Origin of the sequence: Sphingobacterium micropteri (assembly GCF_014692515.1) — a bacterium.
Classification (GTDB): domain Bacteria; phylum Bacteroidota; class Bacteroidia; order Sphingobacteriales; family Sphingobacteriaceae; genus Sphingobacterium; species Sphingobacterium micropteri.
Map to the genome: position 1 here is coordinate 115,344 of NZ_JACOIK010000009.1, position 57,671 is coordinate 173,014.

Annotated in this window: 50 protein-coding genes (2 of these 50 cut by a window edge); 36 read left to right on the forward strand and 14 right to left on the reverse strand. The window is 43.1% G+C overall.

Annotated elements, in window-relative coordinates:
• The 6 genes from H8B06_RS13585 to H8B06_RS13610 all read left to right on the forward strand — a co-directional run.
• Positions 1-341, forward strand: the final stretch of a protein-coding gene (locus tag H8B06_RS13585; protein ID WP_190994816.1) for a CheR family methyltransferase. It extends 490 nt beyond the left edge of the window; the window shows 341 of its 831 coding nt (coding positions 491-831); the start codon falls outside the window, past its left edge; its stop codon occupies positions 339-341.
• Positions 341-907, forward strand: a complete 567-nt coding sequence (locus H8B06_RS13590; protein ID WP_190994817.1) for a chemotaxis protein CheB — start codon at positions 341-343, stop codon at positions 905-907. The genes H8B06_RS13585 and H8B06_RS13590 overlap by 1 nt, the downstream gene beginning before the upstream one ends.
• Positions 908-914: 7 nt before the next feature.
• The gene (locus H8B06_RS13595; protein WP_190994818.1) at positions 915-2,519 is read left to right on the forward strand and encodes a response regulator; all 1,605 of its coding nucleotides are present in this window, start codon (positions 915-917) and stop codon (positions 2,517-2,519) included.
• 76 nt (positions 2,520-2,595) lie between these two features.
• Entirely contained in the window at positions 2,596-3,132 is a 537-nt protein-coding gene (locus tag H8B06_RS13600) for a plastocyanin/azurin family copper-binding protein (protein ID WP_130141537.1), read from the forward strand.
• A 136-nt stretch (positions 3,133-3,268) separates the two neighbouring features.
• Positions 3,269-4,675, forward strand: coding sequence for a dihydrolipoyl dehydrogenase (gene lpdA / locus H8B06_RS13605; RefSeq protein ID WP_190994819.1), 1,407 nt, complete (start codon positions 3,269-3,271; stop codon positions 4,673-4,675).
• Positions 4,676-4,728: 53 nt separating this feature from the next.
• The gene (locus H8B06_RS13610; RefSeq protein ID WP_190994820.1) at positions 4,729-5,133 is read left to right on the forward strand and encodes an acyl-CoA thioesterase; all 405 of its coding nucleotides are present in this window, start codon (positions 4,729-4,731) and stop codon (positions 5,131-5,133) included.
• A 2-nt stretch (positions 5,134-5,135) separates the two neighbouring features.
• On the opposite strand, the gene H8B06_RS13615 is transcribed toward H8B06_RS13610, so the two are convergent.
• Positions 5,136-5,444 (reverse strand): DUF3817 domain-containing protein, encoded by a 309-nt coding sequence (locus H8B06_RS13615; protein WP_190994821.1) that lies wholly within the window; start codon positions 5,442-5,444, stop codon positions 5,136-5,138.
• A 341-nt stretch (positions 5,445-5,785) separates the two neighbouring features.
• On the opposite strand from H8B06_RS13615, the gene lpdA (H8B06_RS13620) reads away from it, so the two are divergent.
• Complete coding sequence (lpdA, locus tag H8B06_RS13620; RefSeq protein ID WP_190994822.1) at positions 5,786-7,174, forward strand: dihydrolipoyl dehydrogenase; 1,389 nt, start codon at positions 5,786-5,788, stop codon at positions 7,172-7,174.
• A 32-nt stretch (positions 7,175-7,206) separates the two neighbouring features.
• Here lpdA (H8B06_RS13620) and H8B06_RS13625 read toward each other — a convergent pair whose 3' ends face one another.
• Genes H8B06_RS13625 through H8B06_RS13640 form a run of 4 tightly spaced genes read right to left on the reverse strand, consistent with a single transcriptional unit; the run spans position 7,207 to position 9,939 of the window.
• A complete protein-coding gene (locus tag H8B06_RS13625; protein WP_190994823.1) occupies positions 7,207-8,214 on the reverse strand; it encodes a LacI family DNA-binding transcriptional regulator in 1,008 nt (335 codons plus the stop codon).
• A 31-nt stretch (positions 8,215-8,245) separates the two neighbouring features.
• Positions 8,246-8,815 (reverse strand): HAD family hydrolase, encoded by a 570-nt coding sequence (locus tag H8B06_RS13630; RefSeq protein WP_190994824.1) that lies wholly within the window; start codon positions 8,813-8,815, stop codon positions 8,246-8,248.
• Positions 8,816-9,280, reverse strand: coding sequence for a hypothetical protein (locus tag H8B06_RS13635; protein ID WP_190994825.1), 465 nt, complete (start codon positions 9,278-9,280; stop codon positions 8,816-8,818). It abuts the gene before it with no gap.
• A gap of 5 nt (positions 9,281-9,285) precedes the next feature.
• Positions 9,286-9,939 (reverse strand): ABC transporter ATP-binding protein, encoded by a 654-nt coding sequence (locus H8B06_RS13640; protein WP_190994936.1) that lies wholly within the window; start codon positions 9,937-9,939, stop codon positions 9,286-9,288.
• Between the two features lie 167 nt (positions 9,940-10,106).
• On the opposite strand from H8B06_RS13640, the gene sucC reads away from it, so the two are divergent.
• The 3 genes from sucC (at position 10,107) to H8B06_RS13655 (ending at position 13,988) form a co-directional block, all read left to right on the forward strand.
• The gene (sucC, locus tag H8B06_RS13645) at positions 10,107-11,300 is read left to right on the forward strand and encodes an ADP-forming succinate--CoA ligase subunit beta (protein WP_190994826.1); all 1,194 of its coding nucleotides are present in this window, start codon (positions 10,107-10,109) and stop codon (positions 11,298-11,300) included.
• A gap of 549 nt (positions 11,301-11,849) precedes the next feature.
• Positions 11,850-13,295, forward strand: coding sequence for an asparagine--tRNA ligase (gene asnS / locus H8B06_RS13650; protein WP_190994937.1), 1,446 nt, complete (start codon positions 11,850-11,852; stop codon positions 13,293-13,295).
• A 72-nt stretch (positions 13,296-13,367) separates the two neighbouring features.
• Positions 13,368-13,988, forward strand: a complete 621-nt coding sequence (locus H8B06_RS13655; protein ID WP_130141547.1) for an L-threonylcarbamoyladenylate synthase — start codon at positions 13,368-13,370, stop codon at positions 13,986-13,988.
• Here H8B06_RS13655 and H8B06_RS13660 read toward each other — a convergent pair.
• From H8B06_RS13660 to tilS, 5 genes are all read right to left on the reverse strand, one after another.
• A complete protein-coding gene (locus H8B06_RS13660; RefSeq protein ID WP_190994827.1) occupies positions 13,983-14,297 on the reverse strand; it encodes a DUF721 domain-containing protein in 315 nt (104 codons plus the stop codon). The two genes, H8B06_RS13655 and H8B06_RS13660, sit on opposite strands and share 6 nt — an antisense overlap.
• Positions 14,290-15,393 carry a DNA replication/repair protein RecF gene (gene recF, locus H8B06_RS13665; RefSeq protein WP_190994828.1) on the reverse strand — a complete coding sequence of 368 codons (1,104 nt, stop codon included), beginning with the start codon at positions 15,391-15,393 and terminating at the stop codon, positions 14,290-14,292. Before recF ends, H8B06_RS13660 begins: the two co-directional genes overlap by 8 nt.
• Before the next feature lie 58 nt (positions 15,394-15,451).
• Complete coding sequence (locus tag H8B06_RS13670; RefSeq protein WP_190994829.1) at positions 15,452-15,775, reverse strand: DUF4834 family protein; 324 nt, start codon at positions 15,773-15,775, stop codon at positions 15,452-15,454.
• An 86-nt stretch (positions 15,776-15,861) separates the two neighbouring features.
• Positions 15,862-16,353, reverse strand: coding sequence for a hypothetical protein (locus H8B06_RS13675; protein ID WP_190994830.1), 492 nt, complete (start codon positions 16,351-16,353; stop codon positions 15,862-15,864).
• A gap of 169 nt (positions 16,354-16,522) precedes the next feature.
• Positions 16,523-17,857, reverse strand: coding sequence for a tRNA lysidine(34) synthetase TilS (gene tilS, locus H8B06_RS13680; RefSeq protein ID WP_190994831.1), 1,335 nt, complete (start codon positions 17,855-17,857; stop codon positions 16,523-16,525).
• 394 nt (positions 17,858-18,251) lie between these two features.
• Between tilS and H8B06_RS13685 the strand changes: the two genes are divergently transcribed.
• Positions 18,252-20,780, forward strand: coding sequence for an OstA-like protein (locus H8B06_RS13685; protein WP_317170912.1), 2,529 nt, complete (start codon positions 18,252-18,254; stop codon positions 20,778-20,780).
• A 607-nt stretch (positions 20,781-21,387) separates the two neighbouring features.
• On the opposite strand, the gene H8B06_RS13690 is transcribed toward H8B06_RS13685, so the two are convergent.
• From H8B06_RS13690 to H8B06_RS13705, 4 genes are all read right to left on the reverse strand, one after another.
• A complete protein-coding gene (locus H8B06_RS13690) occupies positions 21,388-21,966 on the reverse strand; it encodes a non-canonical purine NTP diphosphatase (protein WP_190994832.1) in 579 nt (192 codons plus the stop codon).
• A 46-nt stretch (positions 21,967-22,012) separates the two neighbouring features.
• Positions 22,013-22,543, reverse strand: coding sequence for a hypothetical protein (locus tag H8B06_RS13695; protein WP_190994833.1), 531 nt, complete (start codon positions 22,541-22,543; stop codon positions 22,013-22,015).
• Between the two features lie 101 nt (positions 22,544-22,644).
• Positions 22,645-23,625 carry a deoxyhypusine synthase family protein gene (locus H8B06_RS13700; RefSeq protein ID WP_190994834.1) on the reverse strand — a complete coding sequence of 327 codons (981 nt, stop codon included), beginning with the start codon at positions 23,623-23,625 and terminating at the stop codon, positions 22,645-22,647.
• A 92-nt stretch (positions 23,626-23,717) separates the two neighbouring features.
• Positions 23,718-25,607, reverse strand: coding sequence for a hypothetical protein (locus H8B06_RS13705; protein ID WP_190994835.1), 1,890 nt, complete (start codon positions 25,605-25,607; stop codon positions 23,718-23,720).
• 426 nt (positions 25,608-26,033) lie between these two features.
• Here H8B06_RS13705 and H8B06_RS13710 point away from each other — a divergent pair, with 426 nt between their 5' ends.
• From H8B06_RS13710 to H8B06_RS13830, 25 genes are all read left to right on the forward strand, one after another.
• Positions 26,034-26,831, forward strand: a complete 798-nt coding sequence (locus H8B06_RS13710) for a DUF3575 domain-containing protein (protein WP_190994836.1) — start codon at positions 26,034-26,036, stop codon at positions 26,829-26,831.
• 44 nt (positions 26,832-26,875) lie between these two features.
• A complete protein-coding gene (locus H8B06_RS13715) occupies positions 26,876-27,787 on the forward strand; it encodes a hypothetical protein (RefSeq protein ID WP_190994837.1) in 912 nt (303 codons plus the stop codon).
• 39 nt (positions 27,788-27,826) lie between these two features.
• Positions 27,827-28,429, forward strand: coding sequence for a penicillin-binding protein activator LpoB (locus H8B06_RS13720; RefSeq protein WP_190994838.1), 603 nt, complete (start codon positions 27,827-27,829; stop codon positions 28,427-28,429).
• A gap of 81 nt (positions 28,430-28,510) precedes the next feature.
• Positions 28,511-30,649, forward strand: coding sequence for a hypothetical protein (locus H8B06_RS13725; protein WP_223857676.1), 2,139 nt, complete (start codon positions 28,511-28,513; stop codon positions 30,647-30,649).
• A 6-nt stretch (positions 30,650-30,655) separates the two neighbouring features.
• Complete coding sequence (locus H8B06_RS13730; RefSeq protein ID WP_190994840.1) at positions 30,656-31,039, forward strand: hypothetical protein; 384 nt, start codon at positions 30,656-30,658, stop codon at positions 31,037-31,039.
• 180 nt (positions 31,040-31,219) lie between these two features.
• The gene (locus H8B06_RS13735) at positions 31,220-31,984 is read left to right on the forward strand and encodes a LuxR C-terminal-related transcriptional regulator (RefSeq protein WP_190994841.1); all 765 of its coding nucleotides are present in this window, start codon (positions 31,220-31,222) and stop codon (positions 31,982-31,984) included.
• Positions 31,985-32,359: 375 nt separating this feature from the next.
• Complete coding sequence (locus H8B06_RS13740; RefSeq protein WP_190994842.1) at positions 32,360-33,121, forward strand: hypothetical protein; 762 nt, start codon at positions 32,360-32,362, stop codon at positions 33,119-33,121.
• Between the two features lie 50 nt (positions 33,122-33,171).
• On the forward strand, positions 33,172-34,236 hold the full coding sequence (locus H8B06_RS13745) for a coiled-coil domain-containing protein (protein ID WP_190994843.1): 1,065 nt from the start codon (positions 33,172-33,174) through the stop codon (positions 34,234-34,236).
• 19 nt (positions 34,237-34,255) lie between these two features.
• Complete coding sequence (locus H8B06_RS13750; RefSeq protein ID WP_190994844.1) at positions 34,256-36,013, forward strand: hypothetical protein; 1,758 nt, start codon at positions 34,256-34,258, stop codon at positions 36,011-36,013.
• Positions 36,010-37,539 (forward strand): Hsp70 family protein, encoded by a 1,530-nt coding sequence (locus tag H8B06_RS13755; RefSeq protein ID WP_190994845.1) that lies wholly within the window; start codon positions 36,010-36,012, stop codon positions 37,537-37,539. Before H8B06_RS13750 ends, H8B06_RS13755 begins: the two co-directional genes overlap by 4 nt.
• Before the next feature lie 286 nt (positions 37,540-37,825).
• Positions 37,826-39,754: a tetratricopeptide repeat protein gene (locus tag H8B06_RS13760; protein ID WP_190994846.1), complete on the forward strand. Its 1,929-nt coding sequence runs from the start codon at positions 37,826-37,828 to the stop codon at positions 39,752-39,754.
• Between the two features lie 70 nt (positions 39,755-39,824).
• On the forward strand, positions 39,825-41,282 hold the full coding sequence (locus H8B06_RS13765) for a WG repeat-containing protein (protein WP_190994847.1): 1,458 nt from the start codon (positions 39,825-39,827) through the stop codon (positions 41,280-41,282).
• A 34-nt stretch (positions 41,283-41,316) separates the two neighbouring features.
• Positions 41,317-41,862 carry a hypothetical protein gene (locus H8B06_RS13770; protein WP_190994848.1) on the forward strand — a complete coding sequence of 182 codons (546 nt, stop codon included), beginning with the start codon at positions 41,317-41,319 and terminating at the stop codon, positions 41,860-41,862.
• Positions 41,863-41,904: 42 nt separating this feature from the next.
• The gene (locus H8B06_RS13775) at positions 41,905-42,804 is read left to right on the forward strand and encodes an OmpA family protein (protein WP_190994849.1); all 900 of its coding nucleotides are present in this window, start codon (positions 41,905-41,907) and stop codon (positions 42,802-42,804) included.
• A gap of 206 nt (positions 42,805-43,010) precedes the next feature.
• Positions 43,011-43,469: an SEL1-like repeat protein gene (locus tag H8B06_RS13780; RefSeq protein WP_190994850.1), complete on the forward strand. Its 459-nt coding sequence runs from the start codon at positions 43,011-43,013 to the stop codon at positions 43,467-43,469.
• Positions 43,388-44,335, forward strand: a complete 948-nt coding sequence (locus H8B06_RS13785) for an SEL1-like repeat protein (RefSeq protein WP_190994851.1) — start codon at positions 43,388-43,390, stop codon at positions 44,333-44,335. Before H8B06_RS13780 ends, H8B06_RS13785 begins: the two co-directional genes overlap by 82 nt.
• A gap of 132 nt (positions 44,336-44,467) precedes the next feature.
• On the forward strand, positions 44,468-46,126 hold the full coding sequence (locus tag H8B06_RS13790; RefSeq protein ID WP_190994852.1) for a hypothetical protein: 1,659 nt from the start codon (positions 44,468-44,470) through the stop codon (positions 46,124-46,126).
• A gap of 17 nt (positions 46,127-46,143) precedes the next feature.
• Positions 46,144-47,907: a tetratricopeptide repeat protein gene (locus H8B06_RS13795; RefSeq protein ID WP_190994853.1), complete on the forward strand. Its 1,764-nt coding sequence runs from the start codon at positions 46,144-46,146 to the stop codon at positions 47,905-47,907.
• A 149-nt stretch (positions 47,908-48,056) separates the two neighbouring features.
• Positions 48,057-49,016, forward strand: coding sequence for a hypothetical protein (locus H8B06_RS13800; protein WP_190994854.1), 960 nt, complete (start codon positions 48,057-48,059; stop codon positions 49,014-49,016).
• Positions 49,017-49,061: 45 nt separating this feature from the next.
• Positions 49,062-49,595 (forward strand): OmpA family protein, encoded by a 534-nt coding sequence (locus tag H8B06_RS13805; protein ID WP_190994855.1) that lies wholly within the window; start codon positions 49,062-49,064, stop codon positions 49,593-49,595.
• Positions 49,596-49,712: 117 nt separating this feature from the next.
• Positions 49,713-51,275: a tetratricopeptide repeat protein gene (locus H8B06_RS13810; protein ID WP_190994856.1), complete on the forward strand. Its 1,563-nt coding sequence runs from the start codon at positions 49,713-49,715 to the stop codon at positions 51,273-51,275.
• A gap of 19 nt (positions 51,276-51,294) precedes the next feature.
• The gene (locus tag H8B06_RS13815) at positions 51,295-51,759 is read left to right on the forward strand and encodes a hypothetical protein (protein ID WP_190994857.1); all 465 of its coding nucleotides are present in this window, start codon (positions 51,295-51,297) and stop codon (positions 51,757-51,759) included.
• Between the two features lie 7 nt (positions 51,760-51,766).
• On the forward strand, positions 51,767-54,526 hold the full coding sequence (locus tag H8B06_RS13820; protein ID WP_190994858.1) for a VWA domain-containing protein: 2,760 nt from the start codon (positions 51,767-51,769) through the stop codon (positions 54,524-54,526).
• A 372-nt stretch (positions 54,527-54,898) separates the two neighbouring features.
• Positions 54,899-56,380, forward strand: coding sequence for an OmpA family protein (locus H8B06_RS13825; RefSeq protein WP_190994859.1), 1,482 nt, complete (start codon positions 54,899-54,901; stop codon positions 56,378-56,380).
• A gap of 368 nt (positions 56,381-56,748) precedes the next feature.
• Positions 56,749-57,671 carry the beginning of a WG repeat-containing protein gene (locus H8B06_RS13830; protein WP_190994860.1) on the forward strand. The gene runs 973 nt beyond the window's last position, so only the first 923 of its 1,896 coding nucleotides appear in the window; its start codon is at positions 56,749-56,751; the stop codon falls past the right edge of the window.

Genomic DNA, 57,671 nt, shown 5'->3' on the forward strand with positions numbered 1-57,671 from the left:
ACTATAATGCAACAGGTTCCTTCAGGAGCTTGTCAGATTACTATACAGCTATGTATGATGCAGCCATTATCCATGCGGATATACGGAAGAACATGCTCTTTTCCCAACATAATCTCGCTACAGACTATGTATTCAATGAATTCCAATTCATATCTTGTCGCAATGTGCTTATCTATTTCGATTTGGAATTGCAAAACCGTATCTTTCATTTGTTCTATGAATCCTTAAGTGAATTCGGTTTTCTATGTTTAGGGACAAAAGAAACATTATTCAATCACGAAATCATGGCTAAATTCAAGGTGATTAATAAAAAATTTAACATCTATCAAAAAATAAAGTGATGGAAAAAGCGAATGAAGTTGTTTTAGTTGGCGGGAGTGCTGGATCCTATACACTAATTACCGACATGATGGCAGCTTTACCGGAAACTTTCTCTCCGGCAATTATCATCGTTATTCATCGCAACCCGAGGTTTACCACAAAAATAGAAGACACCCTATCGACAAGACTTCAGAAGGAAGTTGTTCAAGCAGCGGATAAAGCAGCTATCTTAAAAGGGGGGATATATTTTGCTGCGCCGGGTTATCATTTACTGGTAGAGCCCGATAAGACCTTTTCGTTGGATATTTCCGAACGTATTCATTTTTCCCGTCCTTCTATAGACGTGCTTTTTGAGACGGCGGCAGATGTATTCCTCGACCGTTGTACTGCCTTTTTGTTATCGGGGGCCAATCAAGATGGTACAGATGGCATTCGGCAATTGCAGCGGATGGGGGCAAAAGTCATCGTGCAATCCCCCACCGAAGCTTCTATTTCAACGATGCCGAAACATGCTATTGAGGCCAGTGAACGTGTCGATATATATAGTAACCGACAGATTCTGTCGTATTTCAGAAATTTAAAATAAAATCAACATGAAGCATGTTAATCTTCTCATTTTAGATGATAAGGAAGAAAACATCGTCAGTTTATCGGCATTGCTTTCGGAAGTCGAACATATCCACATTATCAGTTCCACCGATCCAAATGAGGCACTTAAAATTTGTTGGAAAAACGATATTGCCATTGCCCTGGTAGATGTGCAAATGCCCGAAATAAACGGTTTTGAATTTGTTTCTCTGCTGAAATCAAATCCCAAGACTAATCATATTATGGCCATTATGGTGACGGCAATTTCAAAAGAAGACAAATACCTGTTGAAAGGATTGGAAAGCGGAGCGGTAGACTATCTTTACAAACCCCTCAATCCGGAGATAACGATCGCAAAAGTGTCTTCTTTTGTAAGCCAAATCCACATACAAGAAGAGATTAAGCAAAAGAACATAGCATTGGAGGAATCGCAAAGGCAACTCATCCTTGCAAAAGAAGAAGCCGAAGAGGCCCGCAAATCAAAAGAAAGCTTCCTGGCCAATATGAGTCATGAAATCCGAACACCGATTAACGGTATTGTAGGCATTATACACATCCTTCGGAATACATCGCTTAATGACGAGCAACGCGACTGGATCAATCGATTAGACAGTGCTTCAAATTCCCTTTTACTCATTATCAACGATATTCTCGATATTTCCAAGATTGATTCGGGTATGATGAGAATAGAATATGAAAACTTCTCCATCCACAAGAAACTGACAGATATCAGTAATTTTTTCAAGATAAAGGCGCTAGATAAACATATTACCTTCGAAACAATTATTGATCCGCAATTGCCGGAGTATATAAAAAGCTCGCCGATACGGATACAGCAGATTATCGACAACTTCATATCTAATGCCTTGAAATTCACGAAAGAGGGTAGAATTACATTGAAAGCAAGTGTTGTGGAACAAGAGGATGCGCAATGTACGATTAAATTTACCGTAACAGACACCGGAATAGGCATCAAATCAGAAGCCCTCGAAAAGATATTCCTTGCTTTCGAACAGGGAGATGACAGTATTACCAAAAAATATGGTGGGACTGGCTTGGGATTGGCTATTGTAAAACGGTTAGCAGATCTACTAGATGGAAAAATCGAAGCGGAGAGTACTTACGGCGTCGGGTCTACGTTCTCGTTCCAAGCAACGTTCCAAAAAATAGAAGATTTTAAACAGCAGGAAACATTAGATACGGAAGCTATACCGTCTTTGCATAAATTTGATCATGTTCGAATTCTCGTTGCAGAAGACAATGAATTAAACAGTTTTATGCTTGAACACATACTAAAATCTTGGGGATGCGAGGTCGATGTAGCCAAAAACGGGCATATTGCCATTGAATATGTAAACCAATACGATTACGACCTCATCATGATGGACACACACATGCCGGTTATGTCGGGATTTGAAGCTATACAGGAAATTAAAACGCATCCCAATCCGCAAAAGGCTTCTACACCCATTATCACGATTTCCGCTTCGGTATTAGAACATGAACAAGCCGCTGCATATGAAGCGGGAGCAGACAGTGTAATCGGAAAACCTTTTGATCCTATTGATTTATATCAGAAAATTGACAAACTTATCTCAAAAAGGGTATAATATCTTGGTTATAAAATAATATTGGTTAAATTTGTTCAAAAGCATATACATAATTATATATTTAACTTTCTTTAAAATGAAAAAATTATTTGTTTTTCCAGCGATTGCTGTCGCATTGTCGTTCGCGGCTTGTGGTGGTTCAGAAAATAAAAGCACATCAACTACAACAGAAGAAACAACTACAGCTGATGCAGGAAGTACGTCTACAGAAACTGTTCCAGGCATTGAAAACGTGGAATTATCCAATAAGCCTGTTGTAGAAGGTAATGATCAAATGAAATTTAACACCGAGCTTTTACGCGTAAAAGCAGGTGAGGAAGTTCAACTAACCTTAAAAAATGTAGGTGAATTGCCGAAAGAATCTATGGGACACAACTTCGTCATATTAGCACCAGGTGTAGACGTAGCCACTTTTGGCGCGGAGGCTGTTGCTGCTGCAGACAACGATTACATTCCTAAAACATCTTTAAGTTCCGTTGTTGCACACACGAAATTACTAGGTCCTGGTGAAGAAGACAAAATTACATTTACTTTAGAGAAAGGTGTATACACGTTCATCTGTAGTTTCCCTGGGCACTTCGGCGTCATGCAAGGTAAAATCGTTGCCGAATAAGTTATTCGTCATGCTTATCATATGACAAGCAGAGAAAGCATTTACAGCCGTAAATGCTTTTTTATTTTACGCATTAAATATCATTAAATTTATTTAAATCATTAACTTTGAGGCCGAAACTACAATACTATTTTTTATGCAATACGACGTAATCGTTATAGGAAGCGGCCCCGGTGGATATGTAAGTGCCATTCGCTGTGCCCAACTCGGACTAAAAACGGCTGTAATCGAGAAATATAGCACTTTTGGAGGCACTTGTCTAAACGTAGGATGTATTCCCTCCAAAGCATTGCTAGACAGCTCAGAGCATTACCACAACGCCGCACACAATTTTGAAGCGCACGGTATCGGTTTAAGCAACCTCAAGATCGATGTAAAAAAGATGATGGCCCGTAAAAATGACGTCATTTCACAAAATACGGCTGGTATTACGTTTCTTTTTAAGAAAAACAAAATAGACACCTATGAGGGCGTTGGATCCTTCGTTGATAAAAACACGATTAAGGTGGCTCAAAACGATGGTAGCACAACGGAACTAAAAACAAAAAATGTAATTATTGCCACGGGTTCAAAACCTACGGCACTTCCGTTCTTACCGATCGACAAAAAACGCATCATTACTTCGACCGAAGCCCTAAACCTTCAAGAAGTTCCTAAACATCTTATCGTTATCGGTGGCGGTGTAATCGGCTTAGAGCTAGGATCCGTATACGCACGTCTCGGCGCAAAAGTATCCGTTGTTGAATATGAAAAATCAATCATCGGCACCATGGACGGTGGTTTAGGAAAGGAATTACAACGTGTATTAAAGAAAAATTTAGGTGTGGAGTTCTTTTTGGGACATAAGGTTACCGGCGCTACCGCAAAAGGCAAGAAAGTAACTGTCACTGCAGAGGACTCCAAAGGCGAAACGGTTTCCTTAGAGGGTGACTATTGTATTGTTTCCGTGGGAAGAACCGCCTATACGGAAGGTCTCGGATTGGAAAATATTGGTATCAAAACCGAAGAACGAGGAAAAAAAATACCCGTTAATGAACATTTAGAAACTGCTGTGGAAGGTGTTTATGCGATTGGCGATGTCATAAAAGGAGCTATGCTTGCTCATAAAGCAGAAGACGAAGGTATTTATGTAGCCGAGTACATTGTAGGCCAAAAGCCGCATATTGACTACAATCTTATACCAGGCGTGGTATACACTTGGCCAGAGGTCGCTTCTGTCGGAAAAACAGAAGAACAATTAAAAGAAGCAGGTGTAAAATATAAAACGGGCTCATTCTCTTTCAAAGCTTCTGGACGTGCTAAAGCTTCTGGAGATACAGATGGTTTCATCAAAGTTTTAGCAGATGCCGAAACAGATGAGGTATTAGGTGTACACATGATTGGACCACGTGCAGCGGATATGATCGCAGAAGCAGTTGTAGCCATGGAATACCGTGCATCAGCTGAAGATATCGGCAGAATATGTCATGCGCATCCAACATTTACAGAAGCTATAAAAGAGGCCGCTTTAGCTGCAACAGCAAATAGAGCAATTCATGCTTAAATAATAAAAGGCGAGATCGATTATCTTGCCTTTTTTAATTAATCATTAACATTATGAATTTTCACACTAGAAAATGGATAAAACCCGAAGATCTAAACCCCAATGGATCCCTGTTCGGTGGCAGATTATTAAGTTGGATAGATGAAGAGGCCGTAATCTATGCGATTGTACAATTGGGCAATCCTCATGTCGTCACGAAATACATTTCCGAGATCAATTTTGTAAGTTCCGCCAAGCAGGGTGATATTATTGAAATGGGCATCACGGCCACACATTTCGGCACGACATCCATCACCATGCGGTGTGAAGTACGTAACAAGATTACTCGAAAAACCATACTTTCGATCGACAAGCTTGTATTCGTCAATCTGGACAAGGACGGCAATCCTGTACCACACGGGAAGACAGAGATTACCTATGCCTACATGAGCATAGACTCCTATCCGGACAAGCAATAAAGCTAAAGTGACGTACCGGTTGTCTTTTGTGCGTGGATTTGGCGTTTCACATCCCGCTCCACCCAAAAGGATACAACAGGTATCAAGGACGCTAAAAAGTATTTTAACACGCGGCTAAAAGACCATTTATATTCGTTCCAGCACATCACCAGCAAAACAACAAACAGCACCACTAAAAAACCGTGGATAGAACCGGCAATACGAACAGCCTCAGGAATATCCGCCAGATATTTCAAGGGCATGGCGACAAAAAAAAGAATAACAGTGGAGATAGCCTCCCATAATGCAATTTGCTGAAAAATCCGTAGCATAATAAACGATTAAAAGTTTCCGCAAACATACGGTCTAAAGTCCAATAGCAAAGTATTTTAATCATCTATTGACCAAAGACTGACATGTTCTTAGGAATATGGCAAATTCTATATAGAAAACAATTTATTCGAACGAAAAAAATATGTATTTTTGGGACGTTCGCTATGCGGACAAATTCTTATACTACAAAACGTTTAAATTAAATACGTATTCAAAATACCCATTATGTGGTGAATACGCTTAAAAACAAATACACATTATGAAATATCCAAGATTGCAAAACACAACTAAACATAATCTGGATATTCCATATGACCTTTAAAAAATAAATTATTTACATATGAATTACGACATCATAGTAATCGGTAGTGGTCCAGGAGGATATGTTGCTGCCATTCGCGCATCTCAGTTAGGCTTTAAAACAGCTATTGTAGAACGTGAAGCATTAGGCGGCATCTGCTTGAACTGGGGCTGTATCCCTACCAAAGCTTTATTGAAAAGTGCGCAGGTATTTGAGTATTTGAACCATGCTGAAGAATACGGAATTAAAGTTCAGGGTGGCGAAGCGGACTTTTCGGCCATTGTAAAACGGAGTCGGGGCGTAGCGGACGGTATGAGCAAAGGTATCCAGTTCTTGATGAAAAAGAACAAAATTGATGTTATTATGGGTACTGCCAAAATTAAAAAGGGTGGTAAAATAGACGTAAAAGGTGCAGACGGTTCTACGAAAGAATATACAGCAAAACATACCATATTGGCAACCGGAGCACGCTCGCGTGAATTGCCTAACTTACCACAAGATGGCAAGAAGATCATTGGCTATCGCCAAGCAATGAATCTTCCTAAACAACCAAAATCTTTGGTTGTTGTGGGATCCGGTGCTATCGGCGTAGAGTTTGCTTATTTCTACAATGCGATCGGTACAAAAGTAACAATCGTAGAATTCATGGATAGGATAGTACCTGTAGAAGATGAAGAGGTTTCCAAACAATTGGAAAAATCGCTAAAAAAAGCAGGCATCGATATCATGATCAAATCGGAAGTCCAATCCGTAGATACCAAAGGTGACCTCTCGAAAGTTTCTATCAAAACAGCCAAGGGAACAGAAACTATTGAAGCTGAAGTTGTACTCTCGGCTGTAGGGATTACCCCAAACATAGAAAATTTAGGTTTAGAAGAAGTTGGTGTAAAAACAGATAAAGGTCGTGTTATCGTAGACGATTTCTATAAAACAAACATTGACGGTGTTTACGCCATCGGTGATATTGTAAAAGGTCAGGCCCTAGCACACGTTGCTTCTGCCGAAGGGATAACTTGTATAGAGAAAATAAAAGGTTTGCATGTAGACCCTATCGATTACAATAACATCCCGGGATGTACATACTGTTCGCCAGAAGTTGCTTCTGTAGGTTATACGGAAAAAGCTGCTAAAGAAGCTGGTTATGAACTTAAGGTGGGTAAATTCCCGTTCTCCGCTTCTGGTAAGGCCTCTGCTGCAGGTGCGAAAGATGGATTTATCAAATTAATCTTTGATGCGAAATATGGTGAACTTCTGGGAGCGCATATGATAGGTGCCAACGTGACCGAAATGATTGCAGAAATTGTTGTTGCCAGAAAATTGGAAACTACCGGACACGAAATGATTAAAGCCGTTCATCCACACCCAACCATGAGTGAGGCCATTATGGAAGCTGCTGCTGCTGCTTATGATGAGGTGATTCATTTATAGTAATAGAAAAGCGAGGCTTGTGCCTCGCTTTTCTATTTTAAAACCAATTTCGATTCAAAAACGACTGTCTCCGGTTCCTGTTGGTCGTCATTTGCAGCCATATGTCTAAAGAGGATTTCAGCCGCTTTGCGAGCTTGCTTATCGGGATACTGTTCTATGCTCCCCATCGGCGGATTTTCCATATATTTCCATAACGGATAATTTGCGTAGCTGATAAAAAACACATCTTTCTTTTGTACTAATCCCCGCTGACGTACATATTTTATCACATCCAACGTGACAAAATCATTAAACGACACAATAGCCGATGGGCGCTCCGACAATACCAATAACTTGTCTATCGCTTCGATATTTCCTCTCTCTGTTAAATCAGTGTGTACTTCGTAACGCGCATTGTATTCCAAATTTTCACTTTTCAACGCTTTTCTATAAGCTGCTGCCCGTTCTTGCGAAGCCAATAAATTTTCCGGACCGTTAATCAATGCAATATTTTTATGCCCTAAAGCGGCAAACGATTGGACAGCTTCCCGCATACCGGTAGAAAGGTCACTATATACTTTATTGACGCCGTCAATTCTGGGTACGCAATCAAAGAAAACGATCGGAACTTCTGCATCATCTAATATCTTGATAAAACTCAAGTCTTCCGTATTTTTGCCCAACGACATCAAAATGCCGTCGACCCGATGTTTCTTAAATGTTTGCAGGATTTTTAATTCACGCGCGGCATCGTCATGCGACTGCCCCATCAACACCGTATATTCATGCTCCCCCGCCACCTTTTCAATTTCGCTAATCGCAGAAGAAAAGAAAGGTTCGGAAAGATTTGGAAGAATGACACCGATCGTAAATGTACGTCGCTGTTTAAAAAATATGGCGGTCTGATTAGGTTCGTAATTCAGTTCTTCGGCCATCTTCTTTACCCGCATTGTCGTTACCAACCCAATGCTCGGATGATCATTCAATGCACGCGACACGGTGGATGGCGATATTTTCAGTCTACGCGCAATCTCCTTTATCGTTGCCGGTTTTTTTTTCATGCCTATACCTTTTTTTGACAAACATCACCTATCAAAATTCCAATTCGTCCCCGGTAACGATTGAAATTTCATCTGCCGAAACCTGATACTCCTCTTTAAGAAAATCAATAGGATTGATGTTGCGAAACATCAATTCACGTATAAAAAACACTTTTAATGAAGGCAAAAACCTCGATAAGTCCTGCCAATCGATGTGTTTCAGTTTATTTAGTTGCTCTATGGGGTTTCCATCTGTTAGTATACCCACATGCTTTTCTTTCTCAAATAAAGATAACAATAATCTTTTAATATCCTCTTTCAATATAAGTTTCAAAGGAAGGTGCGCATTGGCTTTCAACCTTTCAAAATTTTCACGGTAACCTTCATGTAACCCAAAATATGCGATTGTCTTTGGCAGTACTTCATCCTCTCCTATTGTTTCCAACGTTTCCTTCATAAAACCCACCATATCCTTGGCGATGGGCAGTCCTTCTGTATATTCTGCGAAATTGGAAAACAAATAATAGACTTGTAATAAATATTCGGGCTTGGGATACAATACATCATCGATTTCAAAAACATAAACCGATTTATTAAAAGCGTGCGTTCCGTTATTCATCATTTAAACCAAACATAATATCGGCTCATCACCCGAATCAGCCAATATGCCTGCTCCTGAAAAATGATCCCCACATAATTGGTCACCTGTTAGTATATCTATTCCGGATTTCAAGACATGAATCTCTCCTGAGGGGTTTTCGAGCATAAAGCATTCTTCCAAATCATGGGGTAATAAAACCACTATTCCATATTCTTCTAACAAAATCCGGGCTTCGTTTATAGGTTGCAATTCCATCTCACCTAAAGGAAGTATCATTTGGCAGCCCTTATCCAAACACAGCTTCAATATCTCATGTGCGAACGTAGGGTTTACCCCTGTAGGAATCCGATGATAGTTCTGTTTTAGCAATAAATCCGGAAACGGTTCCGAACTGGCATAAACCACTTCGTAACGTGCTGACAACAATCTGCTTACACGCTGTGCAAAAGGCCGTGTGCCATACGTGATTAAAATAGTATCTATCATTTTTTTCAAAGAATCTGTCCGTCACGCATATGAATTGTTCTATCGGAGATATTAGCCAACTCTTCATTGTGCGTAACAATGATAAAGGTCTGTCCCAAGGACGCACGCAGCTCAAAAAACAACTGGTGTAATGAAGCTGCATTCTCGGAGTCGAGGTTACCGGAGGGTTCATCTGCCAGGATGAGTGCCGGTTGGTTGATCAATGCCCTCGCCACAGACACTCTTTGTTGTTCTCCTCCCGACATCTCCGATGGTTTGTGTTGCGCACGATGTCGTACACCCAAGCGATCCAAAAGATCCATACCACGTGCTTCTGCTTCTTTTTTTCCTACCTGACTGATAAAGGCAGGAATACAAACATTTTCGAGCGCCGTAAACTCTGGCAACAAATGATGAAACTGAAAAACAAAACCAATATGCTTATTGCGGAATAAACTCATCTTCTTTTCACTCAGCGCCTTTACATCGGTACCATTAATGACTATCCGACCACTATCCGGCCTGTCCAATGTACCTATAATATGCAATAACGTACTCTTTCCTGCTCCTGATGCGCCAACGATCGAAACAATTTCCCCTCTCTCTACCGATAGATCTACACCACGCAAAATCGGCAGTTGACCGAAAGACTTATATATTTGGTTTGCTTCCAATATCATAATGCGAAGGTAAGAAACCGCCATGATTTTCGAAAATCACGTTGCATTATATTTAAATCACGGCAGCTTCATCACCCTGTAAGAAAAAACAATTAGATGAAAAAACGAGGAAAAGATTACTTGTCCTTTCCATTTAAAAATCATAATTTTACGACAAATTTTTTAAGATGAACATTCACGAATATCAAGCAAAAGAAATACTTAAAAGTTTTGGCGTAAGAGTTCAAGAAGGAATCCTTGCAGAAACTCCCGAACAGGCTGTTGAAGCCGCACAGACATTAAAACAAGATTTTAACTCGGACTGGGTGGTTGTAAAAGCACAAATCCATGCAGGTGGCCGTGGTAAAGGTGGTGGTGTGAAATTGGCAAAAAACCATGATGAGGTATTGCAACGTGCAACAGACATCATCGGCATGCAATTGGTTACCCCTCAAACGGGACCGGAAGGGAAAAAAGTAAACAAAGTTTTGGTAGCACAGGATGTATATTATCCTGGAGAGAGTGAAATCAAAGAATTTTATGTTTCCGTTTTATTAGATCGCGCAACAGGACGTAACATCATCATGTATTCTACCGAAGGAGGTATGGATATTGAAGAAGTCGCTGAGAAAACACCGCATTTAATTTTCAAAGAAGAAATCGACCCTAAAGCTGGGTTACAAGGCTTCCAAGCACGTAAAATTGCTTTCAATCTAGGTCTTTCTGGTGCAGCACAGAAAGAAATGGTGAAGTTTATCGCTGCTTTGTATAAAGCATACGATTCTATTGATGCATCGTTGTTTGAGATCAATCCGGTATTAAAAACGTCTGATGATAAAATCCTGGCTGTCGATGCGAAAGTTAATTTTGACGAAAACGCGTTATACCGCCACACGGATTATGCCGCTTTGCGCGACTTAGCAGAAGAAGATCCTACGGAAGTAGAAGCTGGAGAATCCAACTTGAACTATGTGAAATTGGATGGTAACGTAGGCTGTATGGTGAATGGCGCTGGCTTAGCGATGGCAACCATGGACATCATTAAACTTGCCGGTGGTGAACCAGCAAACTTCTTGGATGTCGGTGGTACCGCGAATGCGGAGACCGTAAAAGCTGGTTTCAATATTATCTTAAAAGATCCAAACGTAAAGGCTATCTTAATTAATATTTTCGGTGGTATCGTTCGTTGTGACCGCGTTGCGCAAGGGGTAATAGATGCGTACCAGGAAATTGGGAACATCCCTGTGCCTATCATCGTTCGTCTTCAAGGAACAAACGCTGAGGAAGCCAAAAAATTAATTGATGATTCTGGCTTGCAAGTTTACTCTGCTATCTTATTGAAAGAAGCTGCAGAATTAGTGACGAAAGTACTGAAAGGATAATAAAGACAATGTCATAAAAAGCCGGTTTCCTTTCGAAAACCGGCTTTTTTTAGTAAAATATTATTTATGTTCTTTTATCCATGAGTGTTTATTTATAATTGTATGGATGAGCACTTCGTGGTTTTCCCGTAAAAAAGAACCAAAACCGGAACGAAGTGGAGCTCACCGAAGGTAAACCTCGTCGCTGAAAAATTTTGAAAGAGTTGTTAGTGCAAAAATGATATTGGTACAAATTTCAAAATTTTTGAGGCGACATGAAGTGTTAATTAGGGATCGTGCAATGCGTACTGAAAGACAAACTGGTCGCGTATATTGGTAAATAAATGCGATCAGTAAAGGTAAGTGATGACGCGGGCTATAACGGCCTTGTATTTTTTCGCGGCCAGCTTTACGTAGACTATTCCGTTAAAAACAGAATGTTGTTTGAGCGAAGCGAGTTCCATTCTGTTTAGGAATAGACAAGTAAAGGTAGCGAAAACATACTCAGCCTTGATTTTTTTGCTTCGTTTTTTTATCAAGAAAAAAATGAAGAGAAATAATATTATTAAAATGGAACACACACGTATAAAAGAGTTATTGAAGTCAGAAGAATTTGGCAAGGAAGTCATTGTAAAAGGTTGGGTACGGACATTCCGAAACAATCAATTTATCGCGATTAATGACGGTTCGTCCATCAACAATATACAGGCTGTCGTCGATTTTGAGCGTACGGATGAGGTCTTGCTCAAAAGAGTAACAACAGGTGCTGCTGTACGCGTAAAGGGGCAACTGGTGGAATCTTTGGGAAAAGGACAGCGCGTAGAAATTAAAGTCAATGAACTGACTATTTTGGGCGATTCAGATCCCGAAAAATATCCGTTACAACCGAAAAAGCACAGTTTGGAATTTTTACGAGAAATAGCGCATTTGCGCTTTCGTACAGGCACATTTAGCGCCATATTCAAGATCCGTAATGCACTAGCGTTTGCTGTACATAAATTCTTCAACGAGCGGGACTTTGTATATATGCATACCCCCATTATTACAGGTTCTGATGCAGAAGGTGCCGGTGAGATGTTTCAAGTAACAACGTTGGATTTAAGCAATCCTCCCCGCACTGACTCGGGCGAAATAGACTTTAAGGAAGATTTTTTCGGTAAACCGACAAACTTGACCGTATCGGGTCAATTAGAAGGTGAACTCGCAGCAATGGCATTGGGCAACATTTACACATTCGGTCCTACGTTTCGGGCAGAAAACTCCAATACAACGCGTCACCTAGCCGAGTTTTGGATGATAGAGCCTGAAATGGCCTTCTATGAGCTCGATGATAACATGGATTTGGCAGAGGATTTATTGAAATATGTTATCAAATATGCGCTAGATACCTGTCCAGAAGAAATCGAGCTATTAAACAACCGCGTACTGGAAGAAGAGAAATCAAAACCGCAGAACCAGCGTTCTGAAATGAGCTTGATTGAAAAATTGAACTTTATTATCGAAAACGATTTTGAACGTGTAACGTATACAGAAGCTATTGAAATCCTAAAACGAAGCAAGCCCAATCAGAAGAAGCAATTCAAATACCTTATCGAAGAATGGGGTGCGGATTTGCAATCGGAGCACGAGCGCTATCTCGTAGAAAAACACTATAAAAAACCGGTGATTCTTACGGATTACCCACGTGAAATAAAATCGTTTTACATGAAACAAAATGAACCCGATGCACAAGGTCGTCATACGGTACGTGCCATGGATATTTTGTTTCCGGGAATCGGTGAAATGGTGGGCGGTTCACAACGGGAAGAAAATCTAGACAAGCTGCTCACACGCATGGCAGAAGTTGGTATCCCCGAAGAAGAAATGGATTGGTTTTTAGACACACGTCGTTTTGGATCTGCCCCACATTCGGGTTTTGGAGTAGGTTTTGAACGTTTGGTATTATTTGTAACCGGGATGACCAACATACGAGATGTTATTCCGTTTCCAAGAACACCAAAAAATGCAGAATTTTAACAAAAGGATAAAACCGCTGAACTTTTTCAACTTTCAGCGGTTTTATTTTTAGCGTCTTATTTATTTTATCAAATGCTTTTAAGAATACACGAAGAAAATCCGAATCCGAAATTTATCGAGCAGGCCGTAGATATCCTTAAAAAAGGAGGAGTCATCATATACCCTACGGATACGGTATATGGTATCGGTTGTGATATCACAAATCAGAAAGCGATCGAACGCGTATGCAAGATAAGAGGCCTTAAGCCTGAAAAATCGAATTTATCTTTTATATGCTACGATTTGACCGATATCTCCCAATACACCAAACCTTTTGATACGGTGGTATTTCGTGTACTAAAAAAGGCATTACCCGGTCCATTTACTTTTATTTTTAACGCAAGCGGGCAAGTTCCCAAACTGCTAAGCACCAAAAAGAAAACGGTGGGTATTCGTGTTCCCGATAATAATATTGTGCGGGAAATCGTCAAAGAACTCGGTAATCCGATTGTTACCTCTTCTATTCGTGATGAAGATGATATCATTGAATATTCTACCGATCCGGAACTCATTCACGAAAAGTATGAAGAGCTCGTTGATCTAGTGATTGATGGCGGATACGGCGATAATGTTGCCTCTACAGTTGTTGATGTAACGTCTGGCGATTTTGAAATTATACGGGAAGGAAAAGGAAATTTGGACGAGTATTTATAAAATAATAAATTCTTCCACGACCACGTGTCCGACGTATTCGTTCACACGTCCTATAATCTGACGGCGCATCATCGCCAGTTCATTCTTGATCACCGCTGATTCGACCTTGACAAACAATTTTTTATCGTGAATATAAATCTGCTGCGTACGATTGGCAATAGCTTTCCCAATAATATCCGGCCAAGCATTCACGATTGATGACTCATCGTACTTGGAGCGCAGCCGATACGTCTCAATCCACTTCTCAATAACCTCTTTAATACCTACATCATCTTTGGTGTGGATTTCATCCAGTTTTTTCTTATACATTTATAGCGCCCCCTTTCACTTCAAAAATACGAATTGGTTGCGCTATTTCATCGAAAATATCTTTTATTCTTCCGGCATCTGTATCCGTAATAAATATCTGTCCAAATTCATCCTCTGAAACCAGCTGCATCAATTTTTTTGTCCGTCTGTCGTCCAGTTTATCAAAAATATCATCCAATAACAGCAGCGGCTTATCCTTTTTCTTATTCCTAAGGAAACTGTATTGTGCTAACTTCAATGCTATCAAAAACGATTTTTGCTGCCCCTGTGAACCAAACTTCTTTAGGGGCATCTCCTCATGAATAGTAAACAAAAGATCGTCTTTATGAATTCCTTGTGAAGTTCGCTCTAATACACGGTCTTTCTCTAAACTGCTTCGTAACAATGTTTCAAAATCAGTCTTCATTAATGGTGATTCATAAACTAACGAAACTTTCTCTGCCCCTTCTGTTAAGAAGGCATAATATCGTTCGAATTCTGGAAGAAATTCGTCCATAAACTGCTTTCTTCTTTCGAATATTCGCTCCCCCACTTCAGTCAGCTGGAGATTCAAAACCTCCAATACGCCCAAATCCAACACTCCCTTTTCCCTTACCTGTTTAAGCAATATATTGCGTTGCAAAAGAATTTTATTGTATTGGATAAGGATATCCAGGTAATGATTATCGGTTTGGGAGATCACATTGTCCATGAATTTACGCCGTTCTTCACTTCCTTCTGTTACGATAACCGTGTCATTAGGTGAGATCATGACCAACGGGAATAAACCGATATGGTCTGCCAGACGTTGGTAATCTTTTTTATTACGTTTGAACTGCTTTTTCTGATTTCTTTTTAAACTACAAGAAATGACGTCGGGCACCTGATCACGCTCGAACTCACCCTGCACAATAAACCAGTCAAAACCTTTTTTGATATGCTGTGAATCTATCGGGTTGAAATAGGATTTGCATAAAGCAAGATAATGGATGGCATCCAATAAGTTGGTTTTTCCCGTACCGTTTGCTCCTGCAAAAGCATTTATCTGGGGCAAAAACTCTAAAGAGGATTCGGTATAGTTCTTAAAATTGAAAACAGAAAGTTGCTTCAACCACATTTCGAAATGTTAATATATTAAAAAATTAGCGGGTTGAAAAGTGAAAGCGTTAATCGAATTATTTAATTTCTTCGAAGTCAATAAACTCACCTGCAGTTTGTGTCCCTTTCTTCGCTTTAGCTTCGTCTTGTGGTACATAGTCTACACGCAGCTCTCCCTCCTTTTTGGGTGGCGTTTGTTGTTTAAATTGATCAAAGGGACTCCCTCCGGTAGTATAATCATATCTTGTTCCACGCCCCCCTCCTGCGGCTTGTTGTTGCTGGGCTTTATTCATAAGGCGTTCCGTCATTTTGCGCAAGGCAAAAGGCATCAGCAGACGAAACAAATATTTCAATCCATAAAAAACAAGCAAAAATATAGCGAGTATTTTAAGTAGTTCCATTCTTTTTTTACGTTTTCACCAAATTTAGTAATTTAATTCTTTTTTCACCGTCAACAGAATGTCAGCATCAAAACCCTTAACAAAATTTAAGTATTTAGCTTTCGCTTTGCTTCCATAACCGCCCGTGCCAATTCCTCTGCTTTATGCGAACCAATAATATACCTTAATCCTTCTTTATCCGTCAGCCACACGGCATCTTTCCCGCCCGAATAAAAACGAATTTTCCCCCCTTTGTGCAAATTATAAACGGGATTATTGAAGATAAAAGAACTATATGGTTTCAATTCTACTTTCGCGATATTATAGAGATCGATTTTAACCAGTTTAGACGACCACAGTCCACTCAAAATTAGAAACTTCCCTTCTACGGTTGTTTTATAATGCACCATGTAAATCATGATGATCGAGACGATAATCACGCCCGTACCGACAATAAAAAACAATTGTCTGGAAGGCAAGTTCTCTATATTTAAATAATAGGCGACAAAACAAAATAAAGCCAAAATCATCCGTACACTAATCCACGTAGCATCCCGCCCCAAATATTGCTTTTCCTGAAAAAGATATTGTTCGCTCATAGCTTATAGAGCCTGTTTAAAATTTACCTAATTATTTTTTTATGCCTCTTTTTGGCTGCGTCTTCGTTAAATTTTCTGAAGATAGCTTCCGGCTATCTCCAGAAAATTTGCCTCGTCTCGCTCATAAATAGCCTATAAAAATTCTTATAATACAAATTTAAACAGGCTCTTATTTACAAACTAATGTAAAGACTTTTTTTGTACTTTTCGTTATCCTATACCGATTATCTGCACGATAATCCACAATCCACACAATATCCCCATTCCCATTGACTAAAATAGGAACTGTTTGTTTCTCATACCGTCCTATTTTCTTTTGTACAAAGTAATCGCTAAGTTTTTTCCGTTTTCCGCCCATACCTATTGGATAAAAATAATCTCCCTCCTCCCAAAAACGTAACATCAACGGAAACCGTAAACTATCGAAATCTACCTGTAATACATTTTCTGATGCGCGTATAGCCGTATCTTCTCCTATTGATCCTTCAAACAGCTTACCTCCAAAAGAAAAAACGGAACTATCGGCTGGTATTTCTAATGTATTGTGCGGATAAAACTCTTCTACCTTCGCTTTCAACCAAAGGTCGTCTCTATCCAACAACAATTCATAATGTGGTGCATGGAAAATTTTACCCGACTCACTGTACCAACTTGCTTGCACATCAGCCAAAATATTTTTGGAAAAACCATATGGTTTAAACAATTCGAATAATAAGGGCAATCGATGAAGATAAGGCTGCAATTTCAATTTGTTAATTCGGATCAAGTTACCTTCTGCTACAAACAACTCCGCTCGGATCGGGAAAATAAACGATTGGAGCAGATCGTGTGCTTCTTGAAAATGAACAATGTTCGCCTGCATGATAGTGTCAAATTCCGGACTAATTTCCCGAAACTTGGGCATAATTTCCAAGCGTACTTTGTTTCTTGCATATTTTGTAGAGAAATTAGATTGGTCATCCCGAAAAGGAATCTGTAATTGTTGTACACAGGCCGTAATTTCTGCCGATGATAAAAACAAGAGGGGCCTAATTATTTTTCCTCGTTTAGGAAGGATGCCCTGCAAGCCCTGCAATCCTGTTCCTCGCGTCAAGTTAAGCAACACCGTTTCGATATGGTCGTCTTGATGTTGTGCGATAGCGACCCATTTTGCATTTTGTTGTATACGTAGTTCTTCAAACCAAGCATAGCGCAATTCACGTGCTGCCATTTGGGTAGATAGACCATATTCCTGTGCATAGTCGTTGGTTTGGAAATGCCGGATAAAACAAGGTACGTTATGCTGCTCTGCAAACTCCCTTACCAACTGTTCATCTAAATCAGCATCTCCCTCGCGCAAATGAAAATTACAATGGGCGATTATACAGGAATAGCCACTCCTTAAAAAAAGGTGCGTCATCAACATCGAATCACGCCCACCGCTAACCGCCAGCAACACGTTATCATCTACACTTATATCCAGTGTTTCTTGCATATATTGTTGAAAACGGCGAACTAGATTCATAAATCAAAGTTAAGTTTTTCTTAAACAACTTTTTTTAGAAAAAAGTTGTGCAAAAAATCGTCCTTCGAATCTTTGAGGAGAGGGGATAGTACTAAGGATAAATTTCTACATGCCTCAAAAATTCGCATGGACATCAGAGGCTAATAAGGGATAATACAGTTGCTGCATCCATAAATTTCTACAGTTTCCAAAGTTTTTGAGGCAACATGAGTTTTTAATGAAGGGGTAATACAATTGCATGAACCCTCCGTTAACACTGAAATGCCGCATCCGCATGTTTTACAACTGCACAAACTCATCCTTAGTACTATTCCAAATGTAAAACATTCGAAGCGGCGAGGTTTTTGCTTCTTTTTCACGGGGAAAAAGAAGATAATTACCTATTTTTGCCTTCGTGAAATACTGTTTTACGCTTATTTTAAACCTCCTCTGGCTCACATCATTGTTTGCTCAGGAAGAACTACGCCTTATCTCTTCGAGGTACAGTACGATTATCGATCAACAAGGGTTCAGCAGTATTCAACCCGTCTATGCACACAAAGGAAATACGCTATCCGCCGACAGTGGCATTATCTACGAGGATGAGGTTGGCCGGCAGTTCTTTGAAGCATTTGGAAACGTCGTGATTACGCAGCCATCCGGCACAATTATTTATTCCGACCGACTACATTATGACGCCGCTCCGCAGATTGCGACGCTGACGAACAATGTCCGCATGGTCGATGCCAATTCCGTATTGACTACAAATCACCTCATCTATAAGATGCGTGATAAAATAGGCAACTACACCGGGGGAGGAAGAATTATTTCTAAAGGGGATACCATTACTTCGCGAACGGCTTATTACTTCGAAAATACAGAAGATGCCTATTTTCGGAATCAGGTTGTTGTACGGACACCTGATGTAAAGATTTATACGGATACGATGCGCTACAATTCTAATCAGCGCATGACCTATTTCTTTGGACCGACGAATATCAAAGGAAATAGCGGCGAAAACCTATATACCGAGAAAGGAAACTATAACACAGAGACGGGTGTTGCTAATTTCTCCAAAAACAATCTATATACCGAAGGAACACGTTTTTTAAAGGGCGACAGTCTTTACTACGATAGAGCGACCGGCGTAGGAAAAGCGTATAGAAACGTTGTATTTGTCGACACCTTGGATAAATTCTATGCATATGGTGGCTACGGTTTATATGATCAAGCGGACGAATCTATTACGATGACCGACAAACCGTTAATCACGATGGTGGTGGAAAATGATTCCACCAGCTCAGCACCGGTGGATAGCCTCGCTATAACTCCCGCGGATTCTATGGAAACAGATTCCACAGACATAAAGAAGGATACCGTCGCGCAAGCGGAGATAACGCAAACAGAGGAACCCGATGTAACTGCTGACAACGAGATCATTACCACAACGGATTCTACACAGATGACACTCCCCCGTGATACAGCAAAGGTAGATTCTGTTTATATGACTGCCGATACACTCTATTCGCGCATGATTATGCTACGTGATTACAAAGCATTAGATTTTAAACTGGATCGAAGTGGTGGAGAAATTGAAACCGACGAGGACGTTAATTACGGAGACGAGGGCGACTATGGAGCGGATAATACGGACATAGAAACAGAAAATCTGACACCGTTATCCGACTCAATTAAGACGATTGTCGATAGTGTCTCGATGGACAGTATTTCTGTTGATGGGATCATGGACAGTATACTTATAGATAGCACAGCGATTCATAGGGAGATGGATAGCTTAAAGACCATCGTGACGGAAAAAGCGGAAGAAAAGTTAACAATAGAAAAGCCGCAAGAAATCAAAAAAGCAGTTCCGGTGGACTCGGCTAAACGAGCAACAATTATTAAGGAGGCGGCTAGAGCGGACATCTCTAGAAGCATGCGACAGGATTCGATATTACGGCAACAAGCAGTGATTCCAGAAGAAGCCACTGCGGACAGCCTAATTAATCAAGCGATAGCTACCGCCCAAACGCCGGATAAAACCTTCAAAGACACCACGAATGAAGCTTATCTTGATACGGCTCGAACACGGATTGTCAAGGCTTATTACAATGTCCGAATGTTCAAATCGGATTTGCAGGCGGTAGCTGATTCTGTTTATTACGGCATGGCTGACTCTATGTTTCGGTTCATGGGGAGGCCTATGATTTGGGCGGAGGGATCGCAAATTTCGTCCGACACCATCTATATGCAGATTCAGAACCAGCGCATGGATAACGCCTTACTAATTAATAATGCCTTTATGGTAAATGCGGTAATGGACACGGTCAAGTTCAATCAGCTCAAAGGTCGAAAGATTACCGCTTTCTTTGCCAATAACTCTATTGACCGAATGTATGTAGACGGAAATGCAGAGAATTTAAGTTTTGCCACGAATGATAAAACCCACCGGATAACGGAGATGTTCCACGACCGAGGCGCGCGTATTAAAATCAAAATGGAGGGTAAAAAAATCATTGACTACATTACGATACGAAAAGTAGACCAAAAGCTTTATCCTTTTAAGCAAGTAACGCAAGAAAATGAAGTCTTACCTGGATTCGTTTGGCGACCACAGGACCGGCCCAAATCGAAAGAGGATATGATGAACCGGAAACGGGAGATCGAAAAACCGGAAGCTCCTGCGGGAAGCCCACAGGATGAAAATACGCTCGGAACGCCCGATGAAATGATGGAAATTGATGAACTGACAGAAACATCTGAAGAGCCGGTAACACAACAGGAGAAAGAAGAAACGCCAGCCCAAGCGGAAGAAGAGCCGGAAACACCGATAACTGGAGAAGAAGAGGCTTCAAAAGCAGCATCAACTGAAGAAAAATCGGTGGAGAAGGAGGTGGAACCCGTGAAGCCCACTGAAGAAGAAAATGGTTCCGATATCGAATAACTGTTAAGGGTACCTCGCTGTATCGTGTGGTTTCTTTCCAAAAAGATGTTCCTGTTTTAACAGCGAATGTACTTGTTTTCCCCTAAGACGTAGTTGATTTGGTAGATCATGTCGTTTGTTTAGCGGAGAATGAAGTTTATCTGCCGACGGATGTACCTGTTTTTCTAAAAGATGTCGTTGTTTTCGTATAAGAAGTAGTTAGCTAAGTAGATCATGTAGTTGTTTTAGCTGCGGATAAAGCTAATCTGTCTGCGGATGTAGCTACTTTTCTAAAAGCTGTAGTTAGTTTAGCAGATTATGTCGTTGGTTTTCCAAAAGATATAGCTATTTTCTCAAAAGGAGTAGTTCGTTTAGCCTTTCATGTAGTTGTTTTCTCAAAAGATGTAGTTAGTTTAGCAAACCATGTAGTTGTTTTCCCAAAAGATGTAACTGTTTTATCCCGCCTGTTTTCAAAATTACAACTCTAAAAAACTGCAATTATTGCATTTAAACCTCGATTTTCATTCGTTTTATCGCTCAAATAGCGTCTAAAAAGGTTCATATTTTCGCCAATTTCACCTTATACTTTGAGGCATACCTATGGTTAACAACACCGAACTAACGCCAATCAGCGATTATCTTCTTTCAAAAACGCTGCTAATTTTCCTACCGCAATCGCCCGATGACTGATTTCGTTTTTCTCTTCGGAAGTCATTTCGGCAAACGTTTTATTATACCCTTCGGGGATAAAAATAGGATCATAACCAAAACCTCCTGAACCTCTACGCTCGTCAATGATACTTCCTTCGATACTTCCCTCAAAGAAATATTGCTGTTCATTTAGAAAAAGCGAAATCACTGTGCGAAATCGAGCAATACGGTTTTGGCTGTCTCCTAATTTGGAGAATACCAAATCAATATTCTTTTCCATATCACGTGAGCCGGAATAGCGGGCGGAATAAATACCTGGCTCTCCGTTAAGAGCATCTATCTCCAATCCGGAGTCGTCGCCGAAACAATCCAGCCTGTATTTATGGAAAAGATAGTCCGTTTTCTGTTTTGCATTCTCCTCAAAGGTCACACCGGTTTCGGGAATATCATCCGAACAACCAATATCCGTTAAAGATTTTATACTGAATTTATCCCCAATAATAGCTTGTACTTCTTCAAGCTTATGGGCGTTGTTCGTTGCAAATACTAATTCCATTTTTTTGTTGTTAGACAAGGTTAAGAGGTTAGAAATTTTTAGCTCCTTACGTCCCAATAAACACTTTAAACTCATTCCAGAATAGTCTCTTCTTTTGCACATCGGCAAACATCTCCTCAAAGCTGAACGTATTGAATACCGTTGCTACACGACCTTTCATATACGAATTATGTGCGATTTCGGGAAGTTTGAGCGATATAGGCTCTACACCGAGCAAGGTAATCTTAGTCGGTTGAAAAAACTGCATGATCCGCTTGAAATCATTGGGATTATGCGGATTTGCTAAGTTGACGACCGCAACATTTTCAAACGACAGATTGAGCGCGCTCAACGTTTTCAAAAACGCATCCTCGGCCTGTGGTGAAAAATACGGAAAATCGGGGTAGCGTAAGATAAAGAGGACACCTGTAGATTTATCGCCTTGGTATATAAATTCTTCTACTTCTTTTCCACTTGCATCATCCTCTACATTTCCGACAGATGAAACCATTGCCTCCTCTTTCTCCTTTGGAAGGAAAAGAGTTTCCGATAGAAGAGCTTGAAGTGCGATAGGGTTATCTGTTATTAGTTGGCTCATTGATTTTTATAAAAGTTAGAAAGTTAAAATGGTTAGAAAGTTAGAGGGTTTCAAACACGAACTTCTTAACCCTCTAACTTCTTAACGTTCTAACTCCTTAATTAATGCCCTAAAATATAAGAGAAAATCAACGGTGCTACGATCGTAGCATCAGACTCCACCACAAACTTCGGTGTGTCTATATCTAATTTACCCCATGTGATTTTCTCATTAGGAACAGCACCCGAATACGAGCCATAAGAAGTCGTTGAATCTGATATCTGACAGAAATAGGACCAAAAAGGCACATCTTCCCATTCCAAATCTTGGTACATCATCGGTACGACACAAATAGGAAAATCACCCGATATACCACCTGCAATCTGGAAGAACCCCACACCTTTACCTTCTGAATTGGCACGGTACCATTCCGTTAAATAGATCATATATTCAATACCTGACTTCACCGTGCTGGCCTTTAAGTTACCTTTAATCACATTGGCCGCAAAGATATTTCCGGTTGTCGAATCTTCCCAACCCGGACATACGATCGGTAGATTTTTCTCTGCTGCAGCCACAATCCACGAGTTCTTCGGATCAATTTCATAGTATTGCTCCAATACACCCGAATTTACCACTTGGTACAAAAATTCGTGCGGCAGATAACGTTCACCTTTTTCCTCTGCGGCATGCCAAACATCTTCCAAGTGCTTCTGTAAACGACGAAAGGCTTCTTCTTCCGGAATACAGGTATCCGTTACGCGGTTATAATGTTGGTCTAACAATTCGCGCTCTTGCTCCGGCGTCAGATCACGATAATTGGGTACACGCTTATAATGTGAATGCGCCACCAGATTCATCACATCTTCCTCCAGATTCGCACCAGTACAAGAAATAATATGGACTTTATCTTGACGGATCATTTCCGCCAGTGAAATTCCTAATTCGGCTGTACTCATCGCACCGCCCAACGAGATTAACATCTTTCCACCTTCCAATAGGTGCGTTTCGTATCCCTTCGCTGCATCTACCAAAGCAGCTGCATTGAAATGCAAGTAGTTTTTCTCGATGAATTGAGAAATAGGACCTTTTTGTGTACGCATAGTTTCAAATTTTCTGTTCTACTCGCAAAGGTACAATAAAAAGAACGATTTCTTTTGTCGCTTTTAAGAGCAAAAGTAGTTAATGTGTCGAGCTACTGCCTTTCTATTTTATAGAAAAAATCTTCTGAATGACCGTATCCATCACGATCTTCCGGATCCACTTCAATGAATACCTTACCATGTAAAGATTCAACTTTGAAATCTGCTCTAACACTATTAAACCAAGTGAACCCCACGGAGAACAATCTCAATACACCATCTCTATAGAGCAAGCGATGGTCTGCAGCATCATCCCATCTTATCCATTCAGATTTATCAAGGCTATATCGCTGTACAGCAGTACTATTCCCCTGTGCGTCGAATCTAAATCGGTATCCATTATACCCGATAGCATGAGACAACTCACCGGTCTGACTATCATAACTTCGCACAACCCACCAAGTGCCTGTATAATCCATCAGCTGTTCCTTCTTCACTTCCACCGGTACACCTCCTTCAAACGAACTTATGTCATCTTTATATACATAATTCAATGTACCGCGTAGACTTTCCTCATCGGCACTAACGATCTTCACCTTAATATTCAGCTCACCCGCTTCCGTCAAAGAGATGTCCTCCAATTCGATGTTTTGATGGTCTATACTAAAAGAGAGATAGTCTAGGATATCCGATGGCGCGCCGACATTGAGCATCTGGCTATTGGTAGGCAAGGTCTCGATCGGCAACAGGCTGAAATTAGCAAAAGGAATATTTTTGTTGCACCAAGATAATGCATCATTGATTTTCGTTTTCATGCTGACAAGCTCCTGCAGATCCCTGAAGAAAGTCTGTAGCTCTGCCGAAGAGCTGTTTACATCACCCTTCTCCAAACGACGCCCTTCCAAATGGAAAGGCAATGGCGTATATTCGTCGTGGTACAACAATAAGGCATCCATATTATCGTTGGCCGCGGCTTTCAGTCCCGGAACCGTCCCTCTTGCTGACAACCGAGATTGTCTCGATGAAAAACTACCAACTAACCGATCAAATTTGAGTGTGATATTATGCCAGATAATATCCGTAATCTCTTGAAATGTGGCTCGTGCCTCATATGCACATGCTACCGCAACGCCCCCCAGAACCACAGTATGCCAAGCATAAGGTTTTCCATAAACCGCCACAACACCGGACACGCCCATCGTGATGATATATCGCGAAAACTTACCGAACAGCAATAAATTCCCAATGCGTCCACCTACAGTGGATCGTCCTGTATTGGAACTCAGGCTCACTTGATGGGCAGACATCAAGTTTGGTCGGTCTGCGGACATACGAAAACCATCGCCCGCTTCCTGTACAACCACTGATCCGGCCATCATATTCCGGCGCTCAGTCCTACTCCTCCTCATATCATCCAGTTCTGCAAAGACCTCCTCAAACATCGACTTATTGGCCTGATAGGTCATTGCCATGATACGCCGCTGTTCGGTTGTAGCATTTTCATATATTTCCACAACATTATACAAACTCTGCAATACCAACCCATTGGATGTCGTATCGTCACTACGCTCCTGGGCAAAACGTGTAAATCCTGTCAGCAGAGGTGCAATCGTTGCATCGGCTGACTGCGACAGCACGGGATCCCTCAGGGTATAAGTAATCTTTAGGTTGCCCAATTCCGGAATAACCAGTTCCTGTTCGCCATCCGGCACATCTTCCAACAGTATAAAGGCTAGTTCTTTTTCTCCGGCTTTTGCCAGCAGGATATCAACATCGCCGATTTTGCCTTTGTACTCCTCTTTTTGTAAGGAGAGATCTCCAACATCGATGACCTTCAACCCATAGCGGACAATATCCCCGCCATTGATATGTTTTGCCTCCTTGTCATCTTCTTTGTTTGGCAAGGCACTGTCTTTCTTACAAGCCGTTAAAAAAAGGAGAAAGAAAAAAAAATAAGCGATTCTGGTAAGTACCCACTTGATCTTATCGTTTTGATTATTCATATCTTTGACTAATACGTTTGGTATTTATTTTATTTCATAGATGGTTTGCCTACCATCCTCTACAAAGAAATAGACATATTCTTTGATTTAAAATACCCACTAGTGGGTATTTTAGTATACCTTTGGATATGTACACACTGACATGGACAATAGGTCGGGAGGAAATTATTATTCTTTCCATTCTTATTTTTATATTGTTTTTCTTTTGGTTTGTTTTCAGCCGCTTATTACGGAGAAAGTAATCATATCCACTTCATTACGAGCTAGTAACAAAAATACCCCTTCAACCCATTAACCTTAACTAAGTAAAAATACCCATTAGTGGGTATTTACAAGCATGAAAACCTGTTGTAGGTTTGCAAAGACAAAAATGCCGATTAAAGTACATAAAAGAATAATTCAACTAACGTTTTATTTTTATCAACAATGAAAAGTAATTTATTAACCGTCATACTGCTTGCATTTTCAATTACACCATTCGTCGCAAATGCACAAATGGCATCTTCTTTAAAAAAAGAAGGCCAAAACATGGTCAAGTTTAACATCCTTCCTCTTTTGGGCGGAAAATTCGCCTTTGAATATGAACGCCTATTGACCGACCGCATCAGCGTGGGGGCAGCAATAAGTCTGCGCCCCAAAAAGGGAATACCCTTCGGTTCTACGGTAAAAGATATCGTGGATGACGAAGAGTTGAACGATCTCATCGATAACTTCAAGAGCTCCAATTTCTCTATCACGCCCGAGGCACGTTTCTATGTTTCCAAACGAGGGACATTTCGAGGTTTTTACATCGCTCCTTATCTGAAATACGCTAGCTATAGTGCCACACTTCCTTTCGATTTTGATGTCGATATAGATGATGCGAATACAGATATTTATAGCCGTACAGAAACCATCCCCCTGAATGGAAGTATACAGTCGTTTACCGCCGGACTTTCATTGGGAACCCATTTCAAACTATCCAAAAACATCTACTTAGATTGGCGAATTATAGGGCCAGGGTACGGAAGTGCCAAGGGAAACGTAACCGGAAAGATGGAACTCGATAGCGAAGAACAGGCATCCTTGCGTGAAAGCCTGGACGAACTCAAAGTAGATCTGGAAGATTTACCGGTAGGTATCAAGATCGAATCAGAAGTGCGTGCCGATGGTGCAGATATTAACATCTTACGCAGTCCTTGGGCAGGTATTCGAACAGGGCTATCCATCGGCTACCGTTTTTAACAAAAAGTAAACATATATAGTATTAACCCCTAAAATAAAGCAAGATGAAATTCATTTTTTTTACCAGATTACTGTTTATAATAGCAACCTTTTCCTTGTTATCAATTTCCTGTTCAAAGGATGGAGACGACAATGGCGACACCACTGATCCAACAGAAGAACAACTACCTACCGGCAAGCAGGATGCCGAAACGAAAATCCAAGGCAAGTGGAATGTTAATGCCTCAGGCGAAGTCCGTAGCCTGGAATTTCTGGACGGAGACACCTACGTATTGGAAGTCGCCAGTTCCTCATCATTGGCGTCGCGCAAAGCTATCCTGTCCGCCCGAGCCGCACACGCTGGCCTCAACGGTGGCTTTAAATCTGAAACAGGAGGCAACAACTCTACCGAGAAAATATCCGGCAAATTCACTGTCAGCGCAGACGGCAAGACAATTACTTTAGGCGATATCGCGCGTATCACCATCAGCGGCATCTCGGAGAACAGCTTTTCATTTACCATCACCTTTATCGAAAGTAACCGTGAACAAAGCGTATCCGCGACCATCGTTGCACCTGTAGCGACCTCGCAAAAGACGCAATTACTAGTCGGCAACTGGGGATCCTCAAGCTGGATGTATTATGAAGCAGCGGACGTACGGGTTTTAGAAGGCAAAGGGTTCAAACCGCAAGATGAAGGATTTATGTTTACCGCGACGGGAACAATGATTATGCGGTATATAAATTATGAGCAAAGCAGCTCCGTTGATCCCGAAACCGGCCTACCCAGCGAAGTTATCACCAACGTAAGCTTAGATACTGATATCTATTCCTGGGAATGGAAAGACAGCCAGCAAACGGTTGTTAAGGTAAGTAGGAATGGAGATACGTTCGAAATAACTATCGAGAATTTGACGCAATCGCGTCTGACAGCACGTCTTGAAAACGGCAATAATTGGGTATTGGAATCATTGTAAAATAATACCAAACCATTCAATAACATAAAAATGAAAAAAATGAAAAAAAATCCTATTGTATACCTCGGCCTCGCCGTGCTGCTTGCAGCAAGCTCCTGTAAGACACCCCATGTACAACGTATGTCGGAAAATTCGGTCACCGATCTCAGCGGACGGTGGAACGAAACAGACTCTCGAATCACGGCTGAAGAAATATCAGCAGAATTGGCGTCCCACCCTTGGTACAACACCTTCTCGTCTACGAATCAAGGGAAGAAACCCGTTATCATCGTCGGCATGATCACGAATAAATCACACGAACATATACCTACAGAAACGTTCTCCTTAGATATCGAAAAAAGCATGATCAATTCTGGAAGAATCTCTGTGGTACAAGGTGGAGGCAAACGGGAAGAGATACGTGCTGAACGTGCAGATCAGCAGAACTACTCCTCAGAAGCAACCATGAAGAGTTTCGGCCTAGAGAAAGGTGCTGACTTTATGCTTCAGGGAACCATCAATTCTATCGTAGATCAATATGGAAAAGAAAAGACAATTTACTACCAGATTAACTTAGAGCTTACCCATTTAGAGAGCAACGAGAAGGTGTGGATCGGCGACAAGAAAATCAAAAAATACCTCGGCAACAAACGCATGAGATAAGACAATTATACACCGCCATACCGTTCAGTAACAGCTTTCTAGGAGCTGTATGGTGGTGTATTGCCCTAACCTTAATCTAAAATGGACATGAAAACATTATTGACCCCCACCCTGCCATTATTGGCCGCACTTCTCCTAGTTTCCTCCTGTGCTACCACCGGAAGGTATCAGGATAAAGCCAGTGAAGTATTCGAAAATATCGAGTTTGCCGACTTTGATCAGGCATCTACGAAGATTGATCAAATCAGCTTCTACCAGAAAGACCGCAACAGGCTGCTCTATCTACTGGAAAAAGCAAAGGTCGAGCATATGCGCGGAAATTACAGGAGCAGCAACAGCTATTTCGAACAAGCCTATATCCTGCTGGATGACGGCATCAAAAACTCCGTAGGCCAGATTGCCCTTTCCAACCTTTCCAACCCCATGATGACCAAATACAAGGGGGAAGATTTTGAAAAGGTCATGCTCCACTATTACAAAGCTTTGAACTATTACTATCTGGGCATTCCCGATACCGCACTGATCGAAGCACGGCGCATCAACATCAAACTCAACGAGCTGAATGACCGTTATGAAGACCATAAAAACAAATATCAGTATGATGCCTTTGCCCAAATCCTGCAAGCCAGTATCTACGAATCTACCGGGCAACTGAACGATGCCTTCATTGCCTATCGGAATGCAGAAAAAATCTACGATGACCATGATGGTGTCTATCTAGATGTATCCATGCCCGAACAGCTGAAAAAAGATCTGCTGCGCACCACAAAAGCACTCGGCTTTGGCGAAGAATATGCACATTACAAAAAGAAATATGCGACTGTCCCGGAAGATGAACATACCGCCGCGGCCATTGTCTTCTGGGAAAACGGAACCGGTCCTAAAAAGAGCCAGATGATGATGACGGCCAACAGCTTCGAAGGCGTGTTCGTCGGAACATACAGTGATGACCAAACGCAGATTGTTATCCCCATTCCCGCTGGCGTTAATATAGGCTTCAATGCTGTAGCCTTCCCCGAATACATCAGGGGAAAGAACTACTTCCATCGCGCCAGTGTCACCGTCGACGGACAGCAGAAATACTTTGAACTGGCAGAGGATTTCAATGCCATCGCCAAACAGACCTTAAAAGACCGAGCGATGCGTGAGGTAGTCTCCACGGTAGTCCGACTGGCCACCAAAAAAGCAGCCGGTAAAGGCCTCAAAATGCTCGCAAACCATTTTGGCGGAGGTTTGGCAGGCGACGTCACCGGCATGGTAACTGATGCCGTAGGCGCAGCGGTTGAAAAAGCCGACACCCGCAACTGGCAGAGCCTACCCTCGCAGATCTGCTATGTGCGCGTGCCCCTGCCCACAGAAGGAGAGCAGAAAGTAGTGATGACGAAATATGCGGAAAATGGCAATGTAGCCGATACACTGACTTTGAAAGCAGGCAAGAACAGCCACCTGATCAGTCTCTTTGACATGTCCAATTCCGGCTATTACGGGCAGCAGGCTGTTACATCCCCAAATCCTCCGGTCAATGATTATGCAATGGCAGGGGCTGAACAGACGGTAGCGGCCATAACGAGTAGACAAGCTCCCGCCGCACCCCCCAAAGTAAAAGAACCGAAAGTGATACCCGAGAATGTGATCGACTATACTAGCTTCGGTATCGCTGCATCGATTGGCTCAGGATCATTTACTGAAGAAGGAGCAATCGCCGACGCATTGGAATTCATTGGAAAAACAACCTGGCAGGCAGAAGCGCTGTTAGGATTCAACAAAGGAACAAAAAGATCTGTTTTTGGTGTATCGTTAGGTATTGCCAATTACGTTGATCCCTGGAGCTTTGATGAAGAAGCTCCGGATAAAACCACCGATTTAAGCCTCGGATTTCTCGGCAAGTTCTACGTTGCACCTACCAAAGGATATTACTTGACCGGATTCAATTTCTTTTTTCAGCCGTCAGTCCGCTACAGTATCTCCAACAACCTCAAATATTCATTCGAAGATTATGATGATGATTATGGATACACTACGGAAACATACGATCACAGCAAGCCTTTTGACATTGGTATTAAAACGGGCGTCGGATATACGTTCCCGATGAGCCCGGATAAAATGAGCAGATTGGGCGTATCCATTTTCGGGGACGCCGGATTTTTAGAAAGAAGTGACTGGGGCTATAAAACCGGATTCTTTGGCCTTCAACTTTCTTATGATTTTGGAATAAAATAAGCACATATGAAAACCTTACTGACGTTATATATGATCATCTGCTCCCTCAGCAGTACCGTACAGGCGGAATGGAGCAACTGGAAGAAAAGCCCCTGTTATGACAAGGTCGAATATCGATATAGACATGTGCGTGCACATGGCACTCGTCAGATTTTTGAAATACAGTTCAAAAATCGATACGGGCGAACGATTTACTTCGACTATGCATTGGCAGGTTCCAAACAGAACGAAGACATTCATCACGCCCGGCGAACAAGCTTACCGGCCAATCGAGAATCAAAACCCATACCGCTGTTTACTAATTCGGAAGAGTTTCTCATAGAGATCGGGCAACTGAACTTCTCCCCTTATGACACGGAATATGAAGAATGTGATCAGGAAGCAGCGTAAATAGCCGTCACGGCTAAACGTGTGGCGAGCATTCCACCCGAAGATAATATATAATGATCGTAACCTAGTTATGCATCAACCTCTCTAACCAGATAGCTCCGGTTAGGGAAGTATTATAAAAAAAGGACAACAAATACCGGCATTTTCCATAACTTTATGGTTCTATCTAACTATAGCGTTATGGAAATTCTCAGTTTTAACAAAGCAAAAGAAATATGGCAACGTATAGTAAAGTCTGATGATGACGAGGGGTTTGTCTTTGAACTGGAAATGCATCGCCGGTTACTGGACCTTTTTCACGTAGGCCCACATTATTACTATATATTTAATTGCGGGACCGGCGAATTTGAGGTTTTAGATGAACGAGCATCGGCAGTAACTGGATATCCGTTAGAACATATTTCTCCAAGATTTTTAGTGGACAAGCTGCATCCGGAAGATGTATCCTACTTTTTAAATTTTGAAAATACCATTACGGATTTTTACGTCAACTTACCTATCGAAAAGATACTACATTATAAAACTTCCTACGATGTCCGCTTTCGCGCGAGTAACGGAAAATATATGCGTATATTGCAACAAGTTACACCTATTCAAACAAGTGAAAAGGGTTCTATTTTCCGTACGCTTGGTGTACACACGGACATCTCCCATATGAAACCGGAAGGTAAGCCCGTGTTAAACATCATCGGGCTAAACGATCACCCCTCTTACTACAATGTACAGCCGGATGTTGTTTTTGAACCGGCCAAACCAATCCTAACCAAACGCGAACAAGAAGTCCTAAACTTAATCATCGAGGGAAAAATGTCAACCGAAATTGCCGATTCGCTTTGTATCAGCCCCGAAACCGTAAAAACCCATCGCAAAAACATTATACGTAAAAGCGGCAGCAAAAATGTTGCGGAGTTGGTGTCACTAGCAGTGGACAAGGGATTGTTGTAGATGCTTATATAAAATGAAAAATACCCACTAGTGGGTATTTCAGCATATAGAAAAAGCCTTTAATTTTAGTCCTATAAAATAAATGCAAAAAATAGAAGTAGTATAAACAACGATAGCATAACCAAAAAGCTGAATATGAACATATAATTCTATTCAGCTTTTTGTGTTAATTAATAATTTAATATATTTAAAAAAAATGATTATCCATAACCTATAGACATTAAACCATGTAACAATACAGACGTCCATTATACATAACTAGCTAGCAGTTCATGGACATAACAGAAAATAATTAACCAATAAAGTTCTTCAACGTAAAATTGGAGACTTTATGAAAAGAAGAAAAGTATGAGTAGTTTACCCCTATCAAAAAAGTTGAATGAAGACAACCTTTTCAATCAGCTGAATCTGCCACTATCCAGTAAGTGGCCGGAAATCCAAAAAGCCTATGAGCAGCAATCCAAGACATTAAAATCGGCTATTGCGTTATCAAAAGACAGTGCCCAGAAGGCACAGCAAGAACAAAAGCTACGGTGTCTGGACACTGCCTATCAAGCATTCTCCCAGCGACTGAGCGAAGAGAACGCCAATGTACACCAGACCAAAGAAGCCCTGAAATCCGTCGGACTTAACGAAACGGCAGACTGGGACAAAGTCAACAAGCGCTTTGACGAGATCCGCCAGCGCGAACCAGAACAGGCATCCTTCCTACAGCCACAGATGGATCTGCTGCAGAAGAACAAAGCCTACCTGGAGCCCAATCCGATGCTCGGGAAACGCACCCTTCTTACCGGTGCGCTGATCCTCGGTGCCGCAGGCATATCCTGGGCAGCGTACAACCACCTCAGCTCGGAAGAAAAAGGCGAAATGCTACAGGCCGTCACACAAAACCCGGCTGCTGCTCCGCAGGAAGCCGATGCAGCAGTTCCAGAGGCTGCTGTCGACGGTGCACTGGCCGATGTGCCGATGGAATCGCTGCAATATATAGACGATGCCGAGCTCGAGCAGTACATCTTGGACAACACCACTTTTGAAGACGAGATCCTATCGCTGCTGGGCCTGTTGCCCTCACCGCAGCTATCCCTCGCCCTACAGTACAAGATACAGGTATTCTCCTCACTGGTCAAATCAATATAAGAACTAATTAACCCACTCAATAGTATATACACCCATAAAAAAAGAGTATCATGGACTACACAGCAGATCAATTGAACGACATTCTCTCCACTGCCGGAGGCACATTGGACGAGCTAATCGAAAAATCCTCTACCACACAGGGATTAACAGAAGAAATCACGGCCCACCACCAACAGGTGCAGGAAACAGCCCAACAGGTTGAAAGCTATGCCTCAGAAGCACAACAGAGCCAGGCACAGGCCGCTTCCCTACGCGACGAAACTTCCAGCCTCCGCGACGAAACAGCTGCATTGCAGGAAGAAACCTCCGCACTACGCGATGAATCGACCGCTTTAAGAGATGAATCCACAGCTTTGCGCGATGAGAACACGACCCTACGCGATGAATCGACCGCTTTAAGAGACGAATCCACAGCTTTGCGCGACGAGAGCACCGCACTACGTGATGAGTCAACAGCCTTAAGAGACGAATCCACAGCTTTGCGCGATGAGAGCACCGCACTACGCGACGAGTCAACAGCCTTAAGAGACGAGTCCACAGCATTGAGAGATGAGAACATTGCCCTACGTGATGAGTCAACAACCCTACGGGACGAATCGACCGCCTTGCGCGACGAAAGCACTGCCCTTCGTGACGAATCTACGGCATTGAGAGATGAGTCTGTCGCCCTGCGTGATGAATCCACACAACTGCGTGACGAGAGCAGCAGCTTGCGCGATGAGTCGACTTCCTTACGCGATGAGTCTATCCAGCTTCGTGATGAAAACATCTCTTTGCGCGATGAATCGACCGCACTGAAAGACGAGTCTACCGCCCTGCGCGACGAGAGCACCTCGCTTCGGGATGAAAACCAAGCCCTACGCGACGAGTCGGATTCACTGAAACAGGAAATCGAAACCCTCAGACAAGATGCCGACAGCTTAAAAAGCGAGATCGAGCGCATGCAGAGTGAAGCAGAAAGCCTCGTATCGGAGATCAACAGCAGCAAGAGCGAAGCCGAGAGCGTGAAGAGCGAAGTAGAATCTATCCGTTCGGAAGCACAGAGCATCCTTTCCGAGATTGAGTCGATCCGTTCGTCGGCAGCATCTTCCGGCGGCGGTAGTTTTATGTTTTAATTGAAATAACCACAACGTTTTGGCTGTATCTATTAATTTTTCAGATCGCTTTCACAAAGAAACGCAGAAAATGCAGAGTCTGATGCAAAGCTATCCGGGCATGGAGATGGGTCATCATTTGAATGACCATCTCCAGCTTCTGGAAGCACAGGCATCACCTCATGCAGAATACCCCATCGAAGTTCTTTTGCTCGATATGCCGAAGGAAGAACAGCTCTTTCGGCTATTGGACTTTCTACAGATCACGCCCGAGGAGGGCAAGAACCTCCCGTTGCAGCTCAATGATGCAGCACATCGTTACCAGTGCCACCATATTATCCGCAGCGGCACGGCAACCTATCGCATCACGCTCTACAACTCGGCACATATCCCGGTACGGAGCACCTCCAACCTGGCGCCTTGCTTCAAACTGGTCTGCTGGTTTGCCTCCGAGCCGCCTACCGAAGACGAAATCGAACCGATCCTTCTCCGTTTGGATGCCGAAAGCGGTATCGTTTTCTTCCTCAACTATGCCGCGGTCAATTTCATGGATGGTGCACCGCAACTGCGCATGCACGCTCTTCCGCCCGATCAGTTGCCCGAAAACCTAACGGTACTGCTGGAATCCGATGCCCTCAAAAAGATCCTGCCCCTTGCGCACGCCTCACGCTTGCTACAAGGACTGGAAAAAGTGTCGGCGTCTTTCTCCCAGTATATCGCACAGCAAGAAAAAGACATCAAGACGAAGAAGTTCCAGAATCAGCAGGAGAAACACAGCTTCGAGCAGGAAGGCAAGCTCAACCTACAAGATCTGTACAAACAGCTGAAGGGCGGGCTACAACGTGACTTCTCCGAGTGCGAGCGCGGCATACAGGATCGCCTCGTCCGGCTAGGCCAACGCCACAGCCCCAATTCTCTGATGGCACAGATAGAAAACCGCATCCAGCAGGTAGATCATCTCCAGGAGGAGAATTTTGCCGGCAACATCCGCATGACCCTGCCCGCCGGCACACAGGATACCTTGGTGCGCACGGTCTTTCAAGGACTGCGCATGCAGATCGATCAGGATATCTTTGCCTTCAAGGAATTCATCAAACAGGAATGTGGCGATCTGGATAAAAAAATGACCGAACACCATTTGGCATTTTCCTACTCCCCACAGCTACAGATCAACCTGTCGCGCATCGAAGCCAATATTGCCGAGTACGTACAGTTTACGCAGAAGTATGAGACGGAGAAGAAACAGCTGCATTTTGGCGACTATCTTCGTGCTGCACTAGGCCCCATTATGGCTGTAGGGGGCTTATTTATGGTAATGAGCCTGTTGGGCATTCCACTTAGAGCCATCATTTCCGGAACCAATAAATTCATCACCGTTCCGATCATCTTGGGTATCTGTGGTTACAGTCTATACCAGTTTACCAGGCACAATAAAGCCCGGAACATACACGAATACGACGCCGAGCTGAACCGTATGCGCGAAAATTTGCTCACCGAGACCAGAGGCATGATCCGCAAGGTAACGGACGAATGGCAACGGGAGATCATCGGAGCCTTGCGCGAGGAGCTCAACCAGATGGTCAATACCCTCGAAAACCTTTTTGCCCATGCGGCCGCGGAGCACAAAGAAAATATACAGCGTGCGCAGCGATCTGTACAGCGCCGGGAAAATGCCTTAGGCCAGCGAGAGAGCACCCACCTGAGTGTCTTGAAAAACAAAGAAAACTACGATCGCTTACTCGCCCAACTTAGCGGGGAGCTGATGAACCAGTACCAACAACAGCTACAGCAACTATGATTATCGGAATAGATTTAGGAACGACTTACTCGCTGGGTGCGACGCTCAACGTAGATCACCAGCCCATATTATTGCCGGACAATACGGACAAGAACGGGCTATATACGCCCAGCGTGCTGCACATCAACGGCAACAACGCCTTTGTAGGGCAGTCTGTGATGCACATGCTGGAACAAAATCCCGACCTGAGCGTAATCCGTTTTTTCAAGCGAAGCCTCGGTGAGAACAAGCCCTTGCACATGGATGGACAGGGCGACGTGTGGTATGCCGAAAGCGTGGCTGCCCTTGTACTCAAAAAAATCAAGTACGATGCCGAGATCTACGCCTCCAACACGGTAGAAGGTGCCGTGATCACCATCCCTGCCCATTTTAGCGATGCCCAGCGCAAATCGGTGCTACACGCTGCAAAAATGATCGACCTGTCCGTGCTCGGACTGGTGGAGGAACCCGTAGCGGCTGCCATGCACTACGGCATCAGCAACAAAGCCTCCGACCAGAATATCCTGGTCTACGACCTTGGTGGCGGTACCTTTGATGCTACCGTGCTCAGCATGAGCGACCGCGCATTCAAAGTACTCAGCAAAGACGGACTGACCGACCTCGGGGGAAAGGAATTTGATGAAGCCATTGCCGGTATTGTGTACCAACAGTTTGAAAAATCATTGGGAAGGCCGGTCGAGTTTTCCGGACGCAAGGCACAGCAGCTCCGCGTTTTCTCCGAGGAGGTCAAGATCGAGCTGTCCAGTCCGGGCACACAATACGTCAGCAGGATGTGCCTATTGGGTGATGACAACATCGAGGTGTTTATCTCCCGTAAGGAATTTGAGCGTGCCATCACCTCCCACGTGGAGCGTACCCTCAAGATCCTGCGCCGATGTATTGCCTCGGCCAACTTGCAGGAAGAAGACATCGATGTGCTGCTCTTGGTGGGCGGTTCCTCCATGGTGCCTTTTATCCAGCAGCATATCAAGGCCACCATGCCGAAGCTGGCCGACAAAATCCGCTTCCAAGACCCGATGAAGGCCGTCGTATACGGTGCAGCTATCTACGCCCGGATGCTCTCGGGCAAAGATCAGCCCGGCAATAACATGGATATTCCATCCGAGCTCAAAGGCGTAACGGGATACAACCTGGCGGTACGCGCCATCGACTCAGAAAGCGGGCGCACCATTCTGGATATCATCATTCCGAAAAACCGGCCGATCCCGCTCAAAGTGAAAAAGACCTATTACACCGGCCCCAACAACGATGGCAAAATGCGCATCGAGCTGGTGCAGTTTATCGAAGACAACGACGTGAAAACAATGGGGATACTCAACGTAGGGCCATTACCGACCCACGAAGCCAACTACCCCATCGAGATCACCCTCGAATATACAGAAGACAGCGTGGTGGTGCTTCAGGCCTACGACCCGAAAACCGGCCGCGAACTGGAGAAAACGTTCGGCAAGGAAGGCATGGGCGCCAATTACCTCGCCACACAGAAAAAACTGGTACAGAAAGCGTTTATTAACAATGTGATATAATGGTTAATTGTCAATGGTTAATTGTTGATGGTTAATTGTCAATGGTTAATGGTTAATTGTTGATGGTTAATGTAGGGGTCGATTGCATCGACCCTCTTAAACACATCGGCGCATAGGAAGGGATTGAATGACAAAAGGAAAGAGATGCTCCTACGAAGAATAACAAACTATACAGAAACGAACCCCGAAGGGCTCAACGAAGTTAATAACGAAAAAATAACAAACTATACAGGCACTGATTACTGACTACTGATCACTGACAACTGACAACTGACAACTGACTACTATGACCAAAGAACAAGCATACGAAAAACTCGAACTGCCCATAGGCACCGACCTGCAGGTGGTACGGCAGAAATTCAACCAGATGCACAATGAATTTCTGATGCAGATCGACGGGGTTTCTTTCAATCCGGCCATGAAGCAAAAGAAAGAGCAACAGCTTGAAGAGCTGAAAGAGGCTTATGCCGTACTGAACGAAAGCAAGGGTATGGATGATTCGGCTTCCTTACCGCATACAGAAAGAACCTTTGACCACGGTGGAACCGAAACCCGGAGCAGCTCTTCAGAGCCAGAGCCAAGCAAGCCCAAGGGGCAACAGGCCCCTCCACCTCCCCCACCGCCGCGTGAGGAAACATACCAACCAAGAGAGCAGGCGCCTCCGGTGTACAGCGCTCCTCCGGAAAAGAAAAAAAGCAATGCCGGATTGTTTGTGGGTATTGCTGCAGGTGCTATCATCGTGTTGGCCGGCGCTTACTTCATGGCGAACCGCTCGGGAGATGCGGGTAATTTATCAGCTTCAGCAGACGGAAAGCTAGATTCCATTGCTTGGGAATCCGCCTTGGCCGGAGGCAACGAAGCGGCGTATACCCATTACATCAAACAGCATCCGAACGGCATCTTTATGGACGCCGCGATAGATTCGCTCACCAAGCTCAAAGGCGCAGATTATGCTACAACTGTAGTGGAACAGGCACAAGAGCAAGCGGCGGCTAACACGCCTACTACAGCCACTGCTCTGTCAGCCCAAAGTGCCGCACCTGTGCAAAGCACGTCTGCCGAAACCGTCACGCCTGTAGCAACCACCACCAAGAATGCCGATGCTTTTTATAAAGAGGCAGATGATCTTCATAATAAGAAACGGTATAAAGAGGCTTTCGCATTATATCGGCGAGCCGCAGATTTGGGTGATGCCCGTGCAAAATACGATTTGGGAATGTATTACAAAAACGGTACTGGAGTGAGTGCAAACCAATCGACATCTAACAACTGGTTTAAACAAGCTTTACAAGAACTTCCTAATATGGCTAATCAAGGTGATATAATAGCTCAACTTTATCTTGGACATATCTACTATTTAGGATACGGTACTTCCCAAAAGCATACCGAAGCAGTGAAGTGGTACAAAAAAGCAGCCGATCAGGGACAAAGGGCTGCTCAAAACAACCTTGGAAATATGTATAGATATGGTCAAGGTGGTGTCACCAAGGACGAATCCGAAGCTGTCAAATGGTATCTGAAAGCGGCTAATCAAGGCCTAGTAAATGCGCAAGACAATCTCGGAGATATGTATAGAGATGGTAAAGGTGTCGCTAAAAATGAAGCCGAAGCCGTCAAATGGTACCGCAAAGCTGCCGCACAAGGAAATACAAGCGCACAAGCTAGTATGGGAAGGGCGTATCATTATGGACTAGGGGTTGATAAAGATTTTCAACAAGCAGAAAATTTTTATACGCAAGCAGCTAAAAGTGGTAATAATTGGGCATGTGAACGTCTGACTGATTTGGGCTATGATATCGAAAAAGAAACAAAAGACTATTGCAGAGCAAAAGAACTTTATCAAAAAGGAATCGATTTAGGACAGGATGGATATGCGTACTATAGGCTCGGAACCCTCCATTATTTTGCCGGTAGATGTGGCGGCGGCGGCTACGCAGAAGCAAAAAGATTATGGCTAATCGCCTTTGATAAAAAAGAGAGATCTGCTGCCGCTAATTTGGGTTTTATGTATTATGGCGGCTTTGGTGTCGATATCGATTATATACAAGCCGAAAAGTATCTATTAAAATCTCTTGAATTTGGTCTGAAGGACGGTTTCCCGGAATATCGATTAGGCCAGATTTACCAAAAAGGTGGTCATGGTGTTACACAAGACACCGAAAAAGCAAATGAATATTTTGCTATAGCGAAGAAGAAAGGGTACACAGGGTCTTAAACAAAAAGAAATTAGAGTATAGGTGTGTTGGACACGCCTATACAAATCACGAACAAGCAATCACAAGGGAATGACAAAAGAACAAGCATACGAAAAACTCGAACTACCGGTAGGCACCGACCTGCAGGTGGTACGGCAGAAATTCAACCAGATGCACAACGAATTTCTGATGCAGATCGATGGGGTTTCTTTCAACCCGGCCATGAAGCAGCGGAAGGAGCAGCAGCTGGAGGAGTTGAAAGAAGCCTATAAACTCCTAAACGAAAGCGATTCCATTGACGATTCCGCTTCACGGCCGTACACCGGAAAAACCTTTGACCACGGTGGAACCGAAACCCGGAGCAGCTCTTCAGAGCCAAGCAAGCCCAAGGGGCAACAGGCCCCTCCACCTCCCCCACCGCCGCGTGAGGAAACATACCAACCAAGAGAACAGGCGCCTCCGGTGTACAGCGCTCCTCCGGAAAAGAAAAAAAGCAATGCCGGATTGTTTGTGGGTATTGCTGCAGGTGCTATCATCGTGTTGGCCGGCGCTTACTTCATGGCGAACCGATCAGATATTGGAAACCCATCAGCTTCTGAGACAAATAATACCGAAGCCTCTCGTGATTCTGCTACTTGGGAAACCGTGCTATTTGCTAATGACTCCACTACTTATCAGCATTATATAGACAATTTTCCCAACGGCATCTTTGCACAGGCTGCAAAGGATTCGATAGCACGGCTACAAACAGCGACAGTCGATGATACACCGATAGCCACGGCACCAAGTCAAGACAACGAAATAACCCAACAGTTTGCGGCACAGCAGGAGCGAATCAAGCAGTTGGAGCAAGATAAAAAAGAGCAGGCAGAGGCACTAGCCCGACAACGAGAAGCACGAGAGCGACAAGAGGCGATCCGTAACAAGCAGGAAACCACACCTAAAGTTGATGTCAATTGGGAAGCGAATTATGAGGAGGTCGGCCCCGTTTATGGGGATCGTCGTAAAGTAATAAAAAATGGAAAACAAGGATATGTATCTCTTGATGGCCAAGTCATTATACCACCCATTTACGACGGATTCTTCAATTCATCTTCACATGTAAATCGTCTACCAGCCAAGAAAGGAGAGCTAGCGGGGCTTATCGACACAAAGACCGGAAAAGAATTGACCCCTTTTATTTACGACCATATACAGGTTTTTAATGAAGGACTCGCAACATTTAGGTTGCCCACCAGTAGTGGAGGTGGAACTGGTTATATGGATATCAATGGTAACGAAGTGATTCCTGCGGTATATTCTAACGCCTGGAGTTTTTATGACGGGCTTGCTATTGTTGATAAAGGCCGAAGATATGGCGTCATCAATAAAAATCAAAACGAAATAATCCCTTTCGGAAAATATACGATTATTCATAACCTACATGGTGGACGTTTAAATAATACTATTCCAAATCGCTTTAAAGCACTAACAAAAGACGGAAACTGGATATTGATCAACGAGAAAGATGAATTCTTGAAAAATATTGACGTACACTATCAGGAATAGCTGTCTACATTTCCAGTCCAAAATATCTAAAAGTATGAAAACACCGTTCCTCATTCTCCTCCAAACCCTATGGCTAATCTTTGCGCTTGCCGGCACCCCGGTACCGACGACCATGCAGATTATCCCTGATACAGCAAAAAAAGCAAAGCAATACTTCTTTGTTGACCTGACCGACGAAGTGAAAACAACAAAGGATACCTTGCGGAAAGCAGACGAAAAATTGCTGAAAGAAGCTTTTGAAAAGTATTTTGCGAAAGATGAAAGCACGATACACACACAAGTCAATATCAGTCCTTGCCAAACGACAATCATCGAGACATACAGCTATTACGGCAATCCGCATATCCGCTTATGGACATTCTATACCGATTTATTCACCATCGGCCCCGGACTAAATGGCAAAATCCGAATCGACATATATCGCGGTACCGTATATGACAGCCGTATAAAAAGCATATCCAAATTTGGGGAAATCGATCTGACAGGAATCCCGGGGAATACCATGGAATATCGGGATAGATTAGAAAGAGCTTGGTACCGATATAAAGAACATTGTAACGAACCGCCGGAAGCATATTAAGCCCTATATAGACTTTTATTATTCAATAAAAACAAAAAGAGGATGAAAAGCAAAACATACAAATCAACAAGAAAATCCTTCACGCTATGCAGTTATCTGCTATTTGCCGTATTGTTTTTCAGTAGCACGGTTGTCACAAAAAGCAGTCCTTCGTCCCGCCCGCATGGAAGCACGGCAGCGGAAAACTTACCGGAACCCGATCCGAGGCTACAGGAACTCCGCGAAAAGCTAAACCATTTTGCCGAGGGCGTTCGCTTTCAATACGACAGTACTGTCCTGCCTACAAAATCTATCCTTGCCTTAGACAGTATACTGCGCCTGATGAACGAACAGCCAGAAGCGTATCAATACCTGATCCGCGTACACAGTTACGAAGACGGGAAATCCGCGGACTACATGCTGGAATATTCCAAAAGCCGCGCCACCGCTATCCGTAGATATTTGGCCATGCAAGGAATTTCATCCAAAGCCCTGCTTGGACAAGGCATGGGAAGCAGTGACTTAAAGTGTTTTGACCAGAAAGAACCGGATTGCTACCATCGAAATAACCGGCTGGAAATAGACCTCCGTAAATGGGATGACGAGGAAGGTTCCGGGGAACTCTCTTCAGAACTCACACTGCTTGCCTCACGCTTACGATTCAGCACACATGGCGCCCTGTTTCATGAGAACGATGCCATCATCAAAGAGATGGCAGATTATATGAAACAATCGAACAACAGCTACAATTTGATCGTTCATGCCTACGATCCTATCGCTCCCGAGTATTTTAATGTCGCTTTATGCGAGACCAAAGGCGAAACTTTAGAGTATTTTTTACAGTTGAATGATATTGCAGTAGAACGATTAAATGTCATCCCCAAAGGAAATGCGCAGTACCAATGGACAGGAAAGTATACACAGTTTCTACTAGAAATTGAGGAGATAACAAACTATGATTAATGGTTAATGATTAATGGTTAATGTAGGGGTCGATTGCATCGACCCTCTTAACCACATCGGAAGGGAAAGGATTGAGAAACGAACAGATCCCTGCCTACCGGCAGGATGACAAAAGAAAAAGGAAAAATAACAAACGATACAGAAACGAACCCCGAAAGGTTCAACGAAGTTAATAACGAAAAAAAATGAAAACAGTGTTTACTACTTTGCTATTATGTTGGTTAGCGGTGTCGCCGGCAGTAGCACAGAACCAAAATGATTTTACTGGCTTTTTGGAGGGCGCGGTAACAGCGGCCAAGCTGGGTGCCGAAAAGACCTTTCACACGCGGATTCGCTATTTCGCCACCGCCATCGAACGCAACAACATCACGCCGCAAAACCTCAACGAGGCCAACCAAGACCTCTATCGACAGGCTATGTATGAAGGAGCTATCCGGAAGTTTAACCTTTCCGAGCAGCAATATGAGCAACTGTTATCCTTTCTGGCCTACAAAATTGAAGACAATCCGCCGAATATGACGAGTATGGGCGTTTTATATCAATATGGCTACGGTGTAGAGCAGAATGATATTGAGGCTGTGAAGTGGTACAGAAAGGCTGCCGAAAGGGAGACGCATGGGGACAGGCCAATCTCAGCAACATGTATTTTGATGGACAAGGCGTAGAGCAAAGTGATACAGAGACCTTAAGATGGTGCCGAGAATCGGCAGATCAAGGGTTTGCCCGAGGCCAATATAGTCTTGGCTGGCTGTACCATAACGGTCGTGGAGTTGGACAAGACTATGTCGAGGCTGTTAAATGGTATCGAAAAGCCGCTGAACAGGGATTGACGGAAGCAGAGAACAGCTTGGGCACCATGTATTACAATGGCTTGGGTGTAGCACAAGACGATGTTGAAGCCGTAAAATGGTACAAAAAAGCCGCCGAATGGGGAAACGTACACGCACAACGTAACTTGGGAGGGATGTACCGAAACGGTCGTGGAGTTGCACAAGACGATACCGAAGCCGCAAAATGGTATCTAAAAGCTGCCGAACAGGGGAACTCAGATGCACAGAACAGTATAGGTTGGCAATACGCCACCGGTCGTGGAGTGGACAAAAGTCTATCGGAGGCTATCCACTGGTACACAAAAGCCATAAAGCAAAAAAACGCGTATGCGATGTATAATGTAGCAGAGTTATATTTTGCCGGAGATGAGGGCTTTGATCAAGATTATAAAGAAGCAAAATCTTGGTATGAATTAGCAGCACACCATGACCACAATGGCGCTATGTATCGATTAGGCCAGATGTATGAAAACGGCAACGGGGTAGAGCAAGACCATACCGAAGCTGTTACATGGTACCAACAAGGAGCTTTGGCAGGAAACTCTGATGCACAAACCAGCTTAGGATACATGTATTATCACGGTTATGGAATAACCAAAGACGAAGCCGAAGCCATTAAATGGTTCAAAAAAGCGGCTGCCGAAGGCCACCAAACAGCCATCAACAACTTAAAAAACTTAGGGGTAACCGGGTATGATTAATGGTTAATGGTTAATTGTTGATGGTTAATGGTTAATGTAAAGACAAGGTCACCGCGTCTCCAAATAAACGAACAAATAACAAACGATACAGGAAGTCTAAATACTAATATCCAAATACTAACGACTAGTAAGATGACAAAAGAACAAGCATACGAAAAATTTGAACTACCCGTAGACACCGATCTACAGGTGGTACACCAGAAATTCCGCCAGATGCACAACGAATTTCTGATGCAGATTGATGGCATTTCCTTCAATCAGACCATGAAGCAACGGAAAGAGCAACAGCTCGAAGAGCTGAAGGAGGCTTATGCTTTAATAACCGGGGATAATCTTGATTTTTCGATATCCGGCCCCCATACAGGGCCAACCCTTGATGGCGTTGGAGGAAAGGGAGTACAAGGTACGGTTTCGGAATCACAGCATACCGAAGGCACGGATACCCCCGAAACATTTGAACAATCCTTAATGTTTTTTGGTTTAACCATCAATAGCGATGAACACACCTGCAATAATATAATAAATCAGCACATAGGAGATTTGCAAAAGCAATACCAAACGGCAAATATCCTTGCTATCAAACAACTCTATCAGCAAGAAATAGACAAGGCCGAAAAAGCGAAGCAACACATCATTACTCGCTGGGAAAAGGTACATCGGGATCAAGAAAAAGAGCGTTTACGTTTAGAAGCCGAGGAACAGCAACGCCTAGATGCCCAACGTAGACAAGAAGAAGAACGTAAACTTCGGGAAGAGCAGGAAAAATTGGCTGCCGAACGACGGAGATTCGAAGAGGAACGGGAAGAAAAACTCAAGCTGGAGCAAGAGCGTTTGCGTTTAGAGGCTGAGGAACAACAACGTATAGATGCTCAACGCAGACAAGAAGAAGAGCGCAGACTTCGTGAAGAGCAGGAGAAGTTGGCTGCCGAACGACAAAAATTCGAAGAGGAACGACAGAAAGCTGAGGAAGAAAAACGCAAGCAGGAACAAGAGCGTTTGCATTTAGAGGCTCAACGCAAGCAAGAAGAAGAACACAGGCTCCGTGAAGAGCAAGAGAAGTTGGCTGCCGAACCACAAAAATTTGAGGAGGGACAAGAGCAGCACAATACGAAACGGGATAAAACTCAAGACCCAGAAGAAGAAAAGCAGGAAGAAAATATAGCCGCCGAAGCGCCTAAAGGGTTCCGGAATCAGGCCGCCACAGAATATGATGATGATAAAGAATCAATTCTACCACCCACAAAAAAACGCAGAGGTATAGCCCTACCCTTGATTTTGCAGTTGCTGCTCTTAGGAGGAGGAGCGTATTATTTTATGACGCGCAATCCTGCTGATGAGCCTCCGATATCCATCAACGATTCGAGTGTAGAAAACACGGAAGCCATCCGCGACTCTGCTGCATGGCAGACTGCCAATGCCGCGCATAACATCGCTGCCTATCAGCACTACCTCACGACACATCGTGAAGGGATCTTTCGGGATGAAGCGCAGCAGGCTATTACGGCTCTCGAAGAAGAAAATAAGCAAAAAGCCGCCGCCGATGAAGAAGCTCGTAAAAAACAGCAGGCGGCTGCCGCCAAAGCAGCACAGCAAGAGGCCACATCCCAACAAGCTATGAAACAATACAACGAGGATGTCGCTTGGGCAAGGAATATGATAGCTGTAGACGGATGTGCCGGTTGTAAACAAGAGCCTTTATGCCGTGATGAGGTTATAAAAAGATTGCGTAATGCTCTGAAGCATCACCCGACTGGTACTGAAGCTAGGGAATTATTGAATTGTGTGGAATAGATTAAACCGTTAGAAAAATGAAACCGCTATATACTACTTTACTATTATGTTGGCTCGCGCTGTCGGTAGGCGCGCAGAGCCAAAGTGACTATACTGGATTTTTAGAAGGAGCACTGTCTGCGGCCAAACAGGGCGACGAAAAGGCTTTTCAAACCCGGCTTCGTTATTTTGCCACGGCTATTGAGCGTAGCAATATCGCACCACAAAACCTGAACAAGGCCAATCAGGATCTTTACCGTGAGGCTATGTACGAGGCAGCGGTCAAGGAGTTTGAACTATCAGAACAGCAATCCAAGCAATTATTGGCTTTCCTGATGCACAATATCGAGGATAGCCCGGCGAATATGGCGAGTCTGGGATTTGTTTATAACAACGGTTATGGTGTAGCGAAAAATTTGCAAGAAGCCATGCGCTGGTATCGGAAAGCTGCAGACTTGGGTAATCCGCGAGCACAGACGAATCTTGGCCTTTCCTATCGAAATGGTGAAGGAGTGGCACAAGATTACACGGAAGCTTTAAGATTATTTCACTTGGCTGCAGCTCAGGGCTATGCAAACGGACAAAACAGCTTGGGCACCATGTATGAATACGGTTATGGTGTTTCCCAAGATTATAAAGAAGCTGTCCGTCTGTATCTCATATCCGCCAATCAAGGGAACGAATATGCACAAAACAACTTGGGGAACATGTATTATAATGGAAGGGGAGTCTCACAAGATTATGAAGAAGCCATTAAATGGTATCTCAAAGCTGCAGCGCAAGGGCATACAGCTGGGATCAATAACGTAGGACTGGCATATCGTAAAGGGCATGGAGTTACTCAAGATTACAGCGAAGCGATGCGTTGGTACCTAAAATCGGTTGATTTGGGGAATACCTCTGCTATGGTTACCATTGGGTACATGTATAATGTAGGTGAAGGCGTTACCAAAAATGATGTCGAAGCCGTAAAATGGTATCGTAAAGCTGCCGAATTGGGTGATGAAACAGCACAAACCAACTTAGGGATCATGTATGATAACGGTGATGGGGTAGAGAAAGACCAAAGAGAAGCTCATAGATGGTATCTGAAGGCCGCAAACCAGGGACATGCTGGCGCACAGTATAGCGTAGCGTACAACTATGATGAAGGTTTTGGTGTAGATGCCATTAATTGGGAAACTGCGGTAGAATGGTATAGAAAATCCACTGAAAACGGTCATACTGTAGCTAAACGGAAATTAGGCGAGTTTTATATGTTTGGTGTAGGAGGCCTTGCTCAGGATCAACAAAGGGCAGAACGTTTGTTCAAAGAAGCTGCCGACGAAGGGGATAAGCTATCGGCAAGTTATCTGGAGGTTATCCGCGATATCAAAAACCGGAAGTACTACACGATTAACCAATCCACAAAAGGAAATAAGCTCTTTATGACAGCCGAACACATGGAAAACCACTGCAAAGAACAACCTTGGGGCATCACCAAACACGGTAGCAGCTGGACAGTCGGCATCAGTTACGAAGCACGGGCAGAAAATTCCAGTGTACAGATTTGGCCGGCAGAAAGAGCAAACTTGGACGACCCAACGGTCATCGATGCTATTCGTTTTACCAATTATACCGCTTGCTCGCCCATGCAGGAAAAGACAGCTTATCATGCTACAGGGGTATCGATGGGAAAAGAATACGGCTACCGAGCTATTGCCTATATGTATGTCAATGGTTATTTCAAGGGAGATTATCCCGAAACACTGACTATCAAAGTGCCCTATATCGTTTGCTGGAAACCTCAAAATGAGTATTAATTGTAATGGTTAATAAAAATAACAAACTATACAGAAACTCACTCGTCCTCGTTTGCCTGCCTGACGGCAGTCAGGTAACGAGGATGCAAAGAATAACAAACTATACAGGAAGTCTAAATACTAATATCTAAATACTAACGACTAGTAAGATGACCAAAGAACAAGCATACGAAAAACTCGAACTACCGGTAGGCACCAACCTGCAGGTGGTACGGCAGAAATTCAACCAGATGCACAACGAATTTCTGATGCAGATCGATGGGGTTTCTTTCAGCCCGGCCATGAAGCAACGGATGGAACAACAACTGGAGGAGTTGAAAGATGCATACACGCTATTGAACGAGAGCGAGAGCGTGAATGATATCATTTTCGTTAACCCCGCTCCTCCACCCCTTTCTCCATCCAGATACTCGTTGGAGGAACTTCTGGCATCCTTACCCAAAAACATACACGTCGCGAACGAGGCAGACCGTATTATTTTGATCATGAACCATAACAATTGGAAAGAAGGAAAGTCCACCCTCATCTATGGTCTTGTGGCGGCAGTTGTGGTAGGTTTCTTTCTGAACGGTTTTGTAAGTCTCTTAGCGGATGTTTTTCATGCCCCTCATGTCGAGATATCGCGCTCGACTATTTTAAAAATAATAGGATTCGCTTCTTTATCTTTTATCTTTTGCAATTTAATGTTCGCCCTACTGTTTTCTGGATTGACTAATATTATCGGAAAAACCATCTTTAGCATATCTTATGACTCCGTGAACATACAAAGTAAATTAATGGGATTTATGTTGCATGAAGCATCGGTGATTTGGACAGAAATCAAGCTAATTGAGAAGCAGGAAAAACCTCCCGGTATAAATTTCCACCTACAAAATGGAGAAATCATCGAAATGGATAGTCGGGCTCAAGACCGCGATTTATCGGAGTTAAAGGTTATACTAAAACAGTATAAATATAAGTATGAGTATGAAAAATGTATACCGACTACACCAGCATACACGAACACATCCAATAAGAAAGAAGGCAAGATGTTTTCCATCCAATTTATCTATCTGCTATCGGCAGTGCTGATTATCGGCACAGGAATATATGTTGCCATTCATCAATAAAAAATACGAACAAACCATATACACACGGACAACAACAATAAAGTTATGAAAAACACACGCTACTATTTTATCCTTCTGGTCTGCGGGATCTTTTTCTCTACCGGCACCACCATGGCAAAAAGCCACGCGACCATACCCTTTCTTCAGGACACCATCGACGCACCGATGGTCGTATACGTTCCGGATATAAAAGACATCCGCGAAGAGCTCCACGAGCTAGCAAAGGATGTCCGCTTCCAATACGACAGCTCCGTTCTACCTGCCCGATCGATAGCTATATTGGATAGAGTCAGACAGCTCATTTTGGAGCAGGGCGATGCCTATCAGTTTATCATCCGTGTGCACAGCCATGAGCCGGGACAATCGGCCGAACAGGCTCTTCGATATTCCGGTATGCGAGCAGATGCCCTACGCCGGTACCTGATCAATCAGGGCGTATCGTCCCAAGTACTGCTGACACAGGCTATGGGCAGCAGCAAGCGGAAATGTCCGGACGAAGACATGGAAACCGATGTAGATTGCTATCACAAGAACAACCGCATCGATATTTTGGTACAACCCGCAATGGAGGAGGAATAACAAACTATGATTAATGGTTGATTGTAAATGGTTAATGATCGTGAAAACAAAAAAACAACAAACTATACAGGCACTAATCACTGACAACTTACCACTGATCACTGACAACTGACTACTATGACAAAGGAACAAGCATACGAAAAACTCGAACTACCCATAGGCACCGACCTACAGGTGGTACGGCAGAAATTCAACCAGATGCACAATGAATTTCTGATGCAGATCGACGGGGTTTCTTTCAATCCCGCCATGAAGCAAAAGAAAGAGCAACAACTGGAGGAGCTGAAGGAGGCATACACACTATTAAACCAGAGTGAAGGCATGGATGATTCAGCTTCCCTACCGCGTACGGAAAGAACCTTTGAGCAAGGCAGCGATAGGGCGACAGAAAGTGCATCGGCAGCACAGCCCGCACCCTCCCTAAAGGAGGCACTTGCTCTCTTTGGGCTCACCGCACTGCAGGATACGGAGGAGATACAACAAACAATCCAACAACGCCTCGACCAGCTCACCCAACAGTACCAGACCATCGATATCCCCGTAGCTAAAGAAGCCTACAAAAAGGAAATCGACAAGGCCAACGAAGCCAAGCAGGTTATCGACAAATGGATCGCCGAACGCCAGGCCTCCGAAAAACAAGCCGAGCAAGCGCAGCAACGACAAGCTCCTCCAACCACACCGCCACTACCTGCAAAGAAAAGTAAGGCTTGGGTATATGTATTGCCTGTACTGTTGGTGGTGGGAGCGATGGCATATTTTGTGAGCCAACAATCCGGCAAAACCACCCCCGAACCTCAGCCCCAAACAGATATAACAGCGGCTAAAGACTCTACAGCGTGGAAAACTGCTATTGCTGTTCATATGCAAAACGCTTACCAACACTATTTATCTGAATTTCCCGAAGGGATTTTTGCGCAGGCGGCCAAGGATTCCATAGCACAGCTACAAGGAACGATAGCTAATGATACGCAGATAGCTACAGCACCACCCACCCAAGACAACAAAACCACCCAACAGCTTGCAGCACAGCAGGAACGTATCAAGCAGTTGGAGCAAGAAGCTGCAAGAAAAAAGGAAGCGGAAAGTAAACCTACCACCACCGATATAAACTCACTGGTTAAGCAAGCAAAAACTCTGTTTGATAATAAAAACTATACAGAAGCCGCTAAACTACATCGACCGGCTGCTGACCAAGGGAATGCAGAAGCACAAAATCAGTTAGGATACATGTATCTTCACGGCAAGGGGGTAACCAAGAGCGATGTCGAAGCCGTTAAATTGTTTCAAAAGGCTGCCGAGCAAGGAAACTCCGACGCATATACGAATTTGGGGTACTGCTACGCCAATGGTCGTGGCGTAGGGAGAGATAACGCTGAAGCGGTTAAATGGTATCGAAAAGCAGTTAACCTAGGAGATGCTACTGCGATAAATAATTTAGGTTATATGTATAAGCACGGGTTAGGTGTTCCAAAAGACGTGGCAGAGGCGCTCAAATTGTATTTACAAGCCGCCAATCAAGGTGATAAATTTGGACAGTATAATTTAGGATTTAGCTATGAGAAAGGAGATATCGTGGAAAAAGATATAGACGAAGCTATCAAGTGGTACAAAAAAGCCGCTAAGCAAGGAGATCAAGATGCTATCAACAAATTGAAAAACTTAGGAATCACAGAATATTAACCATTAAAAAAAGACGATTATGAAAAGGTTTTTAACAAACATCGTAATTCTATGGGCAGTGGTTTTGCTGCCCACGGGGGTGTGGGGGCAGGAGGGGAAAACCCCTAATAAATCAGGCGGTACTGCTCAAACCACTGAAACGAGTAAAAAAGACAGTCTCACAACAAAGTTAGATGCCGTACAAATCGCTGCCGTACGTTGGGATGCACGGGTTGCCAATCAGAAAGGCAAAGCAAGCAAAGTGAAATTGCAATTAGATACCAGTGCGGTATATTTTGGCACGAATGAAAAAATGCCTTGGCGCTTAATCAATGAGGTCTATCATAAAAAAGGACTGGTTTACGTGATTGGCAGAAGCAAAGATGATGATATAGAAAATTATCAGCGACTTGCCATTAAGCTGGTAGATGCCAAAGCGTCTGAAAATCGGCAATTTGCCAAACTGATGAATGAGTATGCAGCAGAAGTGAAAAAACCAAAATAAATACGCCATGAAAAAGTTATATCCCATACTGTTCGTTGCTTGTTTTTTGGTTGCACTTTCTGCTCAAGCACAGACGTCTGATGTCATCAAGTTTTATATTGCCTATGACCAGTCCGGCAGTATCGGAAATCATGACCATACCGCCAATCTGAAAAATATGGTAAATCGTTTGTTGAACATCAATCCAAACGCTAAAAACCTGACCTCTGATGTTGTTTTCGAGTTTTATGGCTACGGCAGTGCGCTGGACACACTGACATTCAATCCAACAAAAGATAATAATAATAAGCTGAACGATTTTCTTAACAAAACCAAAGGCAGCAGAAGCCAGCAGTTTACCTATATGCACACCGCATTGGATAGCATACGGGAGAAAATTTCCAAAGAATCATCCAATCAAACAGCAGGCGTATTTGTCTTTACAGACGGTCTGTTGAAGGCCGGAGATATTGATACTGTTACAGTACCTCAAACATTCGATACAGCAGATACAAGGACAGTGACCATTGATAATGTAGCAGACTATGACAATTATCTTACCCGCCTGATCCAGGCTATTCAAGTACGAACTGGCAATAACTTGTACGTGGTGCAAACTTCGATCGAATATGACAACGACATCTCTCAATTAAAGGAGCTTCGTGGTCCTAAAATGGTGGATGAAAATTTTGCGAGTTCCAGTCATTTTTTCTGGATAAAATCCAATGAAAATAGTTTTGAAACCGAAGCGGTGCAGTCGGCGTTCGATAAATTTGTTCAGAATGCCACTGTATCTATGCTGTCTGCGGTTATGCCGGACAAACTAAATGAGCGTGTAGAAGTCGCTTTGATGATTCAGCAGATGAAAAGTATGTATAGCTTAACGGATGTTTTGAAAGAGGATGGTAAAGAACCTAAAAATATCATTGAATATCTTAGCGAGGTAAAAAATGGTAAAGATTCCTTAAATGAAGAGGTAATCAATGACCTAATAGCTGTATTTAAAATTTTAGCAAAGGAAAAAGTAACATCTAACGACTCTCAAGAAATAAGAGAACTCGTTGATAAGTTACAAAAGCATAGCGAGCAGCTGGTAGAAATCTCCGCAAAAATACAAGCAAAAGCCATATCAGATACAGAAGAACAAAACAAAACAATATCGGTTACCAACTTTTCAAATACGTTTTTAAACAAAGCTTTTACAAGTCCTAACCACATTTCGCTAACGGAAACCACCAAGCAACAGGCGACACTAAACTTAGAGGAAGATTTGATTTTAGGCTTTACCGACTATATCATTGACCGCGCCAAACAAGAAGCCGTATATGCCTTTTTTGAAAATATGCACGAACATATTTTCGCAGATATAGATTGCGATGACGAAGCCGAAAATTACTTTTGTTTTTTCAAAGATGTATTATTTGCGGAAGTCGGCGGATTGATGGACGATCGGCATGATTTTCCCGATATGGCGATGCTCAAAGCGGCTTTTCAAAAAGACCTGAAACGCATGCCTACTTCCTTGCAGCATTATTTTGGCGAGGAAAGTACCAAAGCAGCATCCGAAGGCATTTATACCCTTATTTCGTTTATGTACCTCTTTGATGAACTGATGGAAACCGGAAGTTTAGAAACCGCTTTCAGCAAATTAAATAATTGGATAGGTCAGGACAAAAGACGGTTCTTCAATATTGACAGAGAGGAGGACAAATTCAGTATCCAACAAGCGCTCTCGTTTACCACACAACTTATCAGCCATTTGCAAAAGCACGATTTAGCTTCGGTCTATCACGATGCAGAAGCCTTAGAAACACTGTCTACACTTTTGATTCACTTCTCGATTGAAAAAGATCTGGTCGGTGAGATCAATATGCAAAAAGCAACCGATAATGTTAAAAAAGTATACCGGAGTTATCGTCTGGCCGAACAGCAGATAGACAAACTTCAAAAATTGATGAACACCCCGCCACAATCCGATTATCAGGGCTATCGGGTGTATCAGCGAGAGCTTTTCAATGATGTGATTCATCAAGTCTCGGAACTACTGCTCGTCGGAGACGAAATTTTGTACAACCTCAAACTAACCCAAGTAGCAGAAGACGAAAGTATGTCATCGTATAACTACAAGATGCAAATCAATAAACTAACCCGAACTGCCCAAAATAGTGTGGATACTTGGTTTATGCTGAAAGAAGGGGCTTATGTACAAGCCATGCTTTTTATCGCACCCGAATTGATGAAAATAATGCAAAGCCACGAAGATTATTTTGATGACCGAACCATCAATATGGCCAACAACCTCCTGTATATCGCTGGTGAAGTGTCCGTAGCCCAAAACTCCTCTGATGTGAAAGCCATCATCGCCAACTACGCCATGCCCGTCGCCAGCTACAAGACCAAGCGAAATACTTCCCAGTCATGGATGCTAACCACTTATGCCGGAGTTGGGGGAGTTTGGTATCCATCGGGCGGAGGGAAAAATTTTATCCCAGTTATCCTTGCACCTACAGGCTTTGAATATACTTGGAGTGTCCGTGGAAAAAAATCACTGTCAGCAATGGTAAGCATTATTGATATTGGTAATATCATACAATACCGTCTGTCTGATAGTGCAGCAGATTCTACTAAAATAAACTTCAATCGGATTTTTTCTCCGGGAGTCCATCTGAGTTATGGAATTTCCAGCAAACTCCCATTGGCTTTAACTGCCGGTTATCAATTCAATCCACAAAGAGTTTCGGTTGGTGTGTGTTTAGATTTACCGTTGATTACATTATGGAAAAAATAGTTACAGCCTTGATGCAGAAACCGCTTCCGTAAAGAAAGGCGAATACTGGGGATATATTGATAAGAGAGGCAGTGTCTGTATGCCGTTTGTGTATAACGAGCCGGTGTTTTTCAGTGAAGGAAGAGTGAGAGTGGGGGAATTGTCGATGGTTAATTGTTAATGGTTAATATAGGGTCGATTGCGTCGATCCTCTTAACCGCATCGGAAGGGAAAGGATTGAGAAACAAAAGAAAAAAGGCAAGGGATGCCCCTACAAAGAATAACAAATGATACAAAAACGAACCCCGAAGGGCTCAACGAAGTTAATAACAGAAAACAAAAAAACAACAAACTATACAGGCACTGATCACTGATTACTTACCACTGATTACTATGACGAAGGAACAAGCATACGAAAAACTCGAACTCCCCGTAGGCACGGATTTACAAGTGGTACGGCAAAAGTTCCAGCAGATGCACAACGAATTTCTGATGCAGATCGAGGGCGTTGCGTTCAATCCAGCCATGAAGCAACGGATGGAACAACAACTGGAGGAGTTGAAAGATGCATACACGCTATTGAACGAGAGCGAGAGCGTAAATGATATCATTTTCGTTACCCCCGGTCCTCCACCCCTTCCACCATCCAGATACTCGTTGGAGGAACTTCTGGCATCCTTACCCAAAAACATACACGTCGCGAACGAGGCAGACCGTATTATTTTGACCATGAACCATAACAATTGGGAAGAAGGAAAGTCCACCCTCATCTATGGTCTTGTGGCGGCAGTTGTGGTAGGTTTCTTTCTGAACGGTTTTGTAAGTCTCTTAGCGGATGTTTTTCATGCCCCTCATGTCGAGATATCGCGCTCGACTATTTTAAAAATATTAGGATTCGCTTCTTTAGCTTTTATCTTTTGCAATTTAATGTTCGCCCTACTGTTTTCTGGATTGACTAATATTATCGGAAAAACCATCTTTAGCATATCTTATGACTCCGTGAACATACAAAGTAAATTAATGGGATTTATGTTGCATGAAGCATCGGTGATTTGGACAGAAACCAAGCTAATTGAGAAGCAGGAAAAACCTCCCGGTATAAATTTCCACCTACAAAATGGAGAAATCATCGAAATGGAAAGTCGGGCTCAAGACCGTGATTTATCGGAGTTAAAGGTTATACTAAAACAGTATCAATATAAGTATGAGTATGAAAAATGTATACCGACTACACCAGCATACACCAATACATCCTATAAGAAAGAAGGCAAGATATTTTCCATCCAATTTATCTATCTGCTATCCGCAATGCTGATTATCGGCACAGGAGTATATGTTGCCATTCATCAATCAAAAATGCGAACAAACCATATACACACCGACAACAACAATAACGTTATGAAAAACACACGCTACTATTTTATCCTTCTGGTCTGCGGGATCTTTTTCTCTACCGGCACCACCATGGCAAAAAGCCACCCGACCATACCCTTTCTTCAGGACACCATCGATGCACCGATGGTCGTATACGTTCCGGATATCCAAGACATCCGCGAAGAGCTTCACGAGCTGGCAAAGGATGTCCGCTTCCAATACGACAGTTCCGTTCTGCCTACTCGATCGATAGCTATATTGGATAGAGTCAGACAGCTCATTTTGGAGCAGGGCGATGCCTATCAGTTTATCATCCGTGTGCACAGCCATGAGTCGGGACAATCGGCCGAACAGGCTGTTCGATATTCCGGTATGCGGGCAGATGCCTTACGCCGGTACCTGATCAATCAAGGGATATCGTCCCAAGTACTGTTGACGCAAGCTATGGGCAGCAGCAAGCGGAAATGTCCGGACGAAGACATGGAAACAGATGTAGATTGATATCACAAGAACAACCGCATCGATATTTTAGTACAACCCGCAATGGAGGAGGAATAACAAACTATGATTAATGGTTGATTGTGAATGGTTAATTGTTAATGATCGTGAAGACAAATGTAGGGGTCGATTGCATCGACCCTCTTAACCACATCGGAAGGGAAAGGATTGAGAAACGAACAGATCCCTGCCTACCGGCCAGGCAGGCTTCCTTTCGTCAGGATGACAAAAGAAAAAAGGCAAACGAGGATACATAGGATAGCAAATGATACAGAATCGAACCCCGAAGGGCTCAACGAAGTTAATAACAGAAAGCAAAAAAATAACAAACTATACAGGCACTGATCACTGATTACTTACCACTGACTACTATGACAAAGGAACAAGCATACGAAAAACTCGAACTACCGGTAGGCACCGACCTACAGGTGGTACGGCAGAAATTCAACCAGATGCACAACGAATTTCTGATGCAGATCGATGGGGTTTCTTTCAATCCGGCCATGAAGCAAAAAAAAGAGCAACAGCTTGAAGAGCTGAAGGAGGCATACACACTATTAAACGAGAGCGAGGGTATGGATGATTCGGCTTCCCTGCCGCGTACGGAACGAACCTTTGACCACGGTGAACCATCCACTCATGGACAAACCACAGAGGAGTTGTCGCTCGAAGATGCTTTTGCTCTTTTCAGATTGACCGAACAGCAGGATACAACGAAAGTCCAACAGGCTATACAAAGCCGGCTTGAAAAATTAAACCAACAATACGACACTATCGATATCGCTGTAGCTAAGGAAGCCATTCGTGTAGAAATAGAAAAGGCCGGAAAAGCAAAAGTAATCATAGATAACTGGCAAGAAAATCTCGCAAAAAAACAAGAACAGCAAAAAGAGCAAGCCTCACCGTCAAAGGCAGAAAGCCGTCAAGCTCTTACAAAAAGGAAATATTGGATGGTTATCTTAGCGGTCATGATTCTAGTAAGTCTGGGCTATGGTATTTGGAGATCCACTCATAAATCATCTATTGATTTGGAGGAGCAGCAAAAAATAGCGTTAACCTGGATCCCTACCCACCGTGTGTCGGAAGAAGGGAAAGATGGGGTATATGTGCGAAACAGGGAACTTACCAAAGAAGAACAGGGTCGAATCAATACCGATGCTAAACTCAATGCAGAAACCTATGTAAATATGCTCCATGAAAATGACAGTCTTATGGTCCTACAAGAAACGGAGTTGTCGTATGTGATTCAGCTCAAAGATAAGGAAGAATTAGTGTATTTGCCCAAAGACAGTAA

Bases quoted from the DNA above. Each gene is read 5' to 3' on its own strand.
- H8B06_RS13730 (WP_190994840.1), top strand. From the start codon at position 30,656: ATGAAAACCTTACTGACGTTATATATGATCATCTGCTCCCTCAGCAGT.
- H8B06_RS13720 (WP_190994838.1), top strand. From the start codon at position 27,827: ATGAAAAAAAATCCTATTGTATACCTCGGCCTCGCCGTGCTGCTTGCA.
- H8B06_RS13710 (WP_190994836.1), top strand. From the start codon at position 26,034: ATGAAAAGTAATTTATTAACCGTCATACTGCTTGCATTTTCAATTACA.
- H8B06_RS13825 (WP_190994859.1), top strand. From the start codon at position 54,899: ATGACGAAGGAACAAGCATACGAAAAACTCGAACTCCCCGTAGGCACG.
- H8B06_RS13820 (WP_190994858.1), top strand. From the start codon at position 51,767: ATGAAAAAGTTATATCCCATACTGTTCGTTGCTTGTTTTTTGGTTGCA.
- H8B06_RS13590 (WP_190994817.1), top strand. From the start codon at position 341: ATGGAAAAAGCGAATGAAGTTGTTTTAGTTGGCGGGAGTGCTGGATCC.
- H8B06_RS13655 (WP_130141547.1), top strand. From the start codon at position 13,368: ATGCTTTTAAGAATACACGAAGAAAATCCGAATCCGAAATTTATCGAG.
- H8B06_RS13705 (WP_190994835.1), bottom strand. From the start codon at position 25,607: ATGAATAATCAAAACGATAAGATCAAGTGGGTACTTACCAGAATCGCT.
- H8B06_RS13775 (WP_190994849.1), top strand. From the start codon at position 41,905: ATGAAAAGCAAAACATACAAATCAACAAGAAAATCCTTCACGCTATGC.
- H8B06_RS13765 (WP_190994847.1), top strand. From the start codon at position 39,825: ATGACAAAAGAACAAGCATACGAAAAACTCGAACTACCGGTAGGCACC.
- H8B06_RS13640 (WP_190994936.1), bottom strand. From the start codon at position 9,939: ATGATATTGGAAGCAAACCAAATATATAAGTCTTTCGGTCAACTGCCG.
- H8B06_RS13770 (WP_190994848.1), top strand. From the start codon at position 41,317: ATGAAAACACCGTTCCTCATTCTCCTCCAAACCCTATGGCTAATCTTT.
- H8B06_RS13600 (WP_130141537.1), top strand. From the start codon at position 2,596: ATGAAAAAATTATTTGTTTTTCCAGCGATTGCTGTCGCATTGTCGTTC.
- H8B06_RS13660 (WP_190994827.1), bottom strand. From the start codon at position 14,297: ATGTATAAGAAAAAACTGGATGAAATCCACACCAAAGATGATGTAGGT.
- H8B06_RS13760 (WP_190994846.1), top strand. From the start codon at position 37,826: ATGACCAAAGAACAAGCATACGAAAAACTCGAACTGCCCATAGGCACC.
- H8B06_RS13695 (WP_190994833.1), bottom strand. From the start codon at position 22,543: ATGAGCCAACTAATAACAGATAACCCTATCGCACTTCAAGCTCTTCTA.
- H8B06_RS13815 (WP_190994857.1), top strand. From the start codon at position 51,295: ATGAAAAGGTTTTTAACAAACATCGTAATTCTATGGGCAGTGGTTTTG.
- H8B06_RS13800 (WP_190994854.1), top strand. From the start codon at position 48,057: ATGACCAAAGAACAAGCATACGAAAAACTCGAACTACCGGTAGGCACC.
- lpdA (WP_190994819.1), top strand. From the start codon at position 3,269: ATGCAATACGACGTAATCGTTATAGGAAGCGGCCCCGGTGGATATGTA.
- recF (WP_190994828.1), bottom strand. From the start codon at position 15,393: ATGTGGTTGAAGCAACTTTCTGTTTTCAATTTTAAGAACTATACCGAA.
- lpdA (WP_190994822.1), top strand. From the start codon at position 5,786: ATGAATTACGACATCATAGTAATCGGTAGTGGTCCAGGAGGATATGTT.
- tilS (WP_190994831.1), bottom strand. From the start codon at position 17,857: ATGAATCTAGTTCGCCGTTTTCAACAATATATGCAAGAAACACTGGAT.
- H8B06_RS13795 (WP_190994853.1), top strand. From the start codon at position 46,144: ATGAAACCGCTATATACTACTTTACTATTATGTTGGCTCGCGCTGTCG.
- H8B06_RS13635 (WP_190994825.1), bottom strand. From the start codon at position 9,280: ATGATAGATACTATTTTAATCACGTATGGCACACGGCCTTTTGCACAG.
- asnS (WP_190994937.1), top strand. From the start codon at position 11,850: ATGGAACACACACGTATAAAAGAGTTATTGAAGTCAGAAGAATTTGGC.
- H8B06_RS13755 (WP_190994845.1), top strand. From the start codon at position 36,010: ATGATTATCGGAATAGATTTAGGAACGACTTACTCGCTGGGTGCGACG.
- H8B06_RS13810 (WP_190994856.1), top strand. From the start codon at position 49,713: ATGACAAAGGAACAAGCATACGAAAAACTCGAACTACCCATAGGCACC.
- H8B06_RS13725 (WP_223857676.1), top strand. From the start codon at position 28,511: ATGGACATGAAAACATTATTGACCCCCACCCTGCCATTATTGGCCGCA.
- H8B06_RS13735 (WP_190994841.1), top strand. From the start codon at position 31,220: ATGGAAATTCTCAGTTTTAACAAAGCAAAAGAAATATGGCAACGTATA.
- H8B06_RS13805 (WP_190994855.1), top strand. From the start codon at position 49,062: ATGAAAAACACACGCTACTATTTTATCCTTCTGGTCTGCGGGATCTTT.
- H8B06_RS13625 (WP_190994823.1), bottom strand. From the start codon at position 8,214: ATGAAAAAAAAACCGGCAACGATAAAGGAGATTGCGCGTAGACTGAAA.
- H8B06_RS13675 (WP_190994830.1), bottom strand. From the start codon at position 16,353: ATGAGCGAACAATATCTTTTTCAGGAAAAGCAATATTTGGGGCGGGAT.
- H8B06_RS13790 (WP_190994852.1), top strand. From the start codon at position 44,468: ATGACAAAAGAACAAGCATACGAAAAATTTGAACTACCCGTAGACACC.
- H8B06_RS13595 (WP_190994818.1), top strand. From the start codon at position 915: ATGAAGCATGTTAATCTTCTCATTTTAGATGATAAGGAAGAAAACATC.
- H8B06_RS13670 (WP_190994829.1), bottom strand. From the start codon at position 15,775: ATGGAACTACTTAAAATACTCGCTATATTTTTGCTTGTTTTTTATGGA.
- H8B06_RS13630 (WP_190994824.1), bottom strand. From the start codon at position 8,815: ATGATGAATAACGGAACGCACGCTTTTAATAAATCGGTTTATGTTTTT.
- sucC (WP_190994826.1), top strand. From the start codon at position 10,107: ATGAACATTCACGAATATCAAGCAAAAGAAATACTTAAAAGTTTTGGC.
- H8B06_RS13610 (WP_190994820.1), top strand. From the start codon at position 4,729: ATGAATTTTCACACTAGAAAATGGATAAAACCCGAAGATCTAAACCCC.
- H8B06_RS13745 (WP_190994843.1), top strand. From the start codon at position 33,172: ATGGACTACACAGCAGATCAATTGAACGACATTCTCTCCACTGCCGGA.
- H8B06_RS13615 (WP_190994821.1), bottom strand. From the start codon at position 5,444: ATGCTACGGATTTTTCAGCAAATTGCATTATGGGAGGCTATCTCCACT.
- H8B06_RS13715 (WP_190994837.1), top strand. From the start codon at position 26,876: ATGAAATTCATTTTTTTTACCAGATTACTGTTTATAATAGCAACCTTT.
- H8B06_RS13690 (WP_190994832.1), bottom strand. From the start codon at position 21,966: ATGGAATTAGTATTTGCAACGAACAACGCCCATAAGCTTGAAGAAGTA.
- H8B06_RS13700 (WP_190994834.1), bottom strand. From the start codon at position 23,625: ATGCGTACACAAAAAGGTCCTATTTCTCAATTCATCGAGAAAAACTAC.